This is a genomic window from Bizionia gelidisalsuginis (assembly GCF_008086185.1).
GTDB classification, from domain to species: Bacteria; Bacteroidota; Bacteroidia; order Flavobacteriales; family Flavobacteriaceae; genus Bizionia; species Bizionia saleffrena.
Genome location: NZ_VSKN01000010.1, coordinates 1 through 57,671, shown reverse-complemented (window position 1 = coordinate 57,671; position 57,671 = coordinate 1). Strand labels below are relative to the sequence as shown.

General features: G+C 35.3%; 44 protein-coding genes (1 of these 44 running past the window's edge). 13 read left to right on the top strand and 31 right to left on the bottom strand.

Features of this window, described 5'->3' with window-relative positions; all coding sequences use genetic code 11:
• The 4 genes in view from ES677_RS09010 to ES677_RS08995 are tightly spaced (at most 27 nt apart) and all read left to right on the top strand, a layout consistent with a single transcriptional unit that may run on beyond the window.
• Positions 1 to 336, top strand: the 3' portion of a protein-coding gene (locus ES677_RS09010) for a purine-nucleoside phosphorylase (RefSeq protein ID WP_148368484.1). It extends 477 nt beyond the left edge of the window; the window shows 336 of its 813 coding nt (coding positions 478–813); its start codon lies beyond the left edge, outside the window; its stop codon occupies positions 334 to 336.
• 1 nt (position 337) lies between these two features.
• Entirely contained in the window at positions 338 to 1,231 is an 894-nt protein-coding gene (locus ES677_RS09005; RefSeq protein ID WP_148381067.1) for a sterol desaturase family protein, read from the top strand.
• Complete coding sequence (locus ES677_RS09000; RefSeq protein WP_148381066.1) at positions 1,228 to 2,037, top strand: DUF547 domain-containing protein; 810 nt, start codon at positions 1,228 to 1,230, stop codon at positions 2,035 to 2,037. The genes ES677_RS09005 and ES677_RS09000 overlap by 4 nt, the downstream gene beginning before the upstream one ends.
• A 27-nt stretch (positions 2,038 to 2,064) precedes the next feature.
• Positions 2,065 to 2,757, top strand: coding sequence for a TIGR04283 family arsenosugar biosynthesis glycosyltransferase (locus tag ES677_RS08995; protein WP_148381065.1), 693 nt, complete (start codon positions 2,065 to 2,067; stop codon positions 2,755 to 2,757).
• A 233-nt stretch (positions 2,758 to 2,990) separates the two neighbouring features.
• On the opposite strand, the gene ES677_RS08990 is transcribed toward ES677_RS08995, so the two are convergent.
• A complete protein-coding gene (locus tag ES677_RS08990) occupies positions 2,991 to 3,998 on the bottom strand; it encodes a glycoside hydrolase family 113 (protein WP_148381064.1) in 1,008 nt (335 codons plus the stop codon).
• Positions 3,999 to 4,173: 175 nt separating this feature from the next.
• Between ES677_RS08990 and ES677_RS08985 the strand changes: the two genes are divergently transcribed.
• From ES677_RS08985 to ES677_RS08965, 5 genes are all read left to right on the top strand, one after another.
• Positions 4,174 to 5,478, top strand: a complete 1,305-nt coding sequence (locus ES677_RS08985) for an NAD(P)/FAD-dependent oxidoreductase (RefSeq protein WP_148381063.1) — start codon at positions 4,174 to 4,176, stop codon at positions 5,476 to 5,478.
• An 11-nt stretch (positions 5,479 to 5,489) separates the two neighbouring features.
• The gene (locus ES677_RS08980; protein ID WP_148381062.1) at positions 5,490 to 7,076 is read left to right on the top strand and encodes a 4Fe-4S binding protein; all 1,587 of its coding nucleotides are present in this window, start codon (positions 5,490 to 5,492) and stop codon (positions 7,074 to 7,076) included.
• 45 nt (positions 7,077 to 7,121) lie between these two features.
• The gene (locus tag ES677_RS08975) at positions 7,122 to 7,814 is read left to right on the top strand and encodes a glycosyltransferase family 2 protein (RefSeq protein WP_148381061.1); all 693 of its coding nucleotides are present in this window, start codon (positions 7,122 to 7,124) and stop codon (positions 7,812 to 7,814) included.
• Complete coding sequence (locus tag ES677_RS08970) at positions 7,811 to 9,301, top strand: cellulose synthase family protein (RefSeq protein WP_148381060.1); 1,491 nt, start codon at positions 7,811 to 7,813, stop codon at positions 9,299 to 9,301. Before ES677_RS08975 ends, ES677_RS08970 begins: the two co-directional genes overlap by 4 nt.
• 138 nt (positions 9,302 to 9,439) lie before the next feature.
• A complete protein-coding gene (locus ES677_RS08965) occupies positions 9,440 to 10,807 on the top strand; it encodes a mannosyltransferase (RefSeq protein WP_148381059.1) in 1,368 nt (455 codons plus the stop codon).
• A 63-nt stretch (positions 10,808 to 10,870) separates the two neighbouring features.
• On the opposite strand, the gene ES677_RS08960 is transcribed toward ES677_RS08965, so the two are convergent.
• From ES677_RS08960 to mvaD, 10 genes are all read right to left on the bottom strand, one after another.
• Positions 10,871 to 11,248, bottom strand: a complete 378-nt coding sequence (locus ES677_RS08960) for a hypothetical protein (protein WP_148381058.1) — start codon at positions 11,246 to 11,248, stop codon at positions 10,871 to 10,873.
• Between the two features lie 259 nt (positions 11,249 to 11,507).
• The gene (locus tag ES677_RS08955; RefSeq protein WP_246124414.1) at positions 11,508 to 12,056 is read right to left on the bottom strand and encodes an RMD1 family protein; all 549 of its coding nucleotides are present in this window, start codon (positions 12,054 to 12,056) and stop codon (positions 11,508 to 11,510) included.
• Between the two features lie 139 nt (positions 12,057 to 12,195).
• Positions 12,196 to 12,519 (bottom strand): hypothetical protein, encoded by a 324-nt coding sequence (locus tag ES677_RS08950; RefSeq protein WP_148368495.1) that lies wholly within the window; start codon positions 12,517 to 12,519, stop codon positions 12,196 to 12,198.
• A gap of 2 nt (positions 12,520 to 12,521) precedes the next feature.
• Complete coding sequence (locus ES677_RS08945; RefSeq protein WP_148368496.1) at positions 12,522 to 13,496, bottom strand: deoxyhypusine synthase family protein; 975 nt, start codon at positions 13,494 to 13,496, stop codon at positions 12,522 to 12,524.
• On the bottom strand, positions 13,486 to 14,424 hold the full coding sequence (gene speB / locus ES677_RS08940) for an agmatinase (RefSeq protein WP_148368497.1): 939 nt from the start codon (positions 14,422 to 14,424) through the stop codon (positions 13,486 to 13,488). The genes ES677_RS08945 and speB overlap by 11 nt, the downstream gene beginning before the upstream one ends.
• Positions 14,414 to 15,811 carry a type III PLP-dependent enzyme domain-containing protein gene (locus tag ES677_RS08935; protein ID WP_148368498.1) on the bottom strand — a complete coding sequence of 466 codons (1,398 nt, stop codon included), beginning with the start codon at positions 15,809 to 15,811 and terminating at the stop codon, positions 14,414 to 14,416. The genes speB and ES677_RS08935 overlap by 11 nt, the downstream gene beginning before the upstream one ends.
• Before the next feature lie 461 nt (positions 15,812 to 16,272).
• The gene (locus ES677_RS08930; protein ID WP_148381057.1) at positions 16,273 to 17,169 is read right to left on the bottom strand and encodes a pseudouridine synthase; all 897 of its coding nucleotides are present in this window, start codon (positions 17,167 to 17,169) and stop codon (positions 16,273 to 16,275) included.
• A 64-nt stretch (positions 17,170 to 17,233) separates the two neighbouring features.
• On the bottom strand, positions 17,234 to 18,139 hold the full coding sequence (locus ES677_RS08925; RefSeq protein ID WP_148368500.1) for a geranylgeranylglycerol-phosphate geranylgeranyltransferase: 906 nt from the start codon (positions 18,137 to 18,139) through the stop codon (positions 17,234 to 17,236).
• A gap of 9 nt (positions 18,140 to 18,148) precedes the next feature.
• A complete protein-coding gene (locus ES677_RS08920; protein ID WP_148368501.1) occupies positions 18,149 to 19,078 on the bottom strand; it encodes a mevalonate kinase family protein in 930 nt (309 codons plus the stop codon).
• A gap of 29 nt (positions 19,079 to 19,107) precedes the next feature.
• The gene (gene mvaD, locus ES677_RS08915; RefSeq protein WP_148381056.1) at positions 19,108 to 20,190 is read right to left on the bottom strand and encodes a diphosphomevalonate decarboxylase; all 1,083 of its coding nucleotides are present in this window, start codon (positions 20,188 to 20,190) and stop codon (positions 19,108 to 19,110) included.
• 229 nt (positions 20,191 to 20,419) lie between these two features.
• On the opposite strand from mvaD, the gene ES677_RS08910 reads away from it, so the two are divergent.
• Entirely contained in the window at positions 20,420 to 20,974 is a 555-nt protein-coding gene (locus ES677_RS08910; protein WP_148381055.1) for a TetR/AcrR family transcriptional regulator, read from the top strand.
• Between the two features lie 344 nt (positions 20,975 to 21,318).
• Here ES677_RS08910 and ES677_RS08905 read toward each other — a convergent pair whose 3' ends face one another.
• The 3 genes from ES677_RS08905 to ES677_RS08895 all read right to left on the bottom strand — a co-directional run bounded on the left by ES677_RS08905 (position 21,319) and on the right by ES677_RS08895 (position 27,105).
• Positions 21,319 to 22,524 carry a BaiN/RdsA family NAD(P)/FAD-dependent oxidoreductase gene (locus ES677_RS08905; RefSeq protein ID WP_148381054.1) on the bottom strand — a complete coding sequence of 402 codons (1,206 nt, stop codon included), beginning with the start codon at positions 22,522 to 22,524 and terminating at the stop codon, positions 21,319 to 21,321.
• The gene (locus tag ES677_RS08900; protein WP_148381053.1) at positions 22,521 to 23,207 is read right to left on the bottom strand and encodes a glycerophosphodiester phosphodiesterase; all 687 of its coding nucleotides are present in this window, start codon (positions 23,205 to 23,207) and stop codon (positions 22,521 to 22,523) included. Before ES677_RS08900 ends, ES677_RS08905 begins: the two co-directional genes overlap by 4 nt.
• Before the next feature lie 187 nt (positions 23,208 to 23,394).
• The gene (locus tag ES677_RS08895; protein ID WP_148368506.1) at positions 23,395 to 27,105 is read right to left on the bottom strand and encodes a metallophosphoesterase; all 3,711 of its coding nucleotides are present in this window, start codon (positions 27,103 to 27,105) and stop codon (positions 23,395 to 23,397) included.
• Between the two features lie 55 nt (positions 27,106 to 27,160).
• Here ES677_RS08895 and ES677_RS08890 point away from each other — a divergent pair, with 55 nt between their 5' ends.
• Entirely contained in the window at positions 27,161 to 28,432 is a 1,272-nt protein-coding gene (locus ES677_RS08890; RefSeq protein ID WP_148381052.1) for a Pycsar system effector family protein, read from the top strand.
• Here ES677_RS08890 and ES677_RS08885 read toward each other — a convergent pair.
• From ES677_RS08885 to ES677_RS08805, 17 genes are all read right to left on the bottom strand, one after another.
• Positions 28,429 to 30,813, bottom strand: coding sequence for a GAF domain-containing protein (locus ES677_RS08885; RefSeq protein WP_148381051.1), 2,385 nt, complete (start codon positions 30,811 to 30,813; stop codon positions 28,429 to 28,431). The two genes, ES677_RS08890 and ES677_RS08885, sit on opposite strands and share 4 nt — an antisense overlap.
• Positions 30,814 to 30,964: 151 nt before the next feature.
• Positions 30,965 to 31,825, bottom strand: a complete 861-nt coding sequence (locus tag ES677_RS08880; RefSeq protein ID WP_148368509.1) for an acyl-CoA thioesterase — start codon at positions 31,823 to 31,825, stop codon at positions 30,965 to 30,967.
• 107 nt (positions 31,826 to 31,932) lie between these two features.
• The gene (locus ES677_RS08875) at positions 31,933 to 33,048 is read right to left on the bottom strand and encodes a mechanosensitive ion channel family protein (RefSeq protein WP_148368510.1); all 1,116 of its coding nucleotides are present in this window, start codon (positions 33,046 to 33,048) and stop codon (positions 31,933 to 31,935) included.
• Between the two features lie 130 nt (positions 33,049 to 33,178).
• Positions 33,179 to 34,579 carry an efflux transporter outer membrane subunit gene (locus tag ES677_RS08870; protein WP_170235056.1) on the bottom strand — a complete coding sequence of 467 codons (1,401 nt, stop codon included), beginning with the start codon at positions 34,577 to 34,579 and terminating at the stop codon, positions 33,179 to 33,181.
• Between the two features lie 19 nt (positions 34,580 to 34,598).
• Positions 34,599 to 37,739, bottom strand: a complete 3,141-nt coding sequence (locus ES677_RS08865) for an efflux RND transporter permease subunit (protein ID WP_148381050.1) — start codon at positions 37,737 to 37,739, stop codon at positions 34,599 to 34,601.
• A 24-nt stretch (positions 37,740 to 37,763) separates the two neighbouring features.
• Positions 37,764 to 38,891 carry an efflux RND transporter periplasmic adaptor subunit gene (locus tag ES677_RS08860; RefSeq protein ID WP_148381049.1) on the bottom strand — a complete coding sequence of 376 codons (1,128 nt, stop codon included), beginning with the start codon at positions 38,889 to 38,891 and terminating at the stop codon, positions 37,764 to 37,766.
• An 11-nt stretch (positions 38,892 to 38,902) separates the two neighbouring features.
• Positions 38,903 to 39,388, bottom strand: a complete 486-nt coding sequence (locus tag ES677_RS08855) for a GbsR/MarR family transcriptional regulator (protein WP_148368513.1) — start codon at positions 39,386 to 39,388, stop codon at positions 38,903 to 38,905.
• A gap of 143 nt (positions 39,389 to 39,531) precedes the next feature.
• Entirely contained in the window at positions 39,532 to 40,431 is a 900-nt protein-coding gene (locus tag ES677_RS08850; RefSeq protein ID WP_148368514.1) for a DMT family transporter, read from the bottom strand.
• A gap of 77 nt (positions 40,432 to 40,508) precedes the next feature.
• A complete protein-coding gene (locus ES677_RS08845; protein WP_148381048.1) occupies positions 40,509 to 40,994 on the bottom strand; it encodes a GbsR/MarR family transcriptional regulator in 486 nt (161 codons plus the stop codon).
• 67 nt (positions 40,995 to 41,061) lie between these two features.
• On the bottom strand, positions 41,062 to 42,225 hold the full coding sequence (locus ES677_RS08840) for an MFS transporter (RefSeq protein WP_148368516.1): 1,164 nt from the start codon (positions 42,223 to 42,225) through the stop codon (positions 41,062 to 41,064).
• Between the two features lie 203 nt (positions 42,226 to 42,428).
• Entirely contained in the window at positions 42,429 to 43,925 is a 1,497-nt protein-coding gene (locus tag ES677_RS08835) for an aminotransferase class V-fold PLP-dependent enzyme (protein WP_148381047.1), read from the bottom strand.
• A gap of 104 nt (positions 43,926 to 44,029) precedes the next feature.
• Positions 44,030 to 46,015 (bottom strand): protein-disulfide reductase DsbD family protein, encoded by a 1,986-nt coding sequence (locus ES677_RS08830; protein WP_148381046.1) that lies wholly within the window; start codon positions 46,013 to 46,015, stop codon positions 44,030 to 44,032.
• Between the two features lie 107 nt (positions 46,016 to 46,122).
• Positions 46,123 to 48,924: a M16 family metallopeptidase gene (locus ES677_RS08825; RefSeq protein ID WP_148368519.1), complete on the bottom strand. Its 2,802-nt coding sequence runs from the start codon at positions 48,922 to 48,924 to the stop codon at positions 46,123 to 46,125.
• Between the two features lie 289 nt (positions 48,925 to 49,213).
• Complete coding sequence (locus ES677_RS08820) at positions 49,214 to 50,245, bottom strand: TlpA family protein disulfide reductase (protein WP_148381045.1); 1,032 nt, start codon at positions 50,243 to 50,245, stop codon at positions 49,214 to 49,216.
• Positions 50,246 to 50,276: 31 nt separating this feature from the next.
• The gene (locus ES677_RS08815; RefSeq protein WP_148368521.1) at positions 50,277 to 51,692 is read right to left on the bottom strand and encodes a RagB/SusD family nutrient uptake outer membrane protein; all 1,416 of its coding nucleotides are present in this window, start codon (positions 51,690 to 51,692) and stop codon (positions 50,277 to 50,279) included.
• Positions 51,693 to 51,706: 14 nt separating this feature from the next.
• Entirely contained in the window at positions 51,707 to 55,144 is a 3,438-nt protein-coding gene (locus ES677_RS08810; RefSeq protein ID WP_246124412.1) for a TonB-dependent receptor, read from the bottom strand.
• A 154-nt stretch (positions 55,145 to 55,298) separates the two neighbouring features.
• Complete coding sequence (locus tag ES677_RS08805) at positions 55,299 to 56,432, bottom strand: FecR family protein (RefSeq protein WP_148381043.1); 1,134 nt, start codon at positions 56,430 to 56,432, stop codon at positions 55,299 to 55,301.
• Between the two features lie 109 nt (positions 56,433 to 56,541).
• On the opposite strand from ES677_RS08805, the gene ES677_RS08800 reads away from it, so the two are divergent.
• Together ES677_RS08800 and ES677_RS08795 are read left to right on the top strand one after the other, a co-directional pair.
• The gene (locus tag ES677_RS08800) at positions 56,542 to 57,099 is read left to right on the top strand and encodes an RNA polymerase sigma factor (protein WP_148381042.1); all 558 of its coding nucleotides are present in this window, start codon (positions 56,542 to 56,544) and stop codon (positions 57,097 to 57,099) included.
• 330 nt (positions 57,100 to 57,429) lie between these two features.
• Positions 57,430 to 57,671: ISAon1 family transposase N-terminal region protein (locus ES677_RS08795; RefSeq protein WP_148380069.1), on the top strand; the 242-nt coding region annotated here is incomplete at its 3' end.

Genomic DNA, 57,671 nt, shown 5'->3' with positions numbered 1-57,671 from the left:
AAAAACATAAATTCAGCGATCGAAACCATTGCAAAAGAACAGAACATCACACTGCATAAGGGTGTATATGCAAGTGTTGTTGGTCCGCAATTAGAAACACGAGCAGAATATAGAATGCTAAAAATTATGGGTGCCGATGCCGTTGGAATGAGTACTGTTCCAGAAATTATTGTTGCCAATCATTTAAAATTAAAAACAGCTGCCGTATCTGTATTAACAGACGAGTGCGATCCAGACCATTTAAAACCAGTAGATATTTCAGAAATTATTGCAATGGCAGAGAAAGCCGAACCGCAAATGATTTCTCTTTTTAAAGCATTGATTAAAACATTATAAATTGGAAAAATATTTAGACCTTATAAAAAACGCCTATTCTGGCTATTGGAATTACCTTAAACAAGAAGTGTTTTTCGATACCAACTGGGATAACTTTTTTTACGGATTAATCGCTATTTCTTTAATCGTTTGGGTTTTAGAAATGGTATTCCCGTGGCGAAAAAAACAAGCGTTGTTTAGAAAAGATTTCTGGCTAGACACCTTTTATATGTTTTTCAATTTCTTTTTACTTAACCTTATTATTTTAATTGCCCTGTCGGAAACCGTTGCCGCACTACTCAACGATGCTTTAGGTTTTATTGGTGTATCACTAAATAGTTTTCAACTCTTCGATGTAAAAACAATGCCCAAAGTATTAGGCTTGTTTATTTTGTTTATCATTAGTGATTTTGTGCAATGGAACACGCACCGATTATTACACCGTGTGCCTTTTTTATGGCAATTTCATCAAGTCCACCACAGCGTTAAAGAAATGGGTTTTGCAGCACATTTAAGATACCATTGGATGGAGCCGGTGGTTTACAAATCGCTCTTGTACATTCCGTTAGCAATTATTGGTGGTTTTAATGCTCAAGATGTTGCTATAGTTTACTTTTTTAATATTGCCATCGGTCATTTAAACCACGCTAATATTGGATGGGATTATGGTATGTTTAAATACATTTTTAATAATCCGAAAATGCATATCTGGCACCATGCAAAAGAAATGCCTAAACATGTAAGGTATGGCGTTAATTACGGAATAACCTTAAGCCTTTGGGATTACCTTTTTAAAACCGATTACATTCCGTACAACGGAAAAGACATCGAATTGGGCTTTAACAACGACGAAACCTTTCCTAAGGATTTTATTAGTCAGGAGTTATACCCATTAACATTCAAAAAAGACAAATGAAAAATTTAATTGTATTACTCAGTGTTGCATCCATAGCTTTTAGCTGTTTTTCATCTCAAGGCCTACCCGTTAAGCAAGTAGAGAATAATGCCGAAAAACCTGCGCCACAAAAAAAGAGGGATACCGATATTGCGCCGTATAAAACTAGCACAAAAAGCGATTTAGATCATTCAGAATGGAACACACTTTTAAAGAAATATGTGACTAAAAACGGTGATGTAAATTATAAAGGTTTTAAAAATGAATCTGAAAAGCTAAACACTTACGTGTCGTATTTAGAACATCAAATACCAACTGAAGCTTGGAGCGTTAATAAACAGCTTGCTTATTTTATAAATGTGTACAATGCCAATACCATTAAATTGATAATTGATAATTACCCGTTAAAAAGTATTAAAGATATTAGCAGTCCGTGGAAAAAAGACAGGTTTAAAATTGGAGATAAAGACTTTTCTTTAGCCGGTTTAGAAAATGGCATTTTGCGTACAATGAACGAACCTAGAATTCATTTTGCAATTAATTGCGCATCGACATCGTGTCCGAAATTATTAAGTGAAGCTTATACCGAAGCAAATGTTCTGGAATTAATGGAAAAAGCGACGAAAGAATTTATTAATAATTCTGCTAAAAATGAATTATCTTCAAACAAAGTAAAAATATCAGAAATCTTTAAATGGTATAAAAGTGATTTCACAGAAAACGGAAGTGTTATTGATTATATTAACTTGTATAGTACTATAAAAATAAACGCCGAGACCTCTGTCGATTACATTGATTACGATTGGAGTTTGAATGCGCAAAACTAGACCACTAATTTTTTCGTATACAATAATATGATAACCATTATTGTCCCTATTTTAAACGAAGCTGAAACCATTGAAAGATTGATTTCACATCTTTTGGTTATGGCATCTCCTAGTTCTATTTCAGAAATTATTATAGTCGATGGCGGAAGCACAGACGGTTCACAAGGGTGCGTAAAAGGTATTAAAAATGAAAAATTAATACTAATTCATTCCGTAAAAGGTAGAGCAAAGCAAATGAATGCTGGTGCTAAATTGGCCACCGGGAAGGTTCTCTATTTTTTACACGCAGACTCGTATCCGCCAGCACACTATGATGCTTTGATACTAAATGAAATCAACAAGAACAATCTCGCCGGCTGCTTTAAAATGAAGTTTGATAATTCTCATTGGTGGTTACAATTAGCGAGTTATTTAACACATTTCTCTTGGCGTGCCTGCCGTGGTGGCGACCAAAGTCAGTTTATTACTACAGCGTTGTTTTTTGAATTGGAAGGTTTTAACGAAGATTTTATAATCTACGAGGACAACGACCTCATCAATAAATTATATGCTAGAAAACAGTTTGTTGTCATTCAAGAATGGCTTACTACATCGGCAAGACGGTATGAAAAAAATGGCATTTGGAAACTTCAGTACTATTTCTGGGCGATTTACGTTAAGAAATGGCGTGGGGCTTCAGCAGACGAACTTTATCAATACTACAAAAAAAACATTGCCTAACGTTTATCCTTAAAAAAATGGAGTGATAAAAAGACCTCAGATCACTTCTCTTTTAGAATCAAGAAAGAAGACTTGATTTTAACAACTAGACAAGAATTAAAATGACATTTTCTCTTTAGATTTTTAAAATCACTTCTGAGCAACACCTTGTTAGATCAAAAAGAGGATGAAATTACACCAGTTTTTAAGGGGAAACGACTGTTCTTCAAAGCGCAAATAATTCGTACTATCTATTACTTAAACTTTTTATAGTGTGATTGTATTACGCGCTCAACCGGTTTGTTTTGTGGTGTAAATCGTGTATCTGCCATTCCGCCAGACTCGTTATGATTATGAAACCACTTCCAAATAAATCCGCCCGCAAACCAGTCTTCCTTCCAAAACGTATCAAACAACGCTTTGGTGGTTGCTGTTTGCGCTTCAAAATTTAAAGTTGTTTTACGCCTATCGGACACCCAAGGTTCTTTTCCCGAAAAATCGACACTTCTATAGCCAAACTCCGTAAATAACACGGGCTTTTCTAATCTTTCAGATAGCCTTTTTATCTCTTCCTTATAAGGTAACCAACCTTTCACGCACTCTTCGACTGTTGGTGTTCTCGAGTCACTTACCGGAAAATATGCGTCGATACCAATATAATCTAAAGCGCCCCAAAATGGCGTACGTTTATATTCATCCCAATTTGCAGCGTACGTGAGCTGCCCTGAATACACGCGTTTTACTTCTCGAATTAATTGATGCCAAAAGTCTGGTCGTGCTGCGATAAAACTATCCAGTTCGGTACCTATGCAGTAAATATCGGCATTTACGGCTTCCGCAACACGCGCATATTCTAAAATAAAATGGCGATAGGCTGTTTCTAAAAGCAGCCAATCGGTTTCGGTTTTCATTATAATATCTCCCGTATATTCACCTCGCCATACCCAAAGTTGGGGTTTAATCATTAATTTTATATGCTTTGCTTTTAGTTTTTCAGCATATTGAATAACACCTGCTTCTCTTTCACCAAACCATTGTTTTTCGGTATTAAAAAGAATGTCTGGGTGCTCTAAAGTTTTTATAAACCCGAAAGGCATTAAGGCCGCATAATTAGAATTGAGACTCACCACTGGACTTAAATGTTCGTCGGCAATAGCGTTATTTGATGCTACAAAACTAACGCCGTTAATTTTTTCATTAGATTGTGTACACGATTGAAATACCATACAACTTAAAAAAATGTACCCTATAAAGTATTTCATCTTCTGTTTTTATTAATTATCAAATCTAAAAATAAGGTTAAAACTAAAACCAAACCCGTAATCACAAAAAAATCTTAGCTATCTTTCCACGAATTAGAGAAAACATTCAAAAAAAGTATATTTCTGAGTTAGGTTTAGCTCCTTCATTACGACTCATCGTAAACAAAAGAAAATTATGGAACACATTGTAATTATTGGTAACGGAATTTCTGGCGTTACTGCAGCTAGACATATTAGAAAACTGTCTGACAAAAAAATTACAATCGTTTCTTCCGAATCCGATTATTTTTTCTCTCGAACCGCCTTAATGTATATTTATATGGGCCATATGAAGTTTGAGCATACCCAACCCTACGAAAATCACTTTTGGAAAAAAAACAAAATAGAGTTAAAAAAAGCTTTAGTAAAAACTATTGAAACAGACTCGAAAACCCTTCATTTTGAGAATAATGAAACGCTTACTTACGATCGATTAATACTTGCTACAGGCAGTAAACCCAATAAATTTGGGTGGCCAGGACAAGATTTAAAAGGGGTGCAAGGTTTATATAGTAAACAAGATTTAGACACCCTCGAAGAAATGGCGCCAGATAATAAAGCGTGCCAGCGTGCCGTAATTGTGGGGGGCGGTTTAATTGGTATTGAATTAGCCGAAATGCTTAACACGCGGCAAATTCCTGTCACTTTTCTGGTTAGAGAAACAAGCTTTTGGAACGGCGTTTTACCAGTAGGCGAAAGTGAAATGATTAATAGGCACATTAAAAGCCATCACATCGATTTAAGGCTTGGCACCAATTTAAAAGCCATCACTGATGATGGTAACGGCCGTGTTAAATCTATAATTATAGAGGGAACCGGCGAAGAAATACCGTGCACTGTTGTTGGACTCACAGCCGGCGTAACACCAAATATAGATTTTATTAAACCGTCTAATATTGAAACTGATAAAGGCATACTCGTTAACCGAAATTTAGAAACTAATATTGACGGCATTTATGCTATTGGCGATTGCGCACAACAGCGCGAAGCGATTGGTCTACGAAGACCTATTGAGGCCGTTTGGTATACTGGAAGAATGATGGGCGAAGTTTTAGCACAAACCATTTGCGGTAAAACAATGGCTTACAACCCGGGGCATTGGTTTAATTCTGCGAAATTTTTGGATATAGAATACCAAACGTATGGCTGGGTGAATAGTGAGAAAAATAAACCTGACTACGAGAACCATTTCCATTGGAAACACAACGATGATACTAAATGTATAACGGTATCTTACCATAAAGAGACTCAAGAATTTCTGGGCATAAACACGTTTGGAATACGTATGAAACACGAGGTTTTCGATCGCTGGCTCACCGAAAAAAGAGCTATTGATTATGTAATTCACCATTTACACGACGCTAATTTTGATCCTGAATTCTTCAAAAGATTCGAAAAAGACATCTTAAAAACGTTTCAGAACAAATTACAAAACGCCTAACACATAGCTTTATGAGTAGTAAAATAGACCAAAACTTATCTTTAGCAAATTCAAAACAGCTATCCACCCAACAAAAATTAGCTTCCGGTATTGGTATCCTTGGGCTTTTTATTCTCGTTTTAGCCTTGTTTAATGTCAACTTCCCTAATCGCGCTATTACATTAACTCTAGCGTTAGGTCTTATGGCAACCGGTGCCATTTGGTTTGCAAACAATGCGTATTTAACAAAAAGTAAAGGCATTAAAAATGATGGCGTTTACTTTAAATCGATATCCTCGCGCGGATTGGTAGGTTGGATAACAGGTATTGCATTGACGTCGTTCTATATTGTTTTATATTTTAAACCCGCGTGGTTAGGTTTGGGTGTTGACGGCGCTTCAAACACCGGTTTGGTGGCACTTTTCGATCCGTTAAGTAAATTATTAAGTGGTAACCCAGCGAGTCAATGGTTTGTTTACGGTACGCTTTACACCTTAGCCATTTTAATATTTGGCTATAAATTTCTTTTAAAGTATCGCCATAATAAATACGAACAATTGCGCACCGGATCGGTAATGTTTTTTCAACTGGCTTTTGCCTTTTTAATTCCAGAATTTATGGCGCGACTAAATTCTGATACTTTTTCGCTTCCCTATTACGATTTAAAAAACATCTGGCCGCTTAACTATTATAATTTTGAGCAGTATCGTGTCGATAATTTAATAAGTGCCGGAGATGTTGGTGTTGGCTTACTAATTTTCGGCCTTGTTTCTATTTTTGTAATCACTCCTATTTTAACTTATAAATACGGCAAACGCTGGTATTGCTCTTGGGTTTGTGGTTGTGGCGGATTAGCAGAAACAGCGGGCGATTCTTTTAGACAGTTAAGTGACAAAAGCACGTTCGCCTGGAAAGTGGAACGTTGGGTAGTACATAGTGTTCTCGTCTTTGTGGTGTTAATGACCACCGCTGTGGTCTATTCCTATTTGGGTGATGATTCCAGTAGATATTGGCTAACAAAAAATGTCTTTTTATATAGTGTCGCCGGCCTACTAACTTTGGTTTTTGCCGGTGTAATGCTCTTTAAACATAAAGAATTAGGCAAGGACGCAAAACTTGGTGCTATTGGTTATTTTGCTATTATTATCACACTGATTGCAATGCATCAATTTGGAATGCGTCTGTTCTATTTTGAAGCTGAAACATTGCGTTCTTCCTATGGATTTTTAATCGGTTCTATTTTTTCTGGGGTTATTGGCACAGGCTTCTATCCTATCTTTGGTAATCGTGTGTGGTGCCGTTTTGGGTGCCCAATGGCGGCTATTTTAGGGTTTCAACAGCGCTTATTCTCAAAATTTAGAATTACCACTAATGGCGGACAATGTATTTCTTGTGGTAATTGTTCTACGTATTGCGAAATGGGAATAGATGTTAGGGCCTACGCGCAAAAAGGAGAAAATATTGTGCGTTCAAGTTGTGTTGGTTGCGGTGTTTGCAGTGCTGTTTGTCCGCGTGGCGTTCTAAAATTAGAAAACGATTCTATGGAAGGCCGTATCAATCCTAAGACCATTTTATTAGGTAACGATGTGGATTTAATGGATTTATTAAATCAGAAATAAAATCTTAAAAACAATTGTACTTTTGCAATCCCTAATTAAAATTAAATGACCAATATAAAAGTCATCATTCCTGCTTTTAACGAGCAAGATTCGATAGCACATGTTATTAACGATATCCCGAAAACGGTGAGCGAAGTGATTGTTGTAAATAACAACTCTACAGACCAAACGGCGTTTAATGCAGAGCAAGCTGGGGCAACCGTGTTAACCGAAACCAACAAAGGCTACGGTTACGCGTGCTTAAAAGGAATGGACTATATTGCAAAGCAAGAGCAACAGCCCGATATTATCGTTTTTATGGATGGGGATTACAGCGATTACCCCGAAGAACTCACCAAACTCGTGGCACCTATTATTAATGACAATATAGATTTTGTTGTTGGTGCTCGTGTAAAAACACTTAGAGAACCTAACGCAATGACTCCTCAGCAAGTTTTTGGTAATTGGCTTGCCACCAGTTTAATGTCATTGTTTTTTGGCGCTACGTTTACCGACTTGGGACCATTTAGAGCAATTAAATACACAAAACTTCTCGCTTTAAATATGGAAGATAAGACGTATGGTTGGACCGTAGAAATGCAACTTAAAGTACTAAAACAAAAGTTATCTTATATAGAAATACCGGTGCGTTACAAAGAACGCATTGGCACTTCTAAAGTATCAGGAACCTTAAAAGGAACCATTCTTGCTGGTTATAAAATACTCGGTTGGATTTTTAAATACAGTTTAACAAAATGATAGTAAACATAATAATTATTGTTATTTATTCTATCGCTTTGCTACTTATTTTTATTTATGCCTTGGCGCAACTCAACCTATTATTTAATTACATTTCTGCGAAAAAGAAGCAAACCAAGAGTCCCAAATTAAACCTCTCTAATCCTGACGAAGTTCCTTTTGTTACCATACAATTACCCGTGTTTAATGAGTTGTATGTTATGGAACGTTTATTGAAAAACATAGCGTTAATCGACTACCCTAAAGACAAATTAGAAATACAAGTTTTAGACGACTCGACCGATGAAACGGTGGCATCCACAGCCCTTAGAATACAAATATTAAAAGATCAAGGTTTAGATATTTCACATATTACGCGAACGAGTAGACACGGTTTTAAGGCAGGTGCTTTAAAAGAAGGTTTAACAATAGCCAAAGGTGAATTAATTGCCATTTTCGATGCCGATTTCCTTCCGAAAAAAGATTGGTTAAAACGGACTATTCCCTATTTTAAAGACGCAGATATTGGCGTGGTGCAAACCCGCTGGGCACACCTTAATCGCAACTATTCCATTTTAACAAAAATTCAAGCCTTTGCTTTAGATGCGCATTTCACCTTAGAACAAGTGGGTAGAAACAGCAAAGGTCATTTTATTAATTTTAATGGAACCGCTGGTGTATGGCGTAAAACCTGCATTATAGATGCCGGGAATTGGGAAGGCGACACCCTAACCGAAGACCTTGATTTAAGTTACAGAGCGCAACTAAAAAACTGGAAATTCAAATATTTAGAAAACGTAGAAACGCCTGCCGAATTACCCGTAGTTATTAGTGCTGCGCGATCACAACAATTTCGATGGAATAAAGGCGGCGCGGAGAACTTTAGAAAAATGATGTGGAAAGTTTTAAAAAGTAAAAACATATCTTCAAAAACGAAACTTCACGGTGTACTCCATTTATTAAATAGCACGATGTTTTTAAACGTCTTTATTGTGGCTGTTTTAAGCATCCCGATGCTGTATATTAAAAACGAATACGAACACCTAAAACCCTATTTTTATGTGATGAGCTTTTTTGTAGTAAGTACCATCATCTTTTTTGTATGCTATTGGGTAATGTACAAAAACACGTATGGCAAGAGCTTTAAAAACTTTATACAATATACCGTCTTATTTTTCACGTTTTTCTCGATAGCTATGGGGTTTTCATTACATAATTCTATAGCTGTAATCGAAGGCCATTTGGGAAAAAGAAGCGACTTTGTGCGTACTCCAAAATTTAATATTAGCACGATAACAGATACTTGGAAAGGCAACAAATACCTTAAAAAGAACCTCTCCGTTAATATCATTTTCGAGGGATTATTGATGCTGTATTTCGCTTTTGGAATGTATAGCGCCTTCGTGGTTGGAGATAGTGGTGGAGATTTTGGATTATTTCCTTTTCATTTAATGCTGTTTTTAGGATTTGGTTTCGTATTTTTTAAGTCCCTAATATCTAAAGTTTAACCTAAAAGCACAAAAACCTAAGAAAACCAAGAGTAAAAAAAAGTCTGTTTTGGGCGTTACCTAAAGGTCGCGCTTGCACTACTCGCTTCCCGATTACTATCGGGAGAGCTCAAACACACCGCTTAATCGCTAACGCTTATGTTTCAGGATTTAAAATTAAACGAGTATAAAATCCCAATTTTATTTATAGTAATAAGTACGCTTTTCTATTCTATTTTCGCGTATAGTTTAGAGCGATCAGATTACTTAAAGCTCTTTACCCTCTATTCTGCTTTATTTGTGCTCTTTTATAAGTTAACCCAAATAAGTAAACGCCATTTTAAACTGTTAGTAATCGCCGCGATTGCCTTCCGTGTTATTTTTATCATTGCCATCCCCAACTTATCACAAGATTTTTATCGATTTATTTGGGATGGCCGGATGCTATTGGGCTGTTTAAACCCTTATCTATATACCCCAGAATCATTTGTAAGCATCGAGAAATTTCCTGTGGCGCAAGCGCAAGAACTTATGGCCGGAATGGGTGCTCTAAGCGCCAGCCATTTCACTAACTACCCGCCTATAAATCAGTTATGTTTTGCTATTGCGGCCCTGTTTTCTGGTAAAAGCATTTTGGGCTCGGTAGTTGTACTGAGGATACTAATAATAGCGGCAGACCTAGGTGTCTTGTATTTTGGTGTTAAGCTACTAAAACGCCTTAAAATACCTATTAGTAACATCTTCTGGTATATTTTAAATCCTTTTATAATAATAGAATTAACTGGTAATTTGCATTTTGAAGGTATTATGGTTTTTTTCTTGGTATGGAGTTTATACCTATTGCATAAAAACCATTGGAAATTTGCTGCCGTTGTGATAGCCTTATCCATTTCAGTTAAATTAATGCCCCTATTATTTTTGCCTTTATTTTTTAAATGGTTTAATACCAATGAACAGTTCACTAAATTAAGTTTTTGGAAACTAATGAGTTTTTATAGTATAATTGGAGGTGTCATAGCTCTTATTTTTGTTCCTTTTTTATCTGTGGAGTTTATCTCAAATTATTCTAAAACAGTAGGGCTTTGGTTTAATAATTTTGAATTTAATGCCAGTATCTATTATTTATTTAGAGAGATTGGGTATTGGTACTCTGGTTATAATCAAATTGCTGTAATAGGGAAGCTTTTACCGGTTCTCGTATTTAGTTACGTACTGTATCTGGCTTTATTCACAAAAAATAAATCGTTTAAAAACTTTATAAAAACGATGCTTTTTGCATTTACCGCGTACTTATTTTTAAGTACTACTGTGCATCCCTGGTATTTAACAACACTCTTATTTTTAAGTATTTTTACTAATTACAAATTTCCTTTAGTATGGAGTTTTGTTATTATCTTTAGTTATATGGCTTACGCGTCTCCTACAACTAGTGAGAATTTATGGTTAATCGGTCTGGAATATGGGGTCGTATTTTGTGCCATCCTCTGGGAGGTTTCGGCCAAAAAGAGACATATCCTTTTTAATTAAGAACAGCTTAAAATAAAGACAGATTGACTTTCGCAAATCTGTCTTTATCGCCTATATAAAAAATTAAAGCGCTTTTAAAGCTGTAATGGTTTTGGTTTCCAATCCCTCTTCATCCCCGTTTTCATCTAAAACAGTTTCGTAATCCACAGTATAAAAAACCTCAAAAGATTTCCCCACTAAAGCCTGCGATTCTAAATCGAATGTGTTTAAAACGGCTTCATCAACTTTTTGAAATGTTAGCGTTCTTTCATCTCCGTCGCCATTAACAACAATAAAATTATACCCATACTCCTCGTGTCCATCGAAATCGCCTTTTACAGAATTAGTATCTTGAACACGCACTTCGTTTAAAACAAGGCTCTGTTTGTAAGTGGCAAAACTTGTTAATCCAAAAAAAGAAAGACCTAAAACTGCAAATAATAAAATGTGTTTTGTTTTCATAATTGATACCTATTTAAAAGATTAAAATAAATATCGGATAGCGATTCTACCATAAGTTCCGACAGACTTAAAACCATTTCAATCCCAGAAACAGCTGGTAAGTTAAGACTAACTATATATACGTTGTAATAATTTTTTTAGATTACATCACTTTTGTAATAAACATATTGAATACTTCAATAACGATTAGGATGATAATAATCCATGCTAATCGGCTACTTTCTTTCTGATCCAAAATGTCTTTAAAGCGTTCCAAATTTTATTTTATAATCTCAATACGATCATAAATTAAACGGTAGCGGTCTTTTAAATCAAACACTTGCTTCAAGCCCTGATTTAACTTATTTAAATCTTCATTATCCCAAGTTATATCTGGTAAATCGAAGCTATATAAGTTTTCAGAAATTTTATTTTTGATATTGAGCATTCTTCCAATAAAGCGTTTTAGCGTATTGCCAGAAATAAGGAGTTTTCCTTTTCTTTCTAAATACGAGGTGTGCGCATCTGTTTCAATTAACAAGTCTTCGGTAATCTGTGAATAGCGGTCTAGAGCCACCGTTTGCGAAATATTAAGCGTTACTAAACCAATCATTTCTTTCTTTAGTTGCGGCAAAACTAAGTGATGGTAGGTCACCATCATTTTATTTGGCGTGATAAAAACGGCTATGGGTTCTTGTAGTTTATCGGCAATAGGGGTGTTATAAAATCGTTGTAAAATTCGAAAAATAGTTTCAATCTCTTCCGTTTTGAAATTAAAAAAACTAACCATACCGCTATGAAACATATAAACATAAGCAGCGCGAGACACTGTGTAGAATAATTCGTCATTATCTTAAAAAAGCAACTGCCAAGACAGCTGCTTTTTACGCTCTTTAATTGTGCATTTTAAAATGTAAACATACGTTTCGCGGTCTTTAACTATTAACTATTAATGATTTAAAAACGGACTACTCAAAGTCGTCTTCTGACTCCTCAATTATTTCAGGGTCTTGTACAGCTTCTGGATCGTTATCATCGAAGTCTTCATAATCATCCTCATCATAATTCTCCATAGTTTTAACAAGTTTAGTACTTACTTTAACTAGGTATTTTGTGTCTTCGGTAGTTACCTCTACGGCTTCAACTAATTCATTTTTAGCATTTTTAAACGAAATGATATGATCTTCGTCGTAACCATAAGGATACTTCTCTACTAATAAAGCTAAAATCTCTGGAGTTAGCTTTTTAAAGTCGACTATAACGCGTTTCAAATTGTCTCTTTTCTTTTCCATAATTACATATCTAATAAGTAGGCAAATATAAGAGGTGCGACAATTGTGGCATCACTTTCTATTATAAATTTTGGAGTATTAATATCTAATTTACCCCACGTTATTTTTTCGTTTGGAACGGCTCCAGAGTACGAACCGTAGCTTGTTGTCGAGTCACTAATCTGACAGAAATAACTCCAAAATGGTGTTTCTGGGCGCTCCATATCTTGGTATAACATTGGTACCACACAAATAGGAAAATCGCCTGCAATTCCTCCTCCAATTTGGAAGAAGCCAATCCCTTTTTGAGAATTGTTGGTGTACCACTCTGCGAGAAAAGTCATATACTCAATTCCAGATTTCACTGTACTTGCTTTTAACTCTCCTTTTAAAACGTAGCTTGCAAAAATATTCCCCATTGTACTATCTTCCCATCCTGGGCAAATAATAGGTAAATTTTTCTCGGCTGCAGCATACATCCAAGAGTCCTTTAAATCGATTTCGTAGTACTCTTCTAAAACGCCAGATAACAACATTTTATACATATACTCGTGCGGTAAGTAACGCTCTCCTTTAGCTTCGGCGTCTTTCCAGATTTTTACAATATGTTTTTGTAAACGTCTAAACGCTTCTTCTTCTGGAATACAAGTATCGGTAACACGGTTTAATCCTTTTTCTAATAAATCCCACTCGTCTTGAGGGGTTAAATCTCTATAATTTGGCACACGTTTGTAATGTGAGTGCGCAACCAAATTCATTATATCTTCTTCAAGATTTGCTCCAGTACAAGAAATAATTTGCACTTTATCTTGTCGAATCATTTCTGCAAAACTTTTACCTAATTCTGCAGTACTCATTGCGCCAGCTAGAGAAACTAGCATTTTTGCACCAGATGCTAACTGCGCTTCATACCCTTTTGCGGCATCTACTAAAGCGGCCGCATTAAAGTGTAAATAGTGTTTTTCTATAAATTGTGATATTGGTCCTTTAGTACTCATCGTCTTCGTTAAATTTTGAAGGATTATTTTTAGATTTTACTGTTTCGAATTGACTGTCATGAAAGTCGTCTAAATCATCATTTTGAAACTTATAACTTAGCATCTTATAATATAATTTTGCGGCTAAGAAATCTGAAGATTTCTCATTCTGATTAGGGCATAATTCTACAATATCGAAACCGACAACATTTTTCTCTTCGAACACTTGTTTTAAGAATTCTAACGTTTCGTACCATAATAAACCGCCTGGTTCTGGGGTTCCTGTACTTGGCATAATTGAAGGATCGAAAGCATCAAGATCGAAAGTAATAAACACATTCTCCGTCATTTGATCGATAGCCGATTCCATCCACGAATCGTTAATGGCCATTTCGTGCGCAAAGTATGTTTTTTCTTTGTCCATTACTGTGGTCTCAATATAATCCATAGAACGAATACCCACTTGAATTAAATTGGTAGTCTGACTGGCTTCATACACCGCACAGGCGTGATTGCAAGTGGAGCCTTCGTAGGTTTTACGCAAATCTGTATGGGCATCGATATGCAACACTGTTAAACTGTTATAAAAGTCTTTAAAGGCACGAATAGTACCAATAGATACAGAGTGCTCTCCGCCAAAAATAGTAACAAACTTATTTTTCTTTAAGTATTTTTTTGTTGCTTCGTGTACAGCTTCAACCATCGCTTCTGGCGAACTGTTTACCGTTACTGGTTTAGCAAGAAAAATGCCTTGTTTATAGACCTCAGTTTGCGTTTCTATGTCGTATAACTCCATATTTGCCGAAGCATCTAAAAAAGCTTCAGGACCTTTATCTGCTCCTTTTTGCCAAGTACTCGTCCCATCGTAGGGCACTGGTATTAAGACAATTTTTGCTGTTTCTAATTTTGAAAATTCTTCTGGAATTCCAGCATAAGTTTTACTTTGCATAACCTAAAATTTTAAGTAAGTCTTCACTTTTTTGTTGTTCACTAAATAACGATGTTGTAATGTTTCCATCGTCGTCTCTATCTATTAAAATGTGTTTTGGTGAAGGAATTAAACAGTGTTGTAATCCGCCAAAACCGCCTATAGATTCTTGGTAAGCTCCCGTATTAAAGAAGCCAATATATAATGGTTTTTCTTTATTGTATTTTGGTAAATAAATAGCATTCATATGTTGCTCGCTATTGTAATAATCGTCGCTATCGCAAGTTAAACCTCCTAGCAGAACGCGCTCGTAACCTTGATCCCAGCGATTAATAGGCAACATAATAAAACGTTTGTTAATTGCCCAAGTATCTGGAAGCGTGGTAATAAAAGAAGAATTAATCATATTCCATTTCTCTCTATCATTTTGCTGCTTTTGGTACAATACCTCGTAAATGGCACCACCGCTTTCACCTACAGTAAAACTACCAAACTCTGTAAATATATTGGGCACTTTAACCCCTTCTTCTGCACAAGTTAGCTTAATTTGGTTTAAAATTTCATCAATCATATACTCATAATCAAAGTCGAAGGCTAACGAGTTTTTAATAGGGAAACCACCACCAATATTTAAGCTATCTAAACTCGGACAAATCTTTTTAAGACTGGTGTACACTTTTAAACATTTCTGCAATTCGTTCCAATAATACGCGTTATCTCGTATTCCTGTATTAATAAAAAAGTGAAGCATTTTTAATTTCACTTTTTTATTGCCTTTAATCTGTTTATTGTAAAACGGAACAATATTTTTGTAACCTATCCCCAAACGCGACGTGTAAAACTCGAATTTCGGCTCTTCTTCCGAAGCAATACGGATACCAATATTATAGTTTCCTGTTACTTCTTGAGAAAGTAATTCGATTTCCTCGTAATTATCTATAATAGGAATGCAGTTTTTTTGTCCGCCGTTTATTAATCGCGCAATGTTAGTTACATATTGAGCCCTTTTAAACCCGTTACTAATAACAAATGTTTCGTCTGTAATTTTACCTTCCGCTTTAAGATTCTCGACAATATCAATATCGAAAGCCGAAGAGGTTTCTATATGTATATCGTTTTTAAGCGCCTCGTTTAAAACGTGTTTAAAGTGAGAGCTCTTTGTACAGTAACAATAGCTATATTTCCCTTTATACTCATTTTTTTCTATCGCATCGGCAAACCATTTTTTTGCCCGCTTAATATTAGTCGAGATTTGGGGTAAATAAGTGAATTTTAATGGCGTTCCATACTGTTCTACAAGTTCCATTAAATCAATATCGTGAAAACTAAGTTTGCTGTCGCTTAACGTAAATTCGTCCTGTGGAAAATCGAAGGTTTGACTTATTAAATCAATATATTTCGTGTTCATTAATTTTTTTTAAAAAATAGTTGAATTAGTTGTGTTGTGAGTTATAAAAGTATGACAATGAAGCTTCAATAAAAAGCAGAATGAGATCAAATTTTAATTTTATTTTCTGTAACAGGTACAAACGCATAATTGTGCTGGGGCGCAACAATAGAGATATGGGCAGAAGTTAGCTTTAGAATTCGGTTACTTAAACGATAAGCTGCTTTTGAATATGACTTCCTAATTTTCAAAAGCCCGAACATAGAAATACGATTCAATTTATTCAGCTAGATGCTATACAAAAGAAATACATTTTTTTCAAAAAAGAACATTTAACCATAACTTTTTTAAAAAAATTTGATCTCTGCAATATTCTATTAATCAGCTTATTAAATCAACAACTCTAAAATTAAAACTAAAATTATATCACAAAAAAAACCACAACGTTATGTTGTGGCTTTTTAGTGTATTATGCAAGAGTTTTACATCATCTTTAATGTATTTATTTCTTGTATTGTTAAGTGTTTCCAGTGACCTCTAGGAATATCTTTTTTAGTTAAATGTGCAATTTGAACACAATCAATTCTAACAATCTCATATTTTAAGCTATCGAAAATAGTATGTAAAATAGTATTTCCGGTATTTTTAATTTTTATACCAATTTCGTTTTTGTTTTTATTATCTACATAATCAACTTCTTCAACTGAAACTAATTTCCCCTCGACTTTAAAACCTTCTCTAATTTTTTTTAGATCCTCTAATTTTAGGGGCTTATCTAATTCAACTTGAAATAAACGTTCCACTCCTTTATTAGAGTTTGTAAAGCGACTCATAACGACATCATCGTTAGTAAATAACAATAACCCAGTAGAGTTTCGCCCTAAACGCCCAATAGGCTTTACGCGCGAAGCTGTTGCATTGGCTACTAAATCCATAACTGTACGCCCTTTATTCTCACTTACTGTCGTAGCAAACCCCTTAGGCTTGTTAAGTAACACGTAAGCTTTTGGCTCTGGGTTAATTCGCGCACCATCGTAACGCACTTCGTCGTCTAATTGCACTTTGTACCCCATTTCGATTACTACTTTTCCGTTTACCGAAACCAGTCCCGTAGAGATATGCATATCGGCCTCACGACGCGAGCATACTCCAGAATTTGCTATATATTTATTTAATCTAATTTCGCTAGGATTAGATGCTTTTTTTGATGGCGCTTTCGATGCCGCTATTGGCGTTGGTTTAGCCGCTGTTTTTGACACTGGTTTAGTCGATGCTTTCTTATTTAAAGGGGCCTTTCCTCTTGTAAAACTTTTAGATTTACTCGTATTACTTCCTCGACCTGAAGCCTTTCCTTTATCATTCCCACCTTGTTTACTCATCTTGTGTTTTTTTTTGCAAAGATATATTTAATAATTTTGATAACAGATTTTAAGATCTGATTATTTAAAATAGTCTATTTAAGACTAAATCTACGTCAATTAACAAAATACTAATAACGCCAGCCACAATAATTAGCTTTAACACATTATGAAGTATCACGTATTGCTTCTTTGATTGCGATCGCCACAATAAAATAAGAAATATAATAAGTAGCATTAGGCACGCATTAAAGTAGAAATACATATACCCCACTTCAAACTTATAAACCAACAAATACCCTGGAAATAAGGTTACCAAAACCAAAAAGCTTATAATATATTTTGCGATTTTCTCTCCATATTTAACGGGTACAGTGTGGTAACCCAAAGCTAAATCGCCTTTTATATTTTCTAAGTCTTTCGTGACCTCTCTAATTAAAATAATTAAAAACAAAAAGGTAGCGTGAACAAAAATTACTGTGTCGAAATTTTTATAGTAGGTAAAAATGGCGAAGAATGGTGTAATTGTTAATATTGCTGAAGTAAGATTACCAATTACCGGCATCTTTTTAAGCTTATGAGAATAGAACCAAATGGCAAAAATATAAATCGAGAAAAATAGTACAGCGCGAAAAGACACGTAACTTGCCATTATTATGGCCGAAAAATTGAGCACAAAATAAAAAGACAATTTTGTATTTTGACTGACTAACTTATCTAACAGTGTTTTGTTAGGCTTATTAATTAAATCTTTTTCTGAATCGTAGAAGTTGTTTATAATATAACCACCAGCAATTACAGCCGAAGAGGCTAAAACCAACATTAATAAATTAACATCGAATAAAACAGTTTTTACGGGTATATTATGTGCAAAAATATACACTGATGCTAAGTACTGCGCTAAGACAACAATTAAAATATTATAACCACGAACAACAGAAAAAAGGCTGAAAAACTTAATTATAATGTGTTTATGCTTACGAGAAAACATACCGTAAATTTAGAAGTTATAAACCACTTCTAACTTGTAGTCTTTAAGTGCATTTTTTGCTTTTTGGATGTCTTCGGTAAAGCCTAAAATATAACCGCCACCGCCAGAACCACACAATTTCAAGTAGTAGTCATTGGTATCCAATCCCTTTTTCCAAAGGGCGTGAAATTGCTTAGGAATCATAGGTTTAAAATGGTTTAACACCACTTTAGAGAGTTGTTTTGTATTAGAAAACAAGGACTTGATATCGCCATTTAAAAAATCGTCTACACACGCATCGGTATGTTTTATAAACTGATTTTTTAACATATTACGAAACCCTTCTTGTTTCATGCTTTCCATAAAAATACTAACCATTGGCGCTGTTTCTCCAATAACACCACTATCTATTAAAAAGACCGCACCTTTACCAGACGTACTTTGTGTAGGAATACCAGTCGCTTCTATATTATCTTTAGAATTGATAAGTATTGGTAAGCTTAAGTAACTATTTAACGGGTCTAATCCTGAAGATTTTCCGTGGAAAAAAGATTCCATTTCCGAAAAGACCGTTTTCAAAATCAATAATTTTTCTCGAGTTAAATTCTCAAGAACTGTAATCTTTTTAATCGCATATTTATCATAAATAGCGGCCACTAGTGCACCACTACTTCCCACACCATAGCCTTGTGGAATAGACGAATCAAAATACATTCCTGCTTCAATATCGGCATTTAAAGCTTCAATTTCAAAAACCACTAATTCTGCATCAAGAGTAGAAAGATACGCTGCAAAACGTTTCAAATTTTTATTTGAAAGCAGTGCAACTTCAGACGTATTATGATCTGTTTTTAGCGCGCCATTATAAAAATTATAAGGTATTGACAGTCCTTTCGAATCTTTAATGATTCCGTATTCTCCGAAAAGAAGGATTTTTGAGTAAAAAAGAGGTCCTTTCATATGCTAACTAAAGATTTGGTATAGTGAATTTACAATTGTTTTGCACCAAATCCTATTTGGTCACAAATATAATGACCATTTTGACAATAAGCAACTAACTCTTTGTTAATGAATTCGTTAATTTTCACGGCCTCGTTCTCAGGGAAGAGTACGTGCACATTCGCTCCTGCATCCAAAGTAAAACCTATATTAAGGCCAGTTTCTGCTCTAAATTCCCAAATTTTATTAATAATTTCTAACGTATTCGGTTTCATCAAAATAAAGTAAGGTGTACTCGCCATCATCATAGCGTGCAGCGTTAAGGCTTCACTTTCCATTAAGGCTATAAACGCTTTTAAGTCTCCAGATTTTAAAATAGTTTTCATTGTTGTTATATTCTCCACCGCTTGTTTAAATCGGTTTTGAGCGAATGGATGATTGTGCATTAAGTTATGCCCAACCGTACTACTTACTTGTTTTTCACCTTTATCTACCAATAGAATCGTGTCGTGATAATTTTTAAATACAGAATGCACCTCCTCGGTATATTTTACGCCAAAAAGATCCGAACTTCCCTCAATTTCAGAATGTTGTCCCCAAACAACTATATCGCCCTCAATACTTCGGCAAGCACTACCAGAGCCTAAACGTGCTAAAAAAGAGGCTTTTTTACTACAATAGGTTGTCGTTATCTTCGGGTTTAATAATTTCTCAACACTCATTAAGCATAACGCTAAGGCACTCATTCCTGAGGCAGAAGAAGCAATACCAGAACTATGCGGGAATGTATTTGACGTATTAATAATAAAATGATACTGTTTTAAAAACGGCACATAATCCTTAATACGTTTAAAAAACGTTTCAATTTTTGGTTTAAACGCCTCATTTTTTTCGCCTTCAAAAAACACCTCAAAAGAAAATGAGTCGTGAGTACCGTTTCTCGGTTCGAAAACAAGCTCAGTTTCGGTTTTACACGCCTCTAAAGTGAAGCTAATAGACGGATTTTCGGGTATTTGATTTTCCTTTTTACCCCAATATTTTACTAACGCAATATTACTTGGTGAGGCCCACGTCACTTTTCCTTTTTTTAAAATGGTTGGGCTATAATTGGAAATAAAATTTAATTCTATCATTAAAAAACGTTTTTGCAAATATAGTTTTTAATTCTATTTAATAATTTAGTACATTGCCTAAATAATTAAGGCTGACTTAGCTTTTACGCTATAAATAGTATAAATTTCTAATTCTCTTATCTGCGTTTTAAGTCCTTTTAATTGATAACAAATAGTTTACTAACTAGTTTACGAATCTCTCCTTAAGATTCGCACCCTCTTTTCTAGTTACGTTTTAAAAACCACTTTAATGGATAAAAAACAAAGAATTATTCTCACAATGTTAGAACTCGTTGTGGATCAAGGCGTACACGCCACACCAATGTCGCAAGTGGCTAGGGAAGCCAATGTTGCCGTAGGAACAATCTATCATTATTTTAAAAATAAAAATGAAATTATCGAAGAAATCTACTCGATGATTTGTAGGGATTTTGGTGTCGTACTAATAGCAAATATGCCTGATGAAGATTTTAAAAAGCAATACGAAGCGATATGGTTAAATATGTTTTATTACTTTACAGAAAACCCCCTTGCTTTTGAATTTATGGAACACGTAGCAGTGCCACCAATTATAACTCCGGAAATACGACTGAAAAACGTACAGCATTTTGTAAATATTAGAGATTTTATGCTTTCTGGTATTTTACAAAAAAAACTAAAACACGTGCCTTTACGTTTAATAGTTCAGATGGCGTTTGGCACCGTCATTTCTGCGGCGCGTTTAAAATTTAAAAAGGAATTACCAATGTCGGATATTCAAGTGCGCGAGGCGCTAAAGATGTCTTGGGATTGTATTAAAATTTAAAGAAGTGCTAATAAAAAAAGAGACAACTATTCACAGCTCTAAAACAGCTCTTTTCAATAGGTAATTTATCTGCAGGGGTTTCTCTTATTATGGATGTAAAGGCGTAACTTGTTTTAACCATTATAGCAACATCCAAACCATAACCACTTAAAATAGCTTATTTAACAACTGCAGCAATGGTGCTTATTGCGCCTAGTGAACGTTCAAAAACAAGATTTTCATACTGTGTTAGCGACATACATTTTACATCCTAATTTTTCAATAGTACACCACCAATCGGCTCTATTTTTTTTAAACTTTCAAACATTTATCCTCGAAGTTAGGCAATACGCTTTTTTATAACGCTACAAGTTTTGAGCTAAAATATAGGCCCCCGTCCAAGCATTCTGAAAATTAAACCCGCCAGTAACCGCATCTATATTTAAAATCTCCCCCGAAAAGTAAAGATTAGGATGTAATTTACTTTCGTAGGTTTTAAAATCTATTTCTTTTAAATTTAAACCACCAGCGGTTACAAACTCCTCTTTAAACGTGCTTTTTCCGTCTACCATAAATTCAGCTTCGGTTAATTGATTCGTTAAAGCTTCTAATTGTTGTTTGTTTAAATCTGCCCAACGCATAACTTCGGTAATATCAGCCGCTAAAACTAACTGATACCAAAGACGTTTTGGCAAATCAAACTGAGGGAATTTATAGACTGTTTTTCTATTAAGCTCCTTTTTTATGGCTTTTAAACTCGCCATACAATCGGGAGAACTCTTACCAATAAAATTAATAGAGATAGCAAACTTATAGTCCATTTTTGCTAGTTCTAAAGCACCATAAGCAGACAATTTTAAAATAGAAGGCGCGCTCATTCCCCAATGGGTAATTAACAAAGGCCCACTAGACGCTAACGCGGTATTTTGCACCGTAATCTCTACATTTTTCACAACAACACCAGGGATGTTTTTTATCCGTTCGTCTTTAATATTAAACGTAAATAAAGACGGTACGGGAGCAGCCACGGTATGCCCTAAATATTCGAGAACTTTCCATATTTTAGGGTTACTACCCGTTGCTAAAACCACTTTCTTACAATGGTAAACGTCGTGTTTGGTTTGTATTTCCCAACCATTCTCGAGGGGCTTAAGGGTCGTTACAGGTTGATTTTTTAAGACCTCAACACCGTACTTTTCGACGTCATTTAAAAAACAATCGATTATGGTCTGTGAAGAATCGGAAACGGGAAACATTCTACCATCGTCTTCAATTTTAAGTTCTACACCTCGTTTTTCAAACCATTCTATCGTATCCCCTGTCATAAAAGTATGAAAAGGGCCTAACAGTTCTTTTTCACCTCTGGGATAATTTAAAACTAATTCTTGCGGAATAAATTCGGCGTGCGTGACATTACAACGACCACCACCAGAAATTTTAACCTTGGTTAGCACGTCTTTTCCACGCTCTAAAATGGCTATTTTTAAATGCGGATTTTTCTCTGCTGCATTTATCGCTGTAAAAAAACCAGCGGCTCCACCACCTACTATAATAATATCTTTTTCAATCATAATCTATCTGGAAAATCTCCTATAATACCATTTACTTTGTACAATTTCATTCGCGCTATCGATTCGGGTTCATTAACCGTCCATGTATTAATGGTGTAGCCTTCACCCTGCACTCGTTTTACATTATTCCTAGACAACAATGTAAAATTGGGATGTATAATTTTTGCTCCGACGGTGTCTGCAAACTCAATAGCTTCCTCTAAATTAGCTTTGGTTAAAACAGCAAGCGGAATCTTTTTATCTAATTCTGAAACGGTCTCTAATTCGTGTTTTTGAAAACTAGACACGATAAAATGTGAATAGCTCCAGTTATATTCGTGTATATATTTTTGAATGACACGAACCGTTTCGGCTGCAGTCTTTTTACCTTTTAACTCAATATTGACGATACATTTTTTATCGATAACATCTAACACTTCAGTTAAACTGGAAATATAATGTTTGTCGAAAACAACCACCGATTGTAACTGTTTTAAAGTGCATTTTGAAACCTCTCCAGTAGCATTCGTATTTCTATCTAAAGTAAAATCGTGAAACACAATTAACTCACCCGAAGCGCACAAATGCACATCGAGTTCTATACCATCTACATTGCATTCTAATGCTTTTTTAAATGACGCTATGGTGTTTTCGGCAAGATAACCAGCAGCACCACGATGCCCGATTTTTAATAGTTTTGACATAATACATCCAAATTAATTGTAGGATTCTAGGTTTTTCAAAGTTAAAACTATAATAACAGTTAGATTAATAAAATGATAAAAGTTATAAGTAACACCATTTTCAACTCTTATTTTTAAAGTATAAAAAAACCGCTTTATCATTCCGTAAGAATAATAAAGAGGTTTTAAAGGCTACGATTTTTTGTTTTTAGAAGGCGATACCAAATCCAAATGAGAAGCGTAAGCCTTCTTCACTATTAAAGAAGTTGAAAGTACCCTGAACAGAATCTGCTGCAGACACCCAAAAACCACCGCCGTAATCGTTATGCCATTTATCTGAAATGTCGTTTTTAAGCCATACACGCCCCATATCTCCACCTACAAACACTCCCAATTGCAACGGTAAGGTGTTTGTTCTAAAAGAGTTGAAACTGTAACGCAAATCGGCACTACCAACTAACGAATTTTTACCCGTAAAACGCTCGGCTCTATACCCTCTTAACCCGTTTTTACTACCAATATTTGACGCTTGGTAAAACACGAGGTCGTCACCAAAACGCAGTTGTGATCGCACATCTGTTTTTAAAACTAATTTTCTGTTTTGTGAAATAGAATTATAAAACCCTAAGTCGGTGTTTAAGTACCCATACGTGTATTTTGTGTTATCTGGTTCGGTTTTAATACCTGAATTAATATTAAAAGTCATCCCACGTGTTGGTGTAATTTTATTATCGAAACTGGCATAATTATAGTTTCCTTCAAGCCCAGTAAAATAACGTCTTTCGTAGAACTCTCCAGTAGCGTCTTGCGGCATAAGAGCATCAATAAATCGATTTGATGACGTCCCGATCTCAACACCTTCAGCAATTAAATGCACGCCATAATCACTACCAAAACTCCCTCTTCTAAGCACACCAACGCTGACTTTATATATACTTTTCCTTACGCGGTTGTAATCCAAATCAAGATCATCGTCTAGATTCTCTGTTTCGTTTCCGTATCCAAAAAAGTTATTTGTAAAATTCTCGGAAGTTAATTGTCCTCCCACGTGTAAATTCCACTCCCCAAACACATTAGCATACTCACCCTCATAGTCTAAACTAAAGCCGCTAGTGGCAAAGAAATAACCACCATAAAAACGGTGCTGTTGCGCGTAGGGATTGCGTTGAAAACCTTTAACGGTGTACACATCCGAAATACCCAATAACACGCCGTCATCTGGGTTATACCCTACGTTTGGTGTAATGGTATTATTGCGGACGATATTTTTATTAAAATCGAATAAATTATTATTATAAATATCTGTAAAATTTATACGCGCCCCATTATTTTCTTCAATAGTATTAGGTTTCGATTTGTGGTCGTAAACACGCACGCGACTTCCATTTTTAATTTTGTAGACATCATTGTTTTGTCCGCCAATGATGCGTATAGGAATCAAATTATTTGCTTTTCCCGTCACTTCGAAAACATCATCATCGTCCAAACCATAAATCCATAATTCTTTCGTAATATTTTTATTAAAGGTTCTATCCAGTATTACTTCGCCCTTTTCACCACCAATAATTCTCGAAACTTTTACGTTTGTTTCTTTATTTCCACTTCTGGTGATTTCGAAATAATCATCTTTATCCGTTCCAGAAATAATAACCAATTCGTTTAAATAATCTGAATAACGTTCGGCAATATCTATAATATTATCCCGTCTTCCTTTTAAGTGCTTTTGCACGTCTAGCAACGTAGAGTCTCTAGCTTCTTCTGGAATATTTGTAAAAGCTTTGTCTATAACAGCGTCAGTAATATTTTCCTTAAGAAACTGTGCTTGCTTAATCCAAACGTCTCTATTTGATTGTTGAATAAGTACTTTATCGAGTTTAATTCCTGCGCTATTCATCCATTTGATATCTTTTAACTCCGAATCATACACTTGTAGCTGGCGTGAAGCGCCCGATAAAAAACGAACAATATCGAGCAATGCTCCGTCGAAATTTGAAAACACTTGATCTCTATCCCTAGGAATAGGTTTAAACACTTTATCACCATTTTCTTGATCGAACTGTGCCCAACGCCATTGGTCTTGGTGCCGGTCCCAATCTCCAATTAGCATATCGAATAAACGCGCTCTAATAAAGGCATTTTCGTCTATTTTATACTTTTCATCTTCCCTTACTTTTTCAATAATATCGTGAGTACTTTCAATATCGTCTGCATATCCAAAGTTACGTTCGTGGGTATAATTTTTTTCCGGACGTTCTTCAATCATATACAATTCACCACCATAATTGGTATTGTAATCACCCATGTATTTATGTTTCGGAATAAAAAACACTTTAGGGTTGGTATGGTAAATTTTTGCCGCATCAGATAAATCTGGAACTACCAAAAAGGCATACGGGTGTGCCGCAGTATAAAAGTCGAGTACTAGGTTCTCTACCTTTGTTTTCTCGAATTCATTGGCTACATACGTTTCTTTAAATAATACCGTTTGTAAATACTGCGTTGCACTTTTTCTTAACGCACGCATATTTAATTGGCGCCCATCTTTAGTTTCTAACCGTAAAGATCGTGTTTGGTGCCCTCCACCAGCTCTTACAATATTTAATCCGCCATAAAGCGTATCTAAAGTGGCTACTGGAAACGCTACTTTTGTACTGTATAATTTTCTATATCTATCGCCCAAGACGGCTTTATACAACCCCGTCTTCTCAGTCTCGTCTGTAGAATACACCGATGTTTTAACGGTTTGAGGAAAAGTATCTGGCAAGGTTTCAACATCAAAAACAGCTCTTGATTTTGGTAACACTTCTTTATTAAATAATCCTACAGGCGCGCCGTTTTCTTCTTTATAGAAAGAAACCCAAACACTACCGTCTTTGTAAACCGTAAGCTTTGCAAATCCTTCTCTACCGTAAGAAAAAAGGCCATTATTACCCAATGCCACAGTTGATGCTTTCGAGCCTGCCCCAGAAACCACTTGTTTAATGCCCTCATTTTCTATGTATTGTAAATTGTGCTCGTGACCCGAAGCAAAAACAATATTATTATACTCTAAAGCCATTGTTTCAATTCTATTCATTAGCTCGTTATAACGTTCGTTAAAACGGTCTTGAATAGACACTCCTCCTTGGGTGCGCACCTGAGTTATTAACGAGGATAAAATGGGTAAAGGAAAATTACTTTGTGTAGGAAACAAATGCTTTCTAGCGCCGTAGTAGCCCCCGTGAATACCATTGGTATACATAGGGTGGTGCATTGCAAAAACAACCCGTTTATTTTGTGCTTTTTTAAGTTCGCCTTCTAACTCTTGAAAGAAACGTTCTCTAGTTTTTATCTCGCACTCGTCGTTAATAGTTGGATTCCGATTCCAGTTTTCTAAGTACCATTGCGTATCTATAACAATAAGTTGCACGTCTTCGTTAACCTCTATACTCTCCAACGGACAACCATTTTCCGGTTGAAAAGCATCTTTTCCAACGCTCTTTTCCACATACTTTTCTTCTTTTTTTAACCCCGCAACGCCACCGGCATACCAATCGTGATTTCCAGGAATAAAAATTTTAGTGCCTTTAAAATCCTCAATCGCTTTTGCTTGTGCATTTATAGCATTTTCGGCATTTTCTTCTTTGTATTTTTTTGTTTGGTCGAAACCATCTGGGTAAATATTATCGCCTAAAAACAAAACGTAATCGTCTTTAGTGTCTTTATTCTCTATCTGTTTTTTAAAAGCTTGTAGCCCAAGAGACATTCCGCCAATTGGAGATTTACCTGCATCACCAATAAGATAAAAAGCATTTTGAATTTCTTTACTAGGAAGTTGGACGTTTTTATTTTCGTCGTTTTTATATTTCACCTTTAAAGTAGCACAACCTGAAAGAACCGCTAAAGAGAGAAATGTTAGAATAAAGTTATTTTTTACCATATTATATTTTTAGTTTTCTTTTTTTAGTACTTTGGTTTAAATTTAATAATTATATATGTCGACACTAATTGAAAATACAGAAAAATTTGTATTAGAACTTTTTAAAAAAGAACTACCAAATACTTTTGTTTATCATAATTTCTCACATACGCATCGTGTCTTTAAAAGTACGAAAGAAATAATTGAAAATTCTGAAATAAATGTTAAGGACACCGAGATTTTAAAGCTCGCAGCCTTACTACACGACTGTGGCTACACAAAAACACGTGAAGGGCACGAAGAAGAAAGCGTTAAAATAGCGACCAATTATCTGAAATCTCAAGATGTCAATAGCGAAACTATTGAAGCCGTTAGCAAGTGCATAATGGCCACTAAATTTAAAGATTCTCCAAAAACAAAATTAGAAGAGATAATAAGAGATGCCGATGCTTCTCATTTTGGAAAAGATTATTTTCTAGAAGCTAGCGAATTTTTAAGAAAAGAACTCGAATTACAAAACGTAAAAAAATATAGCCCTAGCGAATGGCTTGATGAAAATATAGAGGTGCTTTCTAAAAATCACCGTTATTATTCGGATTATGCTATAAGAAATTGGGCGCCTAAAAAGAATAAAAATCTAATTGATTTATTAGAAGCAAAAAACAAAAAAAAGCGCAAAGCAGACAAAGAAAAACTAAAAGCTAAATATAAAGCACAATTTAAAAATGAAAGTCCGGAGCGTGGTATACAAACGTTTTATCGCGTAGCTTTAAGAAACCATATTAAATTAAGTGATATTGCTGATACAAAAGCCAATATATTACTTTCGGTAAATGCCATTATTATTTCGGTGGTATTGGCTAATTTAATTTCAAAATTAGACTCTAATCCCTACTTAACGATTCCCACCGTAATTTTTACCTTGTTTAGTGTAACGTCTATGATACTTTCTATTATTGCAACACGCCCCAATGTAACAAGTGGAGAGTTCACAAAAGAAGATGTTGAAAATCAAGATGTAAACCTCACCTTTTTCGGTAATTTTCATAAAATGGGATTGAAAGAATTTGAATGGGCCATCTCCGAATTACTTAAGGACAAAAATTATGTGTATACCTCACTGACTAAAGATTTATATTTCTTAGGAAAAGTCTTAGATAGAAAATACCGTTTACTGCGAATTACCTATACGGTATTTATGGTCGGCATTATTGTGTCGCTCATCGCTTTTGGCATTGCCGTACAAGGAAATCCGGGCAAACGCATTCAAGATGTTTTAAAACCAGAGCAAGGTTCGGCACTAATTATTTCTAAAGATTCTACAACTAAAGGTTACTATTGGAGTTAAGCTGAAATCTCTTTCATAAGATCGTCGTACGTATAAAATATTTTATCATTTGCAGTTGTAGTACTGTATAGAATATTTACACGTATGGCTTTTAAACCTGTAACGCCTTGTAAATCTTCGAGCTCTACTATTTCTAGTTCCGTATCTAAAATAGTCTTAGACTGTAAAAATTTTATATATTCTAAATACTCATGTTCTACATCTTTTGTAGAATATACAATGGTTAATTTACCTTTTTGGGTCGCACGAATGTCTGTGCCTTTTATATTTGCTTTATCCACTCGTTTTTTTACGACCTCGTAACGCGCATTGTACGTACCATCGACATCAAACTGGCGTTCATCGGCTCTAAAACGTATAGACAAGGGCTGATTAAATACTAAAACCATTGAAGCCACATCTAAGGCAATTGGATATTTATGTTTCTTGTTGTAGAAGGCATTTTCCATTTCGCACATCACTTGCAACTGCCAAAGCCTTAAATTCTTTAAATAAATTTCGTTAAAAGAATCGGTTTTGGTAATGGATTCGCCAATATACATATTGTGTTCTACCCCATCCGTTTTAAAACGCTCAAAATAATGAGGATACATTTTTTGGGCTTCTACTTGCTTTTTATCGATAATAGAAGACATATTCTTATTAATTAGCATAACGGTATCATCGTAGCTTTTTCGGTAATAATAAATAAGCCCTAAGCCGTAATCTATTTTACTAAAATAATCGGCAACATCGTCCTTCAAACTCTCATTGTTTTTTAATTGAAAACGGAATAATGGCGCTATATCATTGTTAAAGAAATCAGTTACCTCTTGCTCTGTATCGACTTTAAAATTACTTTTTAATTGTTTTTTGTATCCCTTAACTTGAAATAGCAACTGTTTATAAATGGGAAGACTTTCTACGGCATTGGCTTTTTCAATTACATTCTTAACTAAAGTTAATTGAAGCGATAAATCTTTTTGTGTCGCCAAATTTCTAGCTCCAGACGAGCCTTTTACATCAATCTGGCCATACAAAGGATATACCTGTTTAAACCTTATGGTTTTAAAAACGGCGTTCTCTTTTTTTGCATAACCATCAATTATGAATTGTCTTGCCGCTTCTTCAAATTTCCATTGTACACTAGGGTGTATCCCTGTACATTCTCGCTGAATAATGGCTTGAATTAAATTTTCCTCATCTAACTTAGAGCGTTTTACCGCCGATAAAATAAACGGCATCACATCGATAAGTTTATTAGCCGAAATACTATTTAAAACCTTAGGCTCTGGTGAGACAAGCTCTAAAACCCCCAACAGTTCTTCGCCATCGGCGATGGGTGCGAAAATAGCACTTTTAATACCTTGAGATTTTAAACTTGAAATTTGCGGTGCTTTACCTTCAGATTTTTCGTAGGCAGCATCAACATCTGAAATTGAATAATAGGTCTTGTCTTTTAATAATGCATTGAATGAATGATGACAGAATATGGTTTCGCAATCTACCTTTTTATTAGATTTTAAAAGATAACTACTAACGCTAGAGTCGTACACTTGAGTTAAAAAGCCATCTTCTTTATTATATATTGAAAAGCCTACGTTTAGATTATTCATATTAAAAAGCAATCTGAAAATAGACTGAAAATCGCCCATAAAACTGTTGCTTCTTCTTTTATTGGCACCAATTAAAGTCGATTTAATATTCGAAATGGATTGGTCTTCCGTAACATCAAAAATATTAGAAATCACAAACCCTTTGAAGATGTAACTTTGTATGGGAAACTTTTCTTTCCAAAGCGAGATATCATCAAAATTATCAAGGAGTTCATCAAAATCGGTTTGAGTTAATGGTGGTGCGCTGTCTGTTTTTAGTATTTCAGCAAAATCGGCATTATATAAAATTTTATAAATTCTTAAAACTCCATTTCGATCAGGAATTTCGTAGTACAACGGACGTTTAAAATTAATCTCATAGTGATAATATATTTTTAAAATGATAACACACGCTAAAATATAATTGTCGTTTTCAGGGTTGTTTTTTACATTCAACTTAAAATCATCTCCGGCATCTTCAACAATTTTTTTAAATCGATTGGAGGCATTAAAAATAAAATTATGCATCGGTAAAGACGCTGTTTTTATCTCGTTATTTGTAAGCACTTCACTAAAAGATTCCTGAAGAATAACACGCACCTCTTTTTGATGTGTTTTTAGTAAGCTCACATCGGTAAAACCTTCTCTTAATATAGGATATGGTTGTTGTTTTCTTAAAACGCGTTTAGCGTTTTCAGCAATGTGATAGTCCTTACTTTCTGCTAATTCTTCATAATGTTCTAGCAATTTGTTAAAACTAATTTTTAACAAAAAAGGTAACGTTATATTGTCGTTTAAATCTTTCATCTAAAAGTAAAGTTACTACTATTTTAAGTATAATTTTTTATCAGCCCCATCTTGTTTAGAAAATTCAAGGGTATGCCTTTGTCGGAATTTGTTTAACACATAACACTAAGCTCCAAAAAACACGCTTAAAATCACGGTGTCGAACCTTCGTTTAGCTTTTAGGTCGCATTAATCCCTCCTGCGCTACAGACGCGACTAATGTGCCCTCTCTAGTAAAAATATTCCCTTTCGTAAACGCTCTAGCATTGGAGGCACTCGGTGACTCTATAGAAAAGAGTAACCAATCGCTAAAATCGAAATCTCTAAAAAACCACATAGAATGATCTAAACTTGCCATTTGCGTGTTTCCAAAATGCGCCTTACTGGCGTGCGGGTTTATAGCTGTCGTTAACACACTATAATCGGAAATATAAGCGAGAATTTGCTGCTTTGTGGCGTAATCGAGATTGGTAACCTCTCCTTTTAGTTTAAACCATACATCGTTGTAAGGTGGTAAATCTTTTTTCTCTAATGGATTTAATAACACGGTAGGTTTAAATTCTATGGGGCGAACCACTTCAAGAAACTCTCGGGTTTTATTGGGCATATAACTACCGTACTGCTTCAATAATTCATTCCAACTTAACAGGTCTTCCGGTTGCTTGATATTACTTTTCATCTCTATTTGATGATTGTAACCCGATTCGGTTTTATGAAAAGAAAGAGCCATTATAAAAATAGTTTTACCATGCTGAATAGCCGTAACGCGACGCGTAGAAAAACTGCCACCATCTCTAACACGGTCTACGGTGTATTTAATAGGAACTGTTAAATCGCCAGCTTCTAAAAAATAAGCGTGTAACGAATGTAAATGCCTGTGCTCGACGGTATCGATAGCGGCATTTAATGCTTGAGCTATTACTTGACCTCCAAAAACATTGGGACTTCCCACCGTTTGGCTTACGCCTAAATAGTCGTTATTACTATCTTTTTTAAGATTTAAAAGTTCTAATAACTCGGGTAATGAATTCATAGGCTTTGTTATTTTTCCGTGCTAAGGTCTTAAAAGAAGGTTTAGTAAACAAAAATGTATAATTTTAATTTCAGTTTAATAACAACTTCGATTTAGACCAACTGATATTATTGTTCTTTGTTAAGTGCATCAGTAGATTTGTCGGCGGTAGTCTTCATCACAATAGTCCGGTATGGAAATGGTATTTCTATTCCTTCTAAATCAAAGCGTTTTTTAACACTTTCCAGCACATCGCACTTTAAATTAAACGAATCGGTATAGGTACTCGCCCACGCCCAAGCTCTAATGGTCATCGACGAATCGTTTAATTTAGTTAAGGCCACTCTAATTACAGGTTTGTCCTCCTTCTTATCTAAAAGTGTTCTATTATCAAAAATTAACGGATGATTCCCACATTCTTCTTGCAGTATTTTTTTGGCTAAATCGATATCACTATCGTAAGAAATACCAATTTCAATATGCTCGCAGCATTTAAGCTCGCCTAAATCGTAATTAATTAGTTTTTCTTTATTAATTATAGCGTTGGGAATAACAATCATTTTATTTTCATAATTTCTTATAATAGTATGTCGCAACGTTATATCGGTAACCGTACCTACCATTGTATCCGAAAGCCTTACAACATCACCTATTTTAAAAGGTTTAAATGAAATAATAAAAATTCCTCCAACTAAATTGGATAACGCTTCTTGAGATGCCACACCGGCAATTAAGGCAATAACACCTGCCCCTCCAAGAGCTGTTTGAGACACGCCTCGCAATGAAGGAAATACTAACATCACTAATAAAAAGCCTACAAAATACACACTAAATACCGCCACATACCTAATAAACTTAAAAGCTGTAGGATCCTCATTATAGAGTATTTTGTTTTTTATACTTCTCTTAAACCATAAGTTGGTGAGCGTACCTCCAATTATAGTTAACACGGCAACCATTCCTACATAAAGCACTAATTTAAAATTAGTTAAAATATAATCATAGTAATCATCACCCATAAAAACGAGACTTAATGCCAAGACGCCAAGCACAATCCAAAGGGTATTAAGAATATGTTTTATAAAAATAAACGGGCGTTCCGTTTCGCCGGGAAAGCGTTCTTTTTCCTTTTTTACCGACCATTTATGCAATACGTTCGTTATAACGCACAGCGTAATCACGCTAACAATAATGCCAATTATAGCGATAATATTGGTTTTAAATAGCTCTATTAATTCTCTCATTATTATGTATTCGTTATTTTTATTAAACCGCTCTAATCTCACGGCTAAGTTAAGTGGTTCTTACAACTTTATTCCACAAAAAAGAGCCTACAAATTAATGCAAGCTCTTTTTTTTTACTGTGTATAAGTTTTATTTCCAGCCGCCTCCTAAAGCTGTGTATAAATAGACTATAGACTGTAATTTATTATTTCTTGCATTGATTAAATCTAGTTTTGAATTTAAAGCATTTTCACGAGAACTTAAAACTTCTAAATAATTTACTAAGCCATTTTTAAGTAATTCATCTGAATAGTTAGTCGCTAAGTCGTATGCATCGAACTCTTTTTGTTTAATTTCAATCTTATCTACTGCATTTTGATACGAATACATAGCATCTGAGACTTCTTTACTCGCTTTCAAAATAGACTGTTTAAATAGAAGCCTTGACTGCTCTTGTTGTGCTTGAGCCACTTCGTGTTGTGTTTTTATCTTTCTACCATTAAAAATAGGCTGTGTTAAACCACCCACTAGAGATGCGAAAAGAGAGTTTGCATTAAATAACGTATCGAATTCTAAACTTTGCAGTCCGCCATTTGCAGATAATGTAAGCGACGGATAGAAGCTACTTCGTGCAACGTTTGTCATTTCGAAAGCACTTCGTAATTTAAACTCTGCAGCCATAACATCAGGTCTATTACTTAATAATAGCGTAGGCACTCCGGTAGCCAACTCGGTGTCTATAATTTGATCTTCTAAAGAGGAACGTTCAATATCCATAGGCATTTTACCTAAAAGAATAGCCATTGTATTTTCTAACAATCGACTTTGCGTTTTTAAATCTAACAAAATAGCTTGTGCAGTGTACAACTGTGCCTCCGTTTGCTTCACTCCAACTTCAGTAACGTTTCCAGCTTCTTTTAAAGCTTTTGTGGTTTCTAAACTACTGCTTCTATTCTCAATTGTCCTCTCGGTCACTTCAATTTGCTCGTCTAAGGCAAGCAAGCTGAAATAGGTAGACGATATATTCGAAATCAATCGTGTTTTTACGGCGTGATGTGCGGCGACTGTTTGCAAATAAGAGGCTTTAAACGACCGACTATTACTTCTTATTTTACCCCAAATATCGGCTTCCCAAGACACGTTTCCTGTAACCTCATATTGATCTTGAGAGCCACTTAAAAAAGAACCAAACTGACTATTGTTAGATAATTCTTGATGTGTGTATTTTAAATTTCCGGAAAGCGTTGGTAAAAAGCCCGCTTTTCCTTGCTTAACATAAGCTTCAGCCGCCACGATTTGCTGAATCGCCACTCTAATATCTATATTATGTGTTAGACCGCTCTCTATATAATGCGTTAACACAGGATCTGTAAACAACTCGTGCCAAGAGACGCTTGCCATAGAGACTGTATCTTGAGCTACAGCATCTATTCTATAATTTTCTTCAATATTTAACTCTGGTCGTTTGTAATCTTTGGCCACAAAACAAGATTGTAAAGTAAGCATTGTAAAAACGACAAGAGTTCCTTTTATAACTACTGTTTTCTTCATTTTAAAATTCTGTTTGGTATTAATGTGCGTCCACTTGTTGCTGCTCTGGCTTCGCCTTTGGCTTCACCACTTTTTCTTGTAACCATTGAAACAACATATATAGAATTGGGATAACGAATACCCCCAAAACGGTTCCTATTAATAATCCTCCTACGGCACCTGTACCAATCGCACGGTTACCTTCAGACCCCACACCCGAAGCAAAAACTAAGGGCATAAGACCAAATATAAAGGCCAATGATGTCATTAAAATAGGACGTAACCTCGCTTTTGCACCATCGACAGCTGAATCGAAAATTGACTCTCCGTTTTTACGGCGTTGTATCGCGAACTCAACGATTAATATGGCATTTTTGGCCAATAGTCCAATTAACATAATAAGAGCAATTTGGAAATAAATGTTATTTTCTAGCCCAGCGACTTTAGTCGTTATAAAAGCTCCAAATATCCCTAATGGTAATGATAAGATTACAGAGAATGGTAGGATAAAACTTTCGTATTGCGCACTTAAAATAAAATACACAAACACAATTACTAATATTAAAATAACCGTGGTTTGGTTTCCTGCATTTTGTTCCTCTCGTGTTAATCCAGAATACGCCGTACTAAAGTTACTTGGCAGCGACTGCGACACCTCTTCTACAGCAGCAATAGCATCTCCTGTACTAAATCCTGGATTTGTTGCACCAGTAATTTTTGTTGAATTAAACAGGTTGAAACGCGTTACCGATTGCGGACCAAAGACACGCTCTAACGATACAAATTGTGTTATTGGCGCCATCTCTCCCGAACTTGTTTTTACAAACATATTACTTAAATCCTGAACCTTAGAACGCTCTGAAGGCAATGATTGCACATACACTCTATATTGTTTTCCAAACCTTGAGAAATCGGCAGTATATATACCACCAATATACCCTTGAAGCGTATTAAAAATACTATTGATATCAACGCCGTTATTTTTCGCTAGCTCCATATTAATATCCAGCTTATATTGTGGATATTTTGTACTGAACGACGATTGCGCGTATTGAAATTCTGGACGCTGCATTAAACTGGCAATAAATTCTTTATTCACTTTATCTAATCCGGAAAAGTTACCACCAGACTTGTCTAGTAAGTTAACTTCCACACCAGAAGATGTACCAAAACCGGGAATACTTGGTGGTGAGAAAAAGATAATATTTGCTTCAGGAATGGTTGAGGCAATACCAAATAAAGTTCTCGTTATGGCTTGAACAGACTCATTATCTTCGGTACGCTCACTCCAGTTCTTCAGTTTTATAAACCCTAATCCGTAGTTATTACCCGCACCGTTAATTAAACTAATACCGTTAATAGTGGTTACACTTTCTACTCCTGGAATATCTTTCACCTTTTGGTATAATAGATTATTTACTTCGGCAGTTCTATCAATGGAAGCGCCCGGAGGCAATTCCATATTAATAAATACTAATCCTCTGTCTTCATCTGGAACAAAGCCGCTTGGCGTTGTTTTTACAGCCCATAAAATACCGATTACTGACGCTATTAAAATAGCACCTGTAATCCATTTGTGTCTAAAGAGAAATCCTAAAGACTGACCGTAACGTTTTACCGTTACATCAAACCCTTTATTAAACGCAGAGTAAAAACGCTGCATAAAACCTTTCTTTTCTTCTTCTCCATGTGGTTTTAATAATAGCGCACATAACGCCGGACTTAACGTTAAAGCATTTACTGCTGAAATTAAAATGGCGACAATAAGCGTGACTCCAAACTGCTCGTAAAACACTCCCGTTGGTCCAGTAATAAAAGTTACTGGCACAAAAACTGCGGCCATTACTAAAGTAATAGATACAATAGCACCAGAAATTTCACTCATTGCCGTAATAGTAGCCTTTTGAATATCTTTTGCGCCCTCGTCAATTTTTGCGTGAACGGCTTCTACAACCACAATGGCATCATCCACTACAATACCAATCGCCAACACCAAGGCGAATAAGGTTAATAAGTTAATGGAATATCCAAATAAGTTTAAGAAGAAAAACGTACCTACAATAGACACTGGTACCGCAATTGCAGGGATAAGAGTCGATCTAAAATCTTGTAAAAAGAGAAATACTACAATAAATACCAGAATAAAAGCTTCTATTAATGTGTGTGTTACTTTTTCGACTGAAGCATTTAAAAACTCATTGGTATCGTAAGGAATAACAACATCGATTCCTTCTGGAAAATTTGTTTTTAAGTGTGCTAATTCTAATTTAACGTTTTCAATAATTTCTTGAGCATCCGATCCTTTTGTTTGATAAATCGCTAATGCCACACTCGGGTTACCATCGGTTTGAGCCGTTGTAGCATACGATTGTGCATCAAGTTCAACTTTTGCTACATCTTTTAAGCGTAAATATTCGCCGTTACCAAGTGCTTTAATAATAACGTTTTCGTATTGCGCTTCGGTTCTAAAACGACCGTCGTAACTAATTACATAAGAGAAAGCTTCCCCATTATTTTCACCAATTGTACCCGCTGCCGCCTCCTGACTTTGCTCGTTTAAAGCCTTAGAAACGTCTGAAGGTGCTAAACCATAAGCGGCCATTTTATTTGGCTGTAACCAAATACGCATCGCATAATCTTTACTACCAAATACGTTAACATTTCCGACACCGTTTACCCTTTGAAAGGCAGGAACGACATTAATTTTCAAGTAATTTTGTAAGAATACGTCGTCATAATCTTTAGAGGAACTATAAAAACTAAGGAACATTAAAGCACTAGTTTGTTGCTTTTCGGTTAAAACTCCTGTCTGTCTTACCGCTTGTGGTAATAATGGGTTTGCCCTAGCAACACGGTTCTGCACGTTTACCGCCGCAATATCTGGATCGACATCTTGACCAAAATATACCGTAATTTCGGCGGTACCGTTATTTGTTGCCGTAGACGTAATATACGTCATCCCTTCAACCCCATTAATTTGTTCTTCGATAGGAACAATAACACTCTCTAAAATCGTCGCCGCCGTTGCGCCTGGATAAGCAGCTGTTACTTTTATGGTTGGCGGTGCTATATCTGGATATTGCGTTACCGATAGAGAGGTTAGCCCTAGCACCCCCAAAATTAAAATAAGAATGGAAACTACCGCCGAAAGTACCGGTCGTGTTATAAATGTTTTTAACATTATTTCTACTTTTTTTATAATGAATTATTGAAACTCTTTTGTGATGGGTTTTGCTATGCTGTCAAAATTCACCATTTTTGGCTGTATAGGCATACCACTTCTTAGCTTACCAATACCTTTAACAACTATGGTTTCATTTGCTTTAATCCCAGAGTCTACAATGTATAAACTACCCGCTTTTGCTTTAATAGTAATCGCTTGCGCTGTAGCCGTATTATCATCTTCAACTTTATACACAAAAATGCCTTCTTGTTGTTCGAAAGTAGCCTCTTGCGGTACCACGACGACATCTTCAAAGACGGTGGGCACTTTAATAATTCCGCTATTACCATTGGTTAATAATCCATTGTCATTTTTAAATAGAGCACGGAAAGAAATAGTTCCTGAATTGGGATTAATTTGAGAGTTTATGGTTTCTATCGTTCCTTTTTGATCATATTCATATCCATTCGCCAAGATTAAAGTCACTTTTGGAAAGTTCTTTATTTTATCAGCTTTAGAGGCGCCTTCAGCACTTTGAAGAAAATTTAAATACGCTTTCTCATTCATAGAGTAATAAGCGTAAACATTACTAACATCAGACACCGTAGTTAACGGTTGTTGATCATTTGGACTGACCAAAGACCCTTTTCGCAATCTAACGCTACCTACATAACCATCTACCGGGCTTTTTATAGTACCATAACTAATAGTTGCTGCAATACCACTATAGCCGCTTTTTGCTTGTGCTAACTTTGCCTTTGCCGTTTCTAATTGTACTGCACTAATAATATTTTTTGCTACCAAAGGTTTTAACTTTTCTACCTCTACCTGGGCCGCATTTACATTCGCTTTTGCTGCAGCAGCGTCTTGGTTCATAGATTGTGTTTCTAACTTAAAAAGCAGCTGTCCTTTTTTTACTTTCTGACCTTCGTCTACGAAAACGCCGGTGATATATCCTGATATTTTTGCACGCACTTCACTATTTGTAAGCCCCTCAATACTTGTGGGGTAGGATTTATAAGTGGTCACGGTTTGCAACGGCAATTTTACGACCGGTAACGACAGTGCTGGTCTTGATGCAGCAGCACCGCCTTTTGCAGCATCCTTCCCACAGGACATCACTAACAATAAAGCTATAAGTGGGATTGAATTTTTAAAGAGTGTTTTCATAATTTTATAATCTACAATTGATTTTTATACTGTTCTATTTCTTTTATTTTCTTTAAATATCCATCGCGTAAATGCGCTAAATACTCTTGATATATTCTAACTAATGATTCTTCTTTTTTAAATTTCTTAGGATTATTTATTTTGTTGTACGCTGTAACTTTATTAATGATGTATAACTCTTGTTCAAACAACTCTGTATGTCTTTCCATTGCTGTTTTTACATAAAACTCAGACATTCGGAAATAGCGTTTGCGTTCGCCAAATTTGGTATAATACGCTACGTAATGAAGATTTACCAAAATCTTAAGATTATTGGACACCGAACTTTTACTGGCTTGATGTACTCTAATAATATCTTCGAAGGTTAACCCTTCTTCTGACGATAAAAGTAAAGTGGTATAAATTCTAGCTGCTAATGGTGTAAGATGCAAGCGCTTTTCAATTAATAAACCAACCTCTTCGGTTAGTAAATCGTCTTTATTTAACACTTTTTTCATAATGCAATTCTTTATTTGAAATGCAAATATACTATTAGTTCGTAACAATACGAACTAATAGTGTTTAAAATTGTGTTATATTTTATTCCAGACTTTTAACTATACTTTTCTTTCAAAAAAAGGAGTACCTAATAATACTACGATTATCTCGGTACGAGCCGCGGTTCCTTCTTCTGTTCTCGAATTAAATAGATACCTATTAAGATTAATATCCCCCCGAAAACATACCACAAAGAGAATTCCTCACCATCTATTAACCCCCAAATAACAGCAACTATAGGTAACAAGTAGGTTACTGTGCTGGCAAATACTGGCGATGTATTCTGAATAAGCTTGTAATATAACAGCATTGCAACGGCAGTACCTAGAACGGTAAGTATCGCTAAGTAACCCATTGCCTCAGTCGATTCTGGGGTAATTTGGAAACGGGTAAAAAAGCCCGTTCCTAATAAAATTAGAAAAGAAGGCAGCATCCAAATAGTAAAAATGCCTCCAGAGAGCGGCATAGAAGGCACGTGTTGTAGTTTTTCTTTTATAATTAATGCTGCCAGCCCATAACAAGCCGTAGCTAAAACAACCAATAAGGCGTAACCTAATTGAGAATCGGCTGTACTAGATTCTGAGAAATACATTAACGTCGCAGCGCCCGAAAAACCAATAACGGCGCCAAGCACTTGTATTGTTTTACTGCGAATTCCAAAAAATAAAAAGCCTAAAACCAGTACGAAAACCGGCACTAAAGAATCTAAAATACCCGCTAGCGAACTACTTACTTGTGTTTGTGCCAACGGAAATAAAAACATTGGTAAAAAATTACCAAAAAAGCCAGCCGTAGCAATCCAAAACAGTGTGTTTTTATCCATTCTGCGTAATGCAGGAACTCCAATGACCGCCATAATTAACCCCGAAACGCCAACGCGAATAGCACCAATTTCGTATGGTGTAAACGCAATTAAAGATTTCTTTATTAAAATAAACGAACTGCCCCAAGTAAGTGCAATGATTATTAATAAAAACCAGCGATTTTCGAATGCTTTTCCCATAAATGTATTCTCAAGTATAGCTGTTTTAACAGACTTACAAATTAATTTATCTTTTTCCGTTGTGTAAAGACATCAAATTACTCCGTCGTTTGAAACTCTGCTATTTTAGCGATGGTTACAGCAACGAGATCTCTCATTTTCGTCAGATAATCTTGTGTAATTAATCCTAAAGATTCTTCGTTAACGAACTTTTCTTTTTGAAATTCTTTATTGTAATTATTTATTTTATCAACAAGGGTAATTTGTTTTTCAAGCGCATCCATATAGATTTCTAAAAATTTTATCTGAAAATATTTAGACACTTTAAAATAACGTTTCCTATCCCCTGGTTTGGTGTAATATTCTATATATCTTAATTGAAGAAGTACTTTTATATTTACCGAAATAGAACTCTTGCTAGCTTCAATGGATTCTTTTATCTCATCGAAAGTCAACCCGTCGTAAGACGTCATCGTTAGCAAGGCATAAATACGCGATGCTAACGGCGATAAGCCCGCCCGTTCTTCAATACCCATTCCGATATCTTCGATAAGTTCTTTATGTTGTATTGAGGCTGCTTTCATATTCAAATTTTTTACAAAGCTACAATTAGTTCACAACATAATGAACTCATTCTTAAAATACAAAATGCTAATAGGCTTTATTCCTATATATAAGATGAACCACAATGATTAATGCAGACAAAACAATCCCTAAAACAGAAACACCAACCCACGCGTAGTGCTGCCAAGCGAAAGCACCTAAGACCGTACCTAGAGCTCCGCCAATAAAAAACCCGACCATATAAATAGTGTTTACACGATTACGGGCTTCTGGGTTTTTTGAGAAAATGATGTTTTGATTGGTTATGTGTAACCCTTGTAAACCTAAATCGACCACAATAACACCAATGACTAGGCCAATTAAAGACTGAGCGGAAACCAAAAACACAAACCAAGAAACGAGAATTAAAATAGCACTAACCATTATAATTTTATTCTTACTGACTTTGTCATTCATTTTACCAACAACAGTTGCTCCTAAAGCACCGGCAATTCCAAACAGCCCAAAAACGCCTGTTACACCACTACCGTAACCAAAGGAATCCTCCATTAAAAATACGAGCGTTGTCCAAAAGGCACTTAACCCCGCAAAAGCTAAAGCACCTCTTAAGGCTGCTACGCGTAAAGCGGGTTCTGTTTTAAAATAAAACCAAAGTGATTTCATTAAGCTGGCATAACTATCTTTGTAGGTCGGCTTCATTTTTGGAAGTTTATAGGCTAGCAAAACGAATAAAACAACCATCAGTAGCGCTGCTGCATAGTACATAATGCGCCAACCAAATTGCGCTCCAACTAAGCCACTAATTACGCGACTTCCTAAAATCCCAATTAATAAACCACTCATTACGATACCTATTGCCCGCCCGCGACCTTTATCGTCTGATAATGCTGCTGCCATAGGCACAAATAACTGCGGAATAGCAGAGGTAAAACCAATTAAAAAACTACTCGCTATTAATAGAAATAACGTATTAGATAAACCTGCCGCGACTAAAGCCAGAACCATTACAAAAAAATCTACTCTTAATATTTTTTTATTAGATATTTTATCGCCGAGCGGAATAATAAACAACAACCCAAAGGCGTAACCCAATTGCGTAGATAATGCAACATTGCTAACCGCAGAATCAGAGACGTTGAATGTAACGGCCATTTGATGCAATAATGGTTGATTATAATACAAATTAGCAACGATTAACCCTGCCGATGTGCTCATTAAATATAAAACGGAATTCGTTAGTTTTGGTGACATTCTTGAAGTTGATGTTTACTATTTTTAACCTTAAAACAAAGGTGCAAAGTTATCAAAAAAAGGTACATTTCGCTTAAATAATGCCCTATCGAAACAAAACATCCTTTTAATTGCAAGAATTAAAAGGATGCCTATACTATTTGCATCACGACATCTTTAGGATATCTGAGTGCTCTAGTTTCTATTTTGCCTATAGAGTGAACTTATAAACTTAAAATATCTGCATAGTGCTGTAAGTCTACTTCTACTGGTGTAATAGAATCAAACTCATTTGTACCGCTGTTATAAGTATAATCTGCAGACCATTCTTTTTGATTCGCTACCATCTCTTTAATAGACTCTACAACATAGGTAATTTCCTTGTTAGACATTGTTGGATGAATAGATAAACGTACCCAACCTGGCTTCTCGGTTAAATTTTTCGCTTCAATTTGTGCAATAATTTCGCTAGAACTAGCAGCGTTAATACCACATAAATAATGCGCATACGTACTAGCGCAAGACCAACCACCACGCACTTGAATTCCGAAACGGTCGTTTAATAAACGTACCGCTAAATTGTAATGCATATGGTCTATATTGAAAGACACACAACCAATTTGCTTTTGGTGTCTTGTCCCTAACAACGTTAATTCATTGATATCTTCAACCCCATCATAAAAAGACTTTAAAAGTTCGTCTTCACGTTCTTTCATTTTATCGACATTCATTTTCTCTTTTAGATTAATAACAAGAGCCGCTCTTATTACTTGAATAATGCCTGGCGTCCCACCGTCTTCTCTAGTTTCTGGATCTTCCACATATTTAAATTCCCCTGAAGGTTTTGTCCACTTTACGTTTCCACCACCTGGATTATCAGGAATTTCTCTTTGGTGTATATTTTTATTGTATACTAAAACACCACAACTTCCCGGACCACCTAAAAATTTATGAGGAGAAAAGAAAATAGCATCTAAACACTCATCCTCATTTTCTGGGTGCATATTAATGTTTACATACGGCGCCGAGGCCGCAAAATCTACGAAACAAAGTCCGCCATACTTATGCATTATTTTAGCCAATTCTTGGTACGGAGAAATAATACCCGTAACGTTAGAACACGCTGTAAACGCACCAATTAGATACTTACGATCGCTATATTTTTTGATTTCATTTTCTAAGACTTCGGTCGCTACCAATCCTTTATCGTCTGGAGGAAGGATAACAACATCGGCTTCTGTTTCAAACCAACACACTTGATTAGAGTGGTGTTCCATATGTGTTATAAATACTACTGGTCTATCCGCCTCTAAAACGGGTGCGCCGCTAAGGTTTGCTGGTAATAACTTAAGGATGCGTAGTAACTTATTTAAAGCACCCGTCATCCCTGTTCCTGTGGTTACTAATACATCCTCTTCTGAAGCGTTAACGTGTTGTTTAATCACGTTACGCGCTTCATGATATAAGTATGTTGTCGCCTTACCACTTTCACTTGAAAAAGAGTGTGTATTCGCCATCATTGGCCCCACTTTTTCACAGATTACATTTTCAATAGGTTGGTATAATCTTCCACTAGCAATCCAATCGGCATACAACATATTTTGTTTACCATACAGAGATTTAAACGTGGCATCGTTACCTATTACACCAGCTCTGAAGGGTTTAAAATAGGCTTCTAAATCTAACGTGGTGTCTTGTTTATTAAGTGTATCTGTTTTCATAATGTGTTATTCTGTAATTTTTAATAAGCGCAATAAAACTGCTGTATTTTATACTAAAAAGACGGTTACCTATTTTGCTATAGGTAATGGTCTTGTAATTTGATTTAAAACTTACTGACTCCGTCTTGCAACCAAGCGTAATACTCATCGGCATCGAACATAAACCCTACAGGCTCATTAACAGTTTCGCCCTCGTGATCTATGATAGCATAGAAAGGTTGCGTATTTGTTTTAAACTTAATCGTTTGGAATTCGCTCCATTTTTGTCCGATGTACTTTAATTGTTTTCCCGGTTTTAATTGCGATTCCACAATTTCATCTTCTTCCAGTTTACGTTTATCATCAACGTACAATGAAATGAGTACTATCTCGTTTTTTAATACGTTGAGCACTCTATCGTCTACCCAAACGTTTTGTTCCATCTTACGACAGTTTACACAAGCCCATCCTGTAAAATCTAGCATAATTGGCTTGTTTACTTTCTTAGCATAAGCAACACCCTTATCGTAATCGTTAAACGCTAAAATTTGATGTGGTGCTAATAAATGTCCGCCTTCTGGTAACTCTTGTAATACCGCTGCCGAACCGCCACCAGTTTTAGAATTCCCTACACCGTAAGGAGACTCAGCATAATCTAATGGTGGTGGAAACGCACTAATAATTTTTAATGGCGCACCCCATAATCCAGGAATCATATAAATGGTAAAGGTTAAAACAATTAAACCTAAGCTTAAACGTCCTACTGAGATGTGTGTTAAAGGTGAATCGTGAGGTAATTTAATTTTACCAAAAAGATATAAGGCTAACGTACCAAATACAGCGATCCAAATCGCAATAAAGACTTCACGCTCTAAAATATGAAGTTGTAACACTAAATCGGCTTGAGATAAAAATTTAAAAGCTAATGCTAACTCTAAGAATCCAAGTACCACTTTTACTGTATTTAACCAACCACCAGATTTTGGTAGTGAATTTAACCATCCTGGGAACGCTGCAAATAAAGCAAAGGGTAATGCTATAGCTAATGAAAAACCAAACATCCCAATAATAGGTGCTATACCTCCTTTTGAAGCCGCTTCTACTAATAATGTACCGACAATGGGTCCTGTACAAGAGAAGGATACAATTGCTAATGCTAAAGCCATAAAGAAAATACCAATTAAACCACCACGGCTCGCCTGAGCATCAACTTTATTCGCCCATTTGTTAGGTAACATAATTTCGAATGCGCCCAAGAATGATAATGCAAATACTATTAATAGGATGAAGAAAATAACATTAAACCACACATTGGTTGCCAATGCATTTAAAGACTCCGCACCAAAAATAGCCGTTACTGCCGTTCCTAATACTAAATAAATAACGATAATACACAGTCCGTATATAATTGCATTTTTAATTCCTTTTGCTTTGTTTTTACTCTGTTTCGTAAAGAAACTCACTGTCATAGGAATCATTGGGAACACACACGGGGTTAACAATGCCGCAAATCCTGATAGAAACGCGATAAAGAAAATACCAAATAACCCTTTAATTTTCCCATCGTTTGACTCCGTTTTCGCTGTTGTATCTTTTAGCGCTTTACTCTTTACTGCTGGCGTTAACGTTTCTGCTTTTAGAGAACTCTCAGTTACCGCAGTTGCGTTAGTAAGATCAAATTCTAAATCTAAATATTCAGGCGGTAAACAACGTGTATCGTCGCAAACCATAAACTCGACTTCTCCTTTAACAAGAGAAAGTTCTTTGTTTAGTATTTTTATGCGCTGTCTAAAAGACGCTTTATTCGCAAAGAATTTAATACGCATATTAAAAACAGGATCGTCTATAGTAACGCCTTCTTCTTCTAATACTTTATTTATTAATTCAAAAGAATCTTCTGTATCGAATGTAAATGTTGTTGGTATTGGTCCATCTTCAGGGACGTTTTGAGAATACAAATGCCAACCGCTCTCTATAGTTGCATTGGCCACCAAAAAGTACTCGGTATCAGAAATCTTCTCAACAGAAGTGTTCCATTTTACGGGATCGTAAATTTGTGAGAAGGCATTGAAGCCGATGGCTAATGCTAAAATTAAAATAAAGTGCTTCATTTTCTTTTGTTTTAAAATGCTGTTATTTTCAGCGCTATAAACATCTTTACTATACAACATTACCTTAATAAGCAATTTGGTAATGCGACATAAAGATGCGGTTATTATTAATTTTCTGGACTAAAGATGATTTCATAAGATTTTGCATTTTTAAGTGCTCTTTTCGTGAATTCCGTCACCTCTTTTGCCGTTATTTTGTTTGCTATATTTTCAAAGTTTTTCGGATTATCCATATTATAACCTTCTCTGAAATAATTTAATAACAGTCGCATATCGTGACTATTATAGTTTTCTTGCTGTTGCTTTTCTTTTAAATAATTCGTTACCGTTTTATCTAAATCCGACTGCGTAATAACACCGTTGGCAATTTTATTTAATTCTTCATAAACGATAGCTACCAGAGTTTCTACTTTATCGGGGTTACAATCAAATTGTATCGCGATTAAGATCTCTTCTTTTGGACGTTTAGACACGTTAGCATATAAACTAACGCCATACGTTCCACCTTCCGTTTCTCTTAAAGTGGCATTATATCTTAAATTTAAAATCCCAACTAACGTTTTTGCTAGCAATTCATTTTTTAAAGAGTGTTTAAAATTATTCTTAAACGCAATTTTAACCGAACTTTTTGGATCTTCCATTTCTAATAACACTTCCTGCTTAATGGTGTTCGATTTCCATTCAGCTGTATTATCAATCCATTTTTCTTGTACTGCTGAAGTAGGAATACTTGCAACATAGTTTTCTAATAACGGTTTTAAAGCCGCTTTAGAAACATCTCCAACAATAAAGAACTCAAAATCTGAAGCATTTTTGTAACGCTCTAGATAAATATTTTTTATTTCATCAAAATTTAAATCCGCTACAAAGCTAGCATTTATCAATCGTTTTTTAGGATTATTTTCGCCATAAAGTGCAACAATTAAACGGTCTTGCATTTTAGAATTTAAATCTTCACTACGTCTTACAACATAATTCTCTAGCTGTCCTTTAAACACTTTGTAAGCATTTTCATCGAAACGCGGATTTACAAAACGCAAATATACCATTTGTAATAGAGTTTCCACATCTTTTGTGATTGCAGAACCGTAAATAGATTCTGATAAATCTAAAATCTCGATTCCTGTAGAGGCGGTTTTACCGGTAAGCACTTTATCTAAATCGGTTGCCGAATAGTCTCCTAACCCTGATTGTTGCACTACTGTATTTGCATATTTAGCAGAGGCCAAATGCGCGTCTTTTATTAATGACAATCCACCGTAGCTAATAGCTTCTAATTTAACGTCGTTTTTATTTTTATCGGCAAATTTATAGTGTACCGTTATACCGTTACTTAACTTAAAAGTTGTCGCGTCTATAGCATCGTTTCTTATTTCAGAAATAATAGATCCTGGTTTTATTTCGGCATCAGAAATTAAGGTCTTTCCTGAAAACGTATCCGAATACGCCGTTAACGTATTATCTTTCTCTACGCTACTTAAAATATCTAACGTTTGTTGTTTCGTTAAATTGTTGTCACCTTCAACACCTGTTACAATAATAAATCTATTGTTTTCAGTGTATAATGTTTTCATTTTAGTATGAATATCTTCTGTAGTCAAATTCGCAAAAATATTTTCCATAATAGGGAATTGTTTCGCGATATCAATCATTTCGATATTCTCTAAATAATTCTGCTGTATACCATAAACAATCGCTTCGTGCGATTTATCGTTCTCACGACTGATTAATGTCGTGTAGTAGTTTTCTATCTGAACAATGGTACGATCCATTTCCGCTTGCGTGAATCCAAACTTTACCGCTCTATTAATTTCTGTAACCACCGCCTTAAACGCTTCTTGTTGCTCATTCGCTTTTGGAGAAATACTTAAGGTTAATGCATTTGTTGTACGTGAATTTTTAGCATACGTAATACTTGCATTTACGAAAGGAGATTTAGGATCTTGAGACACTTCTTTAATACGATCTCTAAACATCGTCGTAATCATATTCTCTAGTAGGAAACTTTTTAAATCACTAGTCGTATTGTACGCTTTTACTTTTGGATGTCTAATACCAAACTCTATGCGTGCCGTTGTAACTTCCTTATCCTTAGCTAAGATGTAAAGGAGTTCGTCATTATCAGGAATCGTTATAACCTCACGCTTTTTAGGCTTTTTAATAGCTGGTATCTCCGAAAACAATGCTTTTATTTTAGCTTCAATTACCTTAACATCAACATCTCCTATTACAGCGATCGCTTGTAAATCTGTTCTATACCAATCGTGGTAAAAATCGCGAAGGGTTTTATATTCGAAATTTTCCACCGTATCCATTAAGCCAATAGGCATACGTTCTGCATATTTTGTATTGTTGAATAACACTGGTAAGCTCTGCTGAAAAATACGCATACTTCCCGACTGGCGTGTACGCCATTCTTCTTTAATAACACCGCGCTCAGCATCAATTTCTTCATCAGTTAACGCCAACGCATTACACCAATCGTGTAAAACAAGTAAACACGTATCTATTAATTCTGGACGCGTTGGGATATTATTCATATTATAAACCGTTTCGTCAAAAGCCGTAAACGCGTTGATGTCTTGACCAAAAACGGCCCCTTCTTTTTGAAGCGTATTTAAAACAGCTTTGCCTTCAAAATTCTCTGTTCCATTAAACGCCATATGTTCTAAAAAATGCGCTAAACCTTGTTGGTTATCGTTTTCTAAAACAGATCCTACATTCTGAATAATATAATAACTGGCCGCATTTTTAGTGACGTCCGTATCATAGATATAATAGGTTAAACCATTATCTAACACTCCTTTTTTAATTTTGGTGTTAACTGGCAATAATGGATCTTGTTGTGCATTTTGAGCAAACAATTGGAAACAAAATAAGAATAGAAATAAAGTGGTAAAATGCCGCATATTTTTTTGAGTTATGGTTTTGTTATTACTTAGTGGTATGATGCTATTTTTAAGTCTTACCCTTATACTTATTTTGCTTTTGTGATAATTTTAAGAGTTGCAACCACAAAACACGTCCAAATGTTAATGTAAAACTGTTGCTGATATACTATAGAATCACGTCATAATTGGGATGAATAGGTTTGCGTTTAACAGCAAAACGCATAAAAAAGCCAGAACAACGATAGGTTCTGGCTTTTTTTTTAAATACAAAAGAGTCTTAAGTGTGTTCTTCAACTAATTCAAACAACTATATATCTAAAGAATTAAATAGATCTTTTAAACCCTCTTCTGAAGGTCTAGGCGCATCATAACTAACAATGTTTCCTTCTTTATCTAATAAAATGAAACGTGGAATACCAAAAATGTAATAATCCGTCATAAACTTAGATTCCGTAGCATTATCTGCTAATAATTGAACGCCATCTAATGCTTTGGTTTCAATCATTTTTCTCCATTTTGCTTTATCTTTCTGATTGTCGACCGAGATACTTAAGAACGTAATGTTTTTATCTTTAAACGCCTCTTCAACTTTAGCTAAATAGGGCATCTCGTAGATACAAGGCACACACCAAGTGGCCCAAACATCTATATAAACATAACTTCCTTTAAAATCTGAAAGCGAAGAGGTCCCGCCTTTATAATTTACGTAATCGGTAAATTCTGGGGAAGGCAATCCTTTACCTAACTTAGAATTAATTTCTAATTGTTGTTCGTGCTGGGCAACCATACCCGTTTTAAACTCTTCGATTTTCTTTTTCTCGTCTGCTACAAAAGTGGAATCTAAAAGCGCTTCTTTGTTATCTAATGTCGCATAAAACGTAGTCATAAAAGCGTCTGTACGCGCGTTAAAATCGGTTTCTTCGGCACCCAGATATTCCTTATAATCTTTACCAAACAATGAACTTAAATGTCCCGTTTTAAATTTTATAAAGTTATTTTCTTCGGCACCTTTACCCTTAAAGGTTAAGGTTTCTTGAATGTTAGACGCATCGAAACTCATATTAAGATCCATATCATTTTGCAAATACACTTCAAAAACTTTATCGTAAACCGTGTTATAATTAACGGGGTTTTCTAGCTTTAAAGTATCTCTAAAGTTTCCGTTTTCGTCAACGTCTATAATAACCGACTTAGAGCTTACCGGATTAAACAAGCGCAAGTTTATGCTATCGTTAGGGTTTTCTACTGTACCATATAAAACCGCGTAGTCCTTTTTAGGCACTTCTTTATTGCACGATACCATAAGGCTAACTAGTGCAATTAGTATTAAATTTCTCATATTGAACTTTTTTTTAAATTTTAATTTGGAATTAATATCCTTGATTTTGAATAACGGTGTTATTACCTATAATAACTTGCGATGGAATTGGTAAGATAAAACGATTGGTAACTAAAGAGGGTTTTACAGTTGTCGCGTCAAGATTTCCTAATCTATCGTAACGGATAACATCGAATAAAGGCTCTCCGTTTTCATAAAAAAGCTCCAATAGTTTCTCTTGTCTTATGTCTTCTAACAATGTGTTTTGATCTACAAATGTTTTAGGGGTAATAGTAACACGATTTCTAATCTCGTTTACACTTGCTAAGGCTGCAGTTAAATCGCCACCAACACGTCTCGCTTCCGCCTCTGCGTGTACTAAGTAAATCTCGCCTAAACGCAAATGATATATCGTGTTGTTTTCTGAAGCTGCATTAGCTACAAAAGGGTATTTTGCCTGATCGTTATCACCGTGTGTGTCATCAGAATAAGCAAAACTAAATCTCGGATCGAAGTTCCCCCCTGCTCCTGCTAAATCGCCATCTGTTGCTGTTCCTACTTGCGCATCGGCAGTAGCCTTTAAGGTTTCGCTATAGGTCGTGTTTTTAATTAGTGCCATATTGCTTCCCCCTTCTGCACCTGGTCCCGCAAATGGTGCAAAAAGAACCTCGTCGCTAAGAAATCTCTTATTAAAAATTTCTGAGTATTGTGGTTCTAACATATAGTCTTCTGAGTTATTAATAACTTCGAATGCTAAGGTTGCTGCCGTATCGTAATTACCCCTATATAATTCCACCTTAGATAATAACGCTTTTGATGCTAAAGTACCGGCGTAGAAATGATCGATAAATGTAGGGCCATTAGTGACTGCAAATTCTAAATCTGATACAATTAAGGTATATACCTCTTGCACCGTGTTTCTAGGATTAGCTTCAATATCTGTTGCAAATTCTGTTCTAACCACAACGCCATAAACAGAATTTACATCGTAAAACTCACCAAAATAACGCAGTAAATTAAAGTAAGCAAAAGCACGTTGAAACTTAGCTTCGGACAACATCTCTGCTTTGCGTGTTTCTGAAATACCAATAGCATCTCCAGCTTCTAAGCCTTCAATTAAAAAGTTACTTAGGCTAATTATTTTATAATGTCCATTATACAGGTTCGCTAAAAACGGGTTGCTTACCGGTACTTCGTTGGTATTAAAACCTGTGCCTCCGCTTAAGGTTCCACTTATTCTTCCCTCATTGCCGTAGGCCGCTAAGTATAAAGGAAAAGAGTTTACATTAAATTCACGACCTAAATCATACACGCCGTTTAAAACTTGTTGTGCAGAAGTCGCGTCTCTAATAGTGTTATCTGGAGTTAATTTATTGAGGGGTTTAACGTCATCTATACTACAACTGGATACCACAACAAATAGTGATAAACACACTAAGCTTTTAAATATTCTAATATATGTTTTCATCTTTGTTTTGTTTTTTAAAATTGAAGTTGTACACCTAAAGAGAATGATTTTGATAACGGATAAGGATCTTCACTATTAGTCTGACTCGCTATATCCGAACGCTCTGAGAATGTTTCTGGATCCATGCCTGGCCACTTTGTCCAAGTAAATAAGTTCGTTGCAGAAAGCACAATACTTGCGTGATCGAAACCTAATTTGTTTAAGACTGTTTTATCGAAAGCGTAACGTAATTGCACACTTTTTAATCTTAAATAAGAGGTGTCGTATAAGTACTTATCTGAGGTTCTACTACTTTGAGAGGGATCGAAATAAAGCGCTCTTGCGTATCGTGCCTCTGGATTATCTGGGGTCCACGTATTTAAACCGTATTCGCTATATTTATTCTCCCCTAAAAGATTTAAGGATCCAAAAGGGATGTTATCCCAAGTTCTTTCTCCGCCTACTGAATACTGCATTAACGCAGTCATACTGAAATTTTTGTAGGTGAACGTATTCGAAATCCCTCCGAAAAAGTCGGGTTGAATAGTACCAATAACTGTTCTATCTTCTATTGATATCTCGCCATCACCATTTAAATCTTCATACATATAATCTCCGGCAGAGGTAGACATCTGATCATATAATCCTTCTGGTGATGCCGCATTAAGTGCATCAACCTCATCTTGCGATTGGAAAATTTTAACCACTTTATAACCTTTAATGGTTCCTACGGGTTCTCCTTCTATAAAATAATCTAATAAAAATTGATTAATATTTGAACCTTGTAATTTTACTAATTTGTTTCTGTTTAAACTCCAATTAACATTAGCAGACCACGTAAAGTTATCGTTTCTAACAATATCGCCACCTAAACTAACCTCAACCCCTTTATTTTCGATATCTATAAAATTCGACGTGTAGCGTAAGCCTCCTAATTCGTAAGGAATTGGAGTGTTAACTAAAGCGCCTTCCGTTTTACGGTTATACACATCTATTCCTCCACGTAAACGTGAGTTAAAGAATTCGTAATCTAAACCTACATTATACTCTGATGTTTCTTCCCAAGCGACCCCTTTATTTGGAAAATCGTCGCTGGGTACTACCGCAGAATTACCATTATAAATATCGTCTGAATTGGACTCTAAAAATAATTCGTAAGCATAATCTGGTAAGTTTGTAGACCCAACACGACCAGCACTTAATCTTAATTTAAGAGTATTAATAGCTTCAACATCCATCAGGAAGTTCTCGTTCATCATATTCCATCCTAAAGATAATGATGGGAAATTAGCTGATTTATTTTGAGGTCCAAATTTAGACGAGGCATCTCTCCTCCAGTTAATAGTTGCATTATATAAGTTACTGTATCGGTACGTTACACGAGATAATAAGGAATTCAATCCTGTTTCTACACGGTAATCGGTGTAAGCGCCAATAGACTCTGCCGAACTTCCGTTAATTAAAAAATCGTCGTCCGGGAAACCTACATAAAACATACTGGAATAGTCTGAATTACGACGCTCCCATGCAGCACCTGCTAAAACCGTAAAATGGTGATCTGAAAAATTAAACGCATAATCTGCCGTTAAGTTTGTTGTTAAATTAGAACTCAAGGTTTGCGTCTCACTTAATAACGATTGATTGGGAAAGATTACAAAATCTGTTTGCGCCACTTTGGGAATAAAAGAGCTGTTATCTGCATAAAAAATAGCAGCATTAATATCTGCTTTTATTTTTAAATCCTTTATAGGCTCAACTTCAAGGTATGTATTCCCAATAAAGTTATACCCTTTATTATTCGTTTTGTTTTGCAAACGCATTAATGGATTTGGTTCGTAAGTTTGAAAACCATTAGCAAAATCCGCTTGACCTAACAACTCCCCATTATCGTCATAAACAGGCAAATCTGGCCGTGCTCTAGCGATAGAACTATTTACAGTGTATTGTCCAAAAACATCTTCTTCCCCAGATTTCGTGTTAGAGTGACTGAAATTTAGTGCCCCTCCAATTTTTATATAAGTGTTTACATCTGTATCAAGAGACGACGCAAAAGTGTATTGCTTAATACCGTCTTGTCGTGTCAATCCTTCTTGGTCTATAAAGGCTAAGCTTAAAGAATAGTTGCTTTTATCACTACCTCCAGAAACGCCTATGTTAGCTTGCTTTGTAATAGCTAAACTTCTAAACACCTCATTACTCCAATCCGTATCGGCGGCTCCAAAATAATCATCTCTTAAGCCGTCGTAACTCACTTGAAACGTATTAAAATCGATATCTACATTTCCTATGTTTGCTAAATCGAAAGCAAAGAAAGGATCCATTTGCCCTGCGTTCATAGCGCTAACGGTGTTACTTATTAAAGTATCGTAAAATTGACGGTATTCTTTAGCATTCAACACATCAACCGTATTAATAGGCTGCGCTAATGTTGTAGAATACGATAAGTTAACTTTGGCATCTTGGTTACGTTTTCCTTTATTAGTTTCAATAATAATAACACCATTGGCTCCACGAGACCCATAGATAGAGGTTGCTGCCACATCTTTTAAAACATTAAAACTTTTAATATCGTTAGGGTTTAACGTTAATAATGGATTCGCTGCTCCTAAATTTGTATTATCTGAATTAAAAGGAAAACCATCGATTACAATTAAAGGTTGGTTTGACCCGGAAGACAACGGAGATGTAATCCCTCTAATATTTAAGTTTACTGGCGATCCCGGACGTCCAGAAGATTGAGACACCTGAACTCCCTTTACTAATCCTCCAAGAGCGCGATCGAATCCTACCGACCCTGTTGCAGCTTGCACCACTTGTTTGGTATCTATAGTAGAGACTGCTCCTGTAACATTTTCTTTTTTTTGTTGACCATAACCAATAATGACCACTTCGTCCAATTGACTTAAATCTTCATCCATTTCAAGATCGATAGTTAAATCTTCGCCTATTATAACTCGTTCCGTTTTATAACCTAATGAGGAAAACACTAACACTTGACCTGGTGCATCGATCGCTACTTTATATTTACCATAAAAATCACTAATAGTTCCTTTATTGGTCCCTTCTAAAATAACAGTAACACCAACCATTGGCATTCCCGTAGCATCTATAATCGTAACGGTAACTTCTAGTTGCTGCTTTTTTATTAAGACGTTGATCGCTGTTTCTGGATCCGATTTTTTTAGTACAATTTGATTACCCAGAATATGGTAAGAAATATTTAAATCATTTAAAAACTGACTTAAAACATCAACGATCTGAAGGTTATCGACATTTAAAGAGACTTTCTGGTTACTATCAAGTTCCTTACTGTTGTAAAAAAATAAAAAATCCGTCTGATTTTCAATTTGTTGTAACACTTGAGATAAGGTTACTTGATTTTCGCTTAAGGTCACTTTATTATTTTGACCGTAACTGTTATAAGCACTGACTTGCGCTAGGCTTAAAAACAAAAAGAGGAGTGTGAATTTCATCTTTAAGTGGGATTGGTTCAAAATGCAAGATATCACATTTTTAATTCGTTGTTTTTTCATAAGTTTACATCGATTTAATTGGTTAACAATGGAGATTGATTACTGGTTATTTATGGGGAAGATGTTGACGCATCTTCCTTTTTTTTTAAATTTTTTAATTAGGTTTTGTAATGGTAACTACGCCGTTTTTCAGCGTATAATTAAATGCTTTGTACGTCTGAAATGTATTTAATACCTGCTCTATAGTTTCGGTAGTAAAAGTCGCAGTAATGATAATAGTATTTAAAGCAGCGTAATTATTATGAATCGTTACGTTAAACTTACGCTCTAACTTATTTGTAATCACACCAAAAGAATCATCTATAAAAACAAGCTTTCCTTTTACCCAAGCCACATATTTTTCTGTGTTAATTGTTTCGGTCTCTAACCTGTTGTTATTAAAATACACACGTTGGTTAGGACTTAAAATTACAGAATTATTGCCTGTTAATTTATTATGTGCCGCCACTTTACCTTCCATTAAAACAGTGTAGGTTTTATGGTCTTCACTATAAGACGTTACATTAAACGCGGTACCTAATACTTCAACATCCATATCTTGAGTGTTTACTATAAACGGGTGCATTTTATCTTTTGCTACCTTAAAAAAAGCTTCACCATCTAAAAATACCGTTCTCTTTTTTTCGCCCTTAATAAAACGCACGGGGTACGTTAACTCAGACCCTGCATTTAAGGTTACTTTAGAACCGTCAGATAATGTTATTCCAAACGTTTTTCCATACGGTACTATTAAGGTATTATAACTTAAAAGCTCTTCGGCGTTCTCAGTATTCGTATACACCAATTGGTTGTCTTTTTGTTCAGACACTTTTTTACCCGAGGCATTTAAAATAACCGTTTCCACATCATTTTTCACAACTTGAATCGTTCCATCTTCCAATTGTAATGTTATTTCTGGTGCTACTTTTACACTTGTAATAGTACTCGTCGCCGTATAATCGTAAACCGAATACCCAAGAAAAGACAACCCAATTAAAATGGCAGCGTATTTCAATACATTAACGAGACCTTTAGATTTCGTAGACGTTGTTTTATCTATCTTTGCACTTACCTTTTTAAAAGCTTTAACCTCATCAATAGTAATATGAGTGGCATTCAAATCATTATTCAACAATAAAAATTGCTTGAATTTTTTTTGATTTTTTGGTTTTACTAACCAGATTTTCAATACTTCTAATTCTTTTGGAGAGATAGAGTCGTTGATATATTTAACAATTATATGTTTCAATTTTTTTGCTTAATTTATAACTATGATGCTGTATTCGTTATTTACCCTTAAAAAATTTAACTTTATTTTTTAATATTGTTAACTTCGGCACCAATTTTATTCACTTTTAATGGACGATAAAAGTCTAATAACACAAATTAGAAAAGGTAATACGTTAGCTTTTAAGCAGCTTTTTGACATGCACTACCGTCCGTTATGCGTTTATGCGATAAATTTTACCAATAGTAAAGACACGGCCGAAGAAATTGTTCAAATTGTTTTTGTCGATTTCTGGAACAAACGCGATATAATAAACGTGCACACCTCTTTAAAGAGCTATTTGTACAAAATGGCGTACCATCAATTTTTAATGTCGCTGCGTAAAAAGAACAAAGAAACGACGGTTCTTGAAGAATTAAAATATAAATTACTACAGGACAACAACTCACCAACAGCCCAAGAATTAGAACATAAATACACGCGTTTACAGTCCATTATCAACGACTTACCCGAACGCTGTCAAGATGTGTTGAAGCTAAAAATGGAAGGCTTAAAATACAAAGAGATTGCAGAAACGCTTAATTTATCTGTAAAAACGGTAGAATCCCAAATGCGAATTGCCTTCATTAAAATTAGAGACGCCTACAAAGATGACTTCGTGCTCTTTTTAACTCTTATTGACAATTAAAAAATGAAACGCGAGGCTTTAAATCCCTTCTATATCGCAAAAAATTAGTTCTGAAACGGTAAAGGCAATCTTCAACTGTTTACTTACAAAACACTAATCCACCTACCTAATCTTTCAACGCAAAAACAGAAGCGTTTAGAGCCCAATTTAGAAGTGTCAAAAATATAGAACTTTTGCTTTTTAGACGGACTACTCTTTTTGCTTAATCCTAAAATCCTACAACTTTTGCACTTGATCCGTAACAGTTAGGAATGCTCCCAAATGGCGTTACTCTGGATCAAACGTAAAACTTGGGGAGAAACTTTATCTTTGACAAAAACAGATTAGATCTTGGATATAAAATTAGCACAGTATTTGTTACCGGAAGGCGTTATGGATTATTTTGAAATTGTAGACCATAAATCATCAGAAGGTAAGGTTCATTTTTACCTAGAAGAAAAGAACGTGCTGCCCAAGGAGTACCAATCAGAATTAGCGCAATCCAAAGGCTTCTTGCCTGAGATAACCGTTGAAGATTTCCCTTTAAGAGGCAAATCGGTACTGCTCCATATAAAGCGTAGACGATGGACTCT

What these genes read in the sequence shown, in the direction of transcription:
- ES677_RS08910 (WP_148381055.1), top strand. Translation starts at nt 20,420, where the DNA reads ATGGATAAAAAACAAAGAATTATTCTCACAATGTTAGAACTCGTTGTG.
- ES677_RS08875 (WP_148368510.1), bottom strand. Translation starts at nt 33,048, where the DNA reads ATGAGAGAATTAATAGAGCTATTTAAAACCAATATTATCGCTATAATT.
- ES677_RS08920 (WP_148368501.1), bottom strand. Translation starts at nt 19,078, where the DNA reads ATGAAAGGACCTCTTTTTTACTCAAAAATCCTTCTTTTCGGAGAATAC.
- ES677_RS08970 (WP_148381060.1), top strand. Translation starts at nt 7,811, where the DNA reads ATGATAGTAAACATAATAATTATTGTTATTTATTCTATCGCTTTGCTA.
- ES677_RS08845 (WP_148381048.1), bottom strand. Translation starts at nt 40,994, where the DNA reads ATGAAAGCAGCCTCAATACAACATAAAGAACTTATCGAAGATATCGGA.
- ES677_RS08840 (WP_148368516.1), bottom strand. Translation starts at nt 42,225, where the DNA reads ATGTCACCAAAACTAACGAATTCCGTTTTATATTTAATGAGCACATCG.
- ES677_RS08935 (WP_148368498.1), bottom strand. Translation starts at nt 15,811, where the DNA reads ATGAACACGAAATATATTGATTTAATAAGTCAAACCTTCGATTTTCCA.
- ES677_RS08890 (WP_148381052.1), top strand. Translation starts at nt 27,161, where the DNA reads ATGTCGACACTAATTGAAAATACAGAAAAATTTGTATTAGAACTTTTT.
- ES677_RS08930 (WP_148381057.1), bottom strand. Translation starts at nt 17,169, where the DNA reads ATGAGTAAACAAGGTGGGAATGATAAAGGAAAGGCTTCAGGTCGAGGA.
- ES677_RS08820 (WP_148381045.1), bottom strand. Translation starts at nt 50,245, where the DNA reads ATGAGAAATTTAATACTAATTGCACTAGTTAGCCTTATGGTATCGTGC.
- ES677_RS08985 (WP_148381063.1), top strand. Translation starts at nt 4,174, where the DNA reads ATGGAACACATTGTAATTATTGGTAACGGAATTTCTGGCGTTACTGCA.
- ES677_RS08960 (WP_148381058.1), bottom strand. Translation starts at nt 11,248, where the DNA reads ATGAAAACAAAACACATTTTATTATTTGCAGTTTTAGGTCTTTCTTTT.
- ES677_RS08905 (WP_148381054.1), bottom strand. Translation starts at nt 22,524, where the DNA reads ATGATTGAAAAAGATATTATTATAGTAGGTGGTGGAGCCGCTGGTTTT.
- ES677_RS08895 (WP_148368506.1), bottom strand. Translation starts at nt 27,105, where the DNA reads ATGGTAAAAAATAACTTTATTCTAACATTTCTCTCTTTAGCGGTTCTT.
- ES677_RS08965 (WP_148381059.1), top strand. Translation starts at nt 9,440, where the DNA reads ATGTTTCAGGATTTAAAATTAAACGAGTATAAAATCCCAATTTTATTT.
- ES677_RS08975 (WP_148381061.1), top strand. Translation starts at nt 7,122, where the DNA reads ATGACCAATATAAAAGTCATCATTCCTGCTTTTAACGAGCAAGATTCG.
- ES677_RS08990 (WP_148381064.1), bottom strand. Translation starts at nt 3,998, where the DNA reads ATGAAATACTTTATAGGGTACATTTTTTTAAGTTGTATGGTATTTCAA.
- ES677_RS08830 (WP_148381046.1), bottom strand. Translation starts at nt 46,015, where the DNA reads ATGAAGCACTTTATTTTAATTTTAGCATTAGCCATCGGCTTCAATGCC.
- ES677_RS08855 (WP_148368513.1), bottom strand. Translation starts at nt 39,388, where the DNA reads ATGAAAAAAGTGTTAAATAAAGACGATTTACTAACCGAAGAGGTTGGT.
- ES677_RS08815 (WP_148368521.1), bottom strand. Translation starts at nt 51,692, where the DNA reads ATGAAAACATATATTAGAATATTTAAAAGCTTAGTGTGTTTATCACTA.
- ES677_RS08950 (WP_148368495.1), bottom strand. Translation starts at nt 12,519, where the DNA reads ATGGAAAAGAAAAGAGACAATTTGAAACGCGTTATAGTCGACTTTAAA.
- ES677_RS08870 (WP_170235056.1), bottom strand. Translation starts at nt 34,579, where the DNA reads ATGAAGAAAACAGTAGTTATAAAAGGAACTCTTGTCGTTTTTACAATG.
- ES677_RS08880 (WP_148368509.1), bottom strand. Translation starts at nt 31,825, where the DNA reads ATGAATTCATTACCCGAGTTATTAGAACTTTTAAATCTTAAAAAAGAT.
- ES677_RS09000 (WP_148381066.1), top strand. Translation starts at nt 1,228, where the DNA reads ATGAAAAATTTAATTGTATTACTCAGTGTTGCATCCATAGCTTTTAGC.
- ES677_RS08865 (WP_148381050.1), bottom strand. Translation starts at nt 37,739, where the DNA reads ATGTTAAAAACATTTATAACACGACCGGTACTTTCGGCGGTAGTTTCC.
- ES677_RS08850 (WP_148368514.1), bottom strand. Translation starts at nt 40,431, where the DNA reads ATGGGAAAAGCATTCGAAAATCGCTGGTTTTTATTAATAATCATTGCA.
- ES677_RS08980 (WP_148381062.1), top strand. Translation starts at nt 5,490, where the DNA reads ATGAGTAGTAAAATAGACCAAAACTTATCTTTAGCAAATTCAAAACAG.
- ES677_RS08860 (WP_148381049.1), bottom strand. Translation starts at nt 38,891, where the DNA reads ATGAAAACACTCTTTAAAAATTCAATCCCACTTATAGCTTTATTGTTA.
- speB (WP_148368497.1), bottom strand. Translation starts at nt 14,424, where the DNA reads ATGCAAAGTAAAACTTATGCTGGAATTCCAGAAGAATTTTCAAAATTA.
- ES677_RS08825 (WP_148368519.1), bottom strand. Translation starts at nt 48,924, where the DNA reads ATGCGGCATTTTACCACTTTATTTCTATTCTTATTTTGTTTCCAATTG.
- ES677_RS08810 (WP_246124412.1), bottom strand. Translation starts at nt 55,144, where the DNA reads ATGAAATTCACACTCCTCTTTTTGTTTTTAAGCCTAGCGCAAGTCAGT.
- ES677_RS08885 (WP_148381051.1), bottom strand. Translation starts at nt 30,813, where the DNA reads ATGAAAGATTTAAACGACAATATAACGTTACCTTTTTTGTTAAAAATT.
- ES677_RS08835 (WP_148381047.1), bottom strand. Translation starts at nt 43,925, where the DNA reads ATGAAAACAGATACACTTAATAAACAAGACACCACGTTAGATTTAGAA.
- ES677_RS08800 (WP_148381042.1), top strand. Translation starts at nt 56,542, where the DNA reads ATGGACGATAAAAGTCTAATAACACAAATTAGAAAAGGTAATACGTTA.
- mvaD (WP_148381056.1), bottom strand. Translation starts at nt 20,190, where the DNA reads ATGATAGAATTAAATTTTATTTCCAATTATAGCCCAACCATTTTAAAA.
- ES677_RS08900 (WP_148381053.1), bottom strand. Translation starts at nt 23,207, where the DNA reads ATGTCAAAACTATTAAAAATCGGGCATCGTGGTGCTGCTGGTTATCTT.
- ES677_RS08995 (WP_148381065.1), top strand. Translation starts at nt 2,065, where the DNA reads ATGATAACCATTATTGTCCCTATTTTAAACGAAGCTGAAACCATTGAA.
- ES677_RS08945 (WP_148368496.1), bottom strand. Translation starts at nt 13,496, where the DNA reads ATGAGTACTAAAGGACCAATATCACAATTTATAGAAAAACACTATTTA.
- ES677_RS08925 (WP_148368500.1), bottom strand. Translation starts at nt 18,139, where the DNA reads ATGTTTTCTCGTAAGCATAAACACATTATAATTAAGTTTTTCAGCCTT.